Annotated in this window: 60 protein-coding genes (1 of these 60 only partly in view); 26 read left to right on the forward strand and 34 right to left on the reverse strand. The window is 62.8% G+C overall.

The features are described 5' to 3' along the window. Positions 1 to 638 (reverse strand): pentapeptide repeat-containing protein (locus tag A2I95_RS15245; RefSeq protein WP_291730729.1); only part of this gene is annotated, 638 nt, incomplete at its 3' end. Positions 639 to 824: 186 nt separating this feature from the next. Here A2I95_RS15245 and rimO point away from each other — a divergent pair. Beyond that, a complete protein-coding gene (gene rimO, locus A2I95_RS15250; protein WP_291730730.1) occupies positions 825 to 2,243 on the forward strand; it encodes a 30S ribosomal protein S12 methylthiotransferase RimO in 1,419 nt (472 codons plus the stop codon). An 18-nt stretch (positions 2,244 to 2,261) separates the two neighbouring features. Here rimO and A2I95_RS15255 read toward each other — a convergent pair whose 3' ends face one another. After that, positions 2,262 to 3,614: a hypothetical protein gene (locus tag A2I95_RS15255; RefSeq protein ID WP_291730732.1), complete on the reverse strand. Its 1,353-nt coding sequence runs from the start codon at positions 3,612 to 3,614 to the stop codon at positions 2,262 to 2,264. 198 nt (positions 3,615 to 3,812) lie between these two features. On the opposite strand from A2I95_RS15255, the gene A2I95_RS15260 reads away from it, so the two are divergent. After that, a complete protein-coding gene (locus A2I95_RS15260) occupies positions 3,813 to 4,055 on the forward strand; it encodes a CDGSH iron-sulfur domain-containing protein (protein ID WP_291730733.1) in 243 nt (80 codons plus the stop codon). Between the two features lie 55 nt (positions 4,056 to 4,110). On the opposite strand, the gene A2I95_RS15265 is transcribed toward A2I95_RS15260, so the two are convergent. The 5 genes from A2I95_RS15265 to A2I95_RS15285 all read right to left on the reverse strand — a co-directional run bounded on the left by A2I95_RS15265 (position 4,111) and on the right by A2I95_RS15285 (position 6,147). Further along, entirely contained in the window at positions 4,111 to 4,389 is a 279-nt protein-coding gene (locus A2I95_RS15265; protein ID WP_291730735.1) for a DUF6455 family protein, read from the reverse strand. Next, entirely contained in the window at positions 4,386 to 4,646 is a 261-nt protein-coding gene (locus A2I95_RS15270) for a DUF6455 family protein (RefSeq protein WP_291730736.1), read from the reverse strand. Before A2I95_RS15270 ends, A2I95_RS15265 begins: the two co-directional genes overlap by 4 nt. A 40-nt stretch (positions 4,647 to 4,686) precedes the next feature. Next, the gene (locus tag A2I95_RS15275) at positions 4,687 to 4,950 is read right to left on the reverse strand and encodes a DUF6455 family protein (protein ID WP_291730737.1); all 264 of its coding nucleotides are present in this window, start codon (positions 4,948 to 4,950) and stop codon (positions 4,687 to 4,689) included. An 88-nt stretch (positions 4,951 to 5,038) separates the two neighbouring features. Next, positions 5,039 to 5,431: a YigZ family protein gene (locus A2I95_RS15280; protein ID WP_291730738.1), complete on the reverse strand. Its 393-nt coding sequence runs from the start codon at positions 5,429 to 5,431 to the stop codon at positions 5,039 to 5,041. A 2-nt stretch (positions 5,432 to 5,433) separates the two neighbouring features. Continuing rightward, on the reverse strand, positions 5,434 to 6,147 hold the full coding sequence (locus A2I95_RS15285; RefSeq protein ID WP_291730739.1) for a M48 family metalloprotease: 714 nt from the start codon (positions 6,145 to 6,147) through the stop codon (positions 5,434 to 5,436). A gap of 149 nt (positions 6,148 to 6,296) precedes the next feature. Between A2I95_RS15285 and A2I95_RS15290 the strand changes: the two genes are divergently transcribed. Beyond that, positions 6,297 to 6,536, forward strand: coding sequence for a hypothetical protein (locus A2I95_RS15290; RefSeq protein ID WP_291730740.1), 240 nt, complete (start codon positions 6,297 to 6,299; stop codon positions 6,534 to 6,536). A 3-nt stretch (positions 6,537 to 6,539) separates the two neighbouring features. On the opposite strand, the gene A2I95_RS15295 is transcribed toward A2I95_RS15290, so the two are convergent. Beyond that, positions 6,540 to 6,821 (reverse strand): DUF167 domain-containing protein, encoded by a 282-nt coding sequence (locus tag A2I95_RS15295; protein ID WP_291730742.1) that lies wholly within the window; start codon positions 6,819 to 6,821, stop codon positions 6,540 to 6,542. Positions 6,822 to 7,018: 197 nt separating this feature from the next. On the opposite strand from A2I95_RS15295, the gene A2I95_RS15300 reads away from it, so the two are divergent. Both A2I95_RS15300 and A2I95_RS15305 read left to right on the forward strand, forming a co-directional pair. After that, positions 7,019 to 7,597: a nitroreductase family protein gene (locus A2I95_RS15300; RefSeq protein WP_291730744.1), complete on the forward strand. Its 579-nt coding sequence runs from the start codon at positions 7,019 to 7,021 to the stop codon at positions 7,595 to 7,597. Further along, on the forward strand, positions 7,594 to 8,283 hold the full coding sequence (locus A2I95_RS15305) for an EI24 domain-containing protein (protein WP_291730746.1): 690 nt from the start codon (positions 7,594 to 7,596) through the stop codon (positions 8,281 to 8,283). The genes A2I95_RS15300 and A2I95_RS15305 overlap by 4 nt, the downstream gene beginning before the upstream one ends. A gap of 244 nt (positions 8,284 to 8,527) precedes the next feature. Here the strand turns inward: A2I95_RS15305 and A2I95_RS15310 are convergent, their stop codons facing one another. Both A2I95_RS15310 and mce read right to left on the reverse strand, forming a co-directional pair. Continuing rightward, on the reverse strand, positions 8,528 to 8,803 hold the full coding sequence (locus tag A2I95_RS15310; RefSeq protein WP_291730747.1) for a DUF1467 family protein: 276 nt from the start codon (positions 8,801 to 8,803) through the stop codon (positions 8,528 to 8,530). A gap of 57 nt (positions 8,804 to 8,860) precedes the next feature. After that, positions 8,861 to 9,265 carry a methylmalonyl-CoA epimerase gene (gene mce / locus A2I95_RS15315; protein WP_291730748.1) on the reverse strand — a complete coding sequence of 135 codons (405 nt, stop codon included), beginning with the start codon at positions 9,263 to 9,265 and terminating at the stop codon, positions 8,861 to 8,863. A gap of 177 nt (positions 9,266 to 9,442) precedes the next feature. Here mce and A2I95_RS15320 point away from each other — a divergent pair, with 177 nt between their 5' ends. Continuing rightward, the gene (locus A2I95_RS15320; RefSeq protein WP_291730749.1) at positions 9,443 to 10,162 is read left to right on the forward strand and encodes a response regulator; all 720 of its coding nucleotides are present in this window, start codon (positions 9,443 to 9,445) and stop codon (positions 10,160 to 10,162) included. A 1-nt stretch (position 10,163) separates the two neighbouring features. Then, positions 10,164 to 10,304 (forward strand): hypothetical protein, encoded by a 141-nt coding sequence (locus tag A2I95_RS15325; protein WP_291730751.1) that lies wholly within the window; start codon positions 10,164 to 10,166, stop codon positions 10,302 to 10,304. Positions 10,305 to 10,745: 441 nt separating this feature from the next. Here the strand turns inward: A2I95_RS15325 and A2I95_RS15330 are convergent, their stop codons facing one another. The 5 genes from A2I95_RS15330 to A2I95_RS15350 form a co-directional block, all read right to left on the reverse strand. Continuing rightward, entirely contained in the window at positions 10,746 to 11,957 is a 1,212-nt protein-coding gene (locus A2I95_RS15330) for a DUF1501 domain-containing protein (RefSeq protein ID WP_291730753.1), read from the reverse strand. A 15-nt stretch (positions 11,958 to 11,972) separates the two neighbouring features. Beyond that, positions 11,973 to 13,358, reverse strand: coding sequence for a DUF1800 domain-containing protein (locus A2I95_RS15335; protein WP_291730754.1), 1,386 nt, complete (start codon positions 13,356 to 13,358; stop codon positions 11,973 to 11,975). Positions 13,359 to 13,589: 231 nt separating this feature from the next. Further along, a complete protein-coding gene (gene aspS / locus A2I95_RS15340; RefSeq protein WP_291730756.1) occupies positions 13,590 to 15,557 on the reverse strand; it encodes an aspartate--tRNA ligase in 1,968 nt (655 codons plus the stop codon). A gap of 359 nt (positions 15,558 to 15,916) precedes the next feature. Then, positions 15,917 to 16,570, reverse strand: coding sequence for an aminotransferase class IV family protein (locus tag A2I95_RS15345; protein ID WP_291730758.1), 654 nt, complete (start codon positions 16,568 to 16,570; stop codon positions 15,917 to 15,919). Further along, entirely contained in the window at positions 16,513 to 17,718 is a 1,206-nt protein-coding gene (locus tag A2I95_RS15350; protein WP_291730761.1) for an aminodeoxychorismate synthase component I, read from the reverse strand. The genes A2I95_RS15345 and A2I95_RS15350 overlap by 58 nt, the downstream gene beginning before the upstream one ends. Before the next feature lie 199 nt (positions 17,719 to 17,917). On the opposite strand from A2I95_RS15350, the gene carB reads away from it, so the two are divergent. Further along, on the forward strand, positions 17,918 to 21,265 hold the full coding sequence (carB, locus tag A2I95_RS15355; protein ID WP_291730762.1) for a carbamoyl-phosphate synthase large subunit: 3,348 nt from the start codon (positions 17,918 to 17,920) through the stop codon (positions 21,263 to 21,265). A 45-nt stretch (positions 21,266 to 21,310) separates the two neighbouring features. Continuing rightward, positions 21,311 to 22,486, forward strand: a complete 1,176-nt coding sequence (locus A2I95_RS15360) for a DUF4062 domain-containing protein (RefSeq protein ID WP_291730763.1) — start codon at positions 21,311 to 21,313, stop codon at positions 22,484 to 22,486. An 88-nt stretch (positions 22,487 to 22,574) separates the two neighbouring features. On the opposite strand, the gene A2I95_RS15365 is transcribed toward A2I95_RS15360, so the two are convergent. From A2I95_RS15365 to A2I95_RS15375, 3 genes are all read right to left on the reverse strand, one after another. Further along, positions 22,575 to 23,285, reverse strand: coding sequence for a trypsin-like serine protease (locus A2I95_RS15365; RefSeq protein ID WP_291730764.1), 711 nt, complete (start codon positions 23,283 to 23,285; stop codon positions 22,575 to 22,577). Positions 23,286 to 23,923: 638 nt separating this feature from the next. Then, positions 23,924 to 24,652, reverse strand: coding sequence for an arsenical resistance protein ArsH (gene arsH / locus A2I95_RS15370; RefSeq protein ID WP_291730765.1), 729 nt, complete (start codon positions 24,650 to 24,652; stop codon positions 23,924 to 23,926). Next, positions 24,645 to 25,109, reverse strand: a complete 465-nt coding sequence (locus tag A2I95_RS15375) for a hypothetical protein (RefSeq protein WP_027258155.1) — start codon at positions 25,107 to 25,109, stop codon at positions 24,645 to 24,647. The genes arsH and A2I95_RS15375 overlap by 8 nt, the downstream gene beginning before the upstream one ends. 370 nt (positions 25,110 to 25,479) lie before the next feature. Between A2I95_RS15375 and A2I95_RS15380 the strand changes: the two genes are divergently transcribed. Next, positions 25,480 to 26,082: a thymidine kinase gene (locus A2I95_RS15380; protein ID WP_291730766.1), complete on the forward strand. Its 603-nt coding sequence runs from the start codon at positions 25,480 to 25,482 to the stop codon at positions 26,080 to 26,082. A gap of 66 nt (positions 26,083 to 26,148) precedes the next feature. Continuing rightward, positions 26,149 to 26,394, forward strand: coding sequence for a LapA family protein (locus A2I95_RS15385; RefSeq protein WP_291730767.1), 246 nt, complete (start codon positions 26,149 to 26,151; stop codon positions 26,392 to 26,394). Positions 26,395 to 26,429: 35 nt separating this feature from the next. On the opposite strand, the gene A2I95_RS15390 is transcribed toward A2I95_RS15385, so the two are convergent. The 4 genes from A2I95_RS15390 to A2I95_RS15405 are packed head-to-tail and all read right to left on the reverse strand — an operon-like array spanning position 26,430 to position 29,071. Continuing rightward, positions 26,430 to 27,383 (reverse strand): D-glycerate dehydrogenase, encoded by a 954-nt coding sequence (locus A2I95_RS15390; RefSeq protein WP_291730768.1) that lies wholly within the window; start codon positions 27,381 to 27,383, stop codon positions 26,430 to 26,432. Position 27,384: 1 nt separating this feature from the next. After that, positions 27,385 to 27,723, reverse strand: coding sequence for a tRNA-binding protein (locus tag A2I95_RS15395; protein ID WP_291730769.1), 339 nt, complete (start codon positions 27,721 to 27,723; stop codon positions 27,385 to 27,387). Beyond that, the gene (gene proC, locus A2I95_RS15400) at positions 27,716 to 28,531 is read right to left on the reverse strand and encodes a pyrroline-5-carboxylate reductase (RefSeq protein WP_291730770.1); all 816 of its coding nucleotides are present in this window, start codon (positions 28,529 to 28,531) and stop codon (positions 27,716 to 27,718) included. The genes A2I95_RS15395 and proC overlap by 8 nt, the downstream gene beginning before the upstream one ends. Before the next feature lie 39 nt (positions 28,532 to 28,570). After that, positions 28,571 to 29,071, reverse strand: coding sequence for a YbjN domain-containing protein (locus tag A2I95_RS15405; RefSeq protein ID WP_291730771.1), 501 nt, complete (start codon positions 29,069 to 29,071; stop codon positions 28,571 to 28,573). 443 nt (positions 29,072 to 29,514) lie between these two features. Between A2I95_RS15405 and A2I95_RS15410 the strand changes: the two genes are divergently transcribed. Further along, a complete protein-coding gene (locus A2I95_RS15410; protein ID WP_169730796.1) occupies positions 29,515 to 29,670 on the forward strand; it encodes a hypothetical protein in 156 nt (51 codons plus the stop codon). A gap of 113 nt (positions 29,671 to 29,783) precedes the next feature. On the opposite strand, the gene A2I95_RS15415 is transcribed toward A2I95_RS15410, so the two are convergent. Beyond that, positions 29,784 to 30,335, reverse strand: coding sequence for a 2OG-Fe(II) oxygenase (locus tag A2I95_RS15415; RefSeq protein ID WP_291730772.1), 552 nt, complete (start codon positions 30,333 to 30,335; stop codon positions 29,784 to 29,786). A gap of 201 nt (positions 30,336 to 30,536) precedes the next feature. Further along, a complete protein-coding gene (locus A2I95_RS15420) occupies positions 30,537 to 30,782 on the reverse strand; it encodes an accessory factor UbiK family protein (RefSeq protein WP_259990929.1) in 246 nt (81 codons plus the stop codon). 97 nt (positions 30,783 to 30,879) lie between these two features. Here A2I95_RS15420 and lgt point away from each other — a divergent pair, with 97 nt between their 5' ends. The 5 genes from lgt to A2I95_RS15445 all read left to right on the forward strand — a co-directional run bounded on the left by lgt (position 30,880) and on the right by A2I95_RS15445 (position 35,122). After that, a complete protein-coding gene (gene lgt, locus A2I95_RS15425) occupies positions 30,880 to 31,779 on the forward strand; it encodes a prolipoprotein diacylglyceryl transferase (protein WP_291730773.1) in 900 nt (299 codons plus the stop codon). Beyond that, positions 31,776 to 32,843, forward strand: a complete 1,068-nt coding sequence (locus A2I95_RS15430) for an SAM-dependent methyltransferase (RefSeq protein ID WP_291730774.1) — start codon at positions 31,776 to 31,778, stop codon at positions 32,841 to 32,843. Before lgt ends, A2I95_RS15430 begins: the two co-directional genes overlap by 4 nt. Then, positions 32,840 to 33,595 carry a peptidoglycan editing factor PgeF gene (gene pgeF / locus A2I95_RS15435; RefSeq protein WP_291730775.1) on the forward strand — a complete coding sequence of 252 codons (756 nt, stop codon included), beginning with the start codon at positions 32,840 to 32,842 and terminating at the stop codon, positions 33,593 to 33,595. Before A2I95_RS15430 ends, pgeF begins: the two co-directional genes overlap by 4 nt. Positions 33,596 to 33,615: 20 nt before the next feature. Further along, a complete protein-coding gene (locus A2I95_RS15440; protein ID WP_291730776.1) occupies positions 33,616 to 34,017 on the forward strand; it encodes a hypothetical protein in 402 nt (133 codons plus the stop codon). A gap of 328 nt (positions 34,018 to 34,345) precedes the next feature. Continuing rightward, a complete protein-coding gene (locus tag A2I95_RS15445; protein WP_291730777.1) occupies positions 34,346 to 35,122 on the forward strand; it encodes a Hint domain-containing protein in 777 nt (258 codons plus the stop codon). An 89-nt stretch (positions 35,123 to 35,211) separates the two neighbouring features. On the opposite strand, the gene A2I95_RS15450 is transcribed toward A2I95_RS15445, so the two are convergent. Beyond that, the gene (locus tag A2I95_RS15450) at positions 35,212 to 35,712 is read right to left on the reverse strand and encodes an Lrp/AsnC family transcriptional regulator (RefSeq protein WP_027258143.1); all 501 of its coding nucleotides are present in this window, start codon (positions 35,710 to 35,712) and stop codon (positions 35,212 to 35,214) included. Between the two features lie 240 nt (positions 35,713 to 35,952). Here A2I95_RS15450 and trxB point away from each other — a divergent pair, with 240 nt between their 5' ends. From trxB to A2I95_RS15475, 5 genes are all read left to right on the forward strand, one after another. After that, a complete protein-coding gene (gene trxB, locus A2I95_RS15455; protein WP_291730778.1) occupies positions 35,953 to 36,894 on the forward strand; it encodes a thioredoxin-disulfide reductase in 942 nt (313 codons plus the stop codon). Positions 36,895 to 36,900: 6 nt separating this feature from the next. Then, on the forward strand, positions 36,901 to 37,239 hold the full coding sequence (locus A2I95_RS15460) for a ribonuclease E inhibitor RraB (RefSeq protein WP_291730779.1): 339 nt from the start codon (positions 36,901 to 36,903) through the stop codon (positions 37,237 to 37,239). A gap of 329 nt (positions 37,240 to 37,568) precedes the next feature. Further along, positions 37,569 to 38,627 (forward strand): Hint domain-containing protein, encoded by a 1,059-nt coding sequence (locus A2I95_RS15465; RefSeq protein ID WP_291730780.1) that lies wholly within the window; start codon positions 37,569 to 37,571, stop codon positions 38,625 to 38,627. A gap of 74 nt (positions 38,628 to 38,701) precedes the next feature. After that, positions 38,702 to 40,381 carry an adenylate/guanylate cyclase domain-containing protein gene (locus tag A2I95_RS15470; protein ID WP_291730781.1) on the forward strand — a complete coding sequence of 560 codons (1,680 nt, stop codon included), beginning with the start codon at positions 38,702 to 38,704 and terminating at the stop codon, positions 40,379 to 40,381. A gap of 221 nt (positions 40,382 to 40,602) precedes the next feature. Then, a complete protein-coding gene (locus A2I95_RS15475) occupies positions 40,603 to 42,678 on the forward strand; it encodes a bifunctional sulfate adenylyltransferase/adenylylsulfate kinase (RefSeq protein WP_291730783.1) in 2,076 nt (691 codons plus the stop codon). 138 nt (positions 42,679 to 42,816) lie between these two features. Here the strand turns inward: A2I95_RS15475 and A2I95_RS15480 are convergent, their stop codons facing one another. The 5 genes from A2I95_RS15480 to A2I95_RS15500 form a co-directional block, all read right to left on the reverse strand. Next, entirely contained in the window at positions 42,817 to 44,013 is a 1,197-nt protein-coding gene (locus tag A2I95_RS15480) for a 50S ribosomal protein L11 methyltransferase (RefSeq protein WP_291730784.1), read from the reverse strand. Between the two features lie 218 nt (positions 44,014 to 44,231). Further along, positions 44,232 to 45,116 (reverse strand): PhzF family phenazine biosynthesis protein, encoded by an 885-nt coding sequence (locus A2I95_RS15485; protein WP_291730785.1) that lies wholly within the window; start codon positions 45,114 to 45,116, stop codon positions 44,232 to 44,234. After that, complete coding sequence (locus tag A2I95_RS15490) at positions 45,116 to 46,258, reverse strand: hypothetical protein (protein ID WP_291730786.1); 1,143 nt, start codon at positions 46,256 to 46,258, stop codon at positions 45,116 to 45,118. Before A2I95_RS15490 ends, A2I95_RS15485 begins: the two co-directional genes overlap by 1 nt. A gap of 114 nt (positions 46,259 to 46,372) precedes the next feature. Then, positions 46,373 to 46,597: a DUF1150 family protein gene (locus A2I95_RS15495; RefSeq protein WP_291730788.1), complete on the reverse strand. Its 225-nt coding sequence runs from the start codon at positions 46,595 to 46,597 to the stop codon at positions 46,373 to 46,375. A 5-nt stretch (positions 46,598 to 46,602) separates the two neighbouring features. After that, the gene (locus A2I95_RS15500) at positions 46,603 to 47,016 is read right to left on the reverse strand and encodes an Hsp20 family protein (RefSeq protein ID WP_291730789.1); all 414 of its coding nucleotides are present in this window, start codon (positions 47,014 to 47,016) and stop codon (positions 46,603 to 46,605) included. 181 nt (positions 47,017 to 47,197) lie between these two features. On the opposite strand from A2I95_RS15500, the gene A2I95_RS15505 reads away from it, so the two are divergent. Further along, positions 47,198 to 47,422, forward strand: a complete 225-nt coding sequence (locus A2I95_RS15505; protein WP_027258133.1) for a YdcH family protein — start codon at positions 47,198 to 47,200, stop codon at positions 47,420 to 47,422. 200 nt (positions 47,423 to 47,622) lie between these two features. On the opposite strand, the gene A2I95_RS15510 is transcribed toward A2I95_RS15505, so the two are convergent. After that, the gene (locus A2I95_RS15510) at positions 47,623 to 49,662 is read right to left on the reverse strand and encodes an NADH:flavin oxidoreductase (protein ID WP_291730792.1); all 2,040 of its coding nucleotides are present in this window, start codon (positions 49,660 to 49,662) and stop codon (positions 47,623 to 47,625) included. Between the two features lie 231 nt (positions 49,663 to 49,893). On the opposite strand from A2I95_RS15510, the gene A2I95_RS15515 reads away from it, so the two are divergent. Next, on the forward strand, positions 49,894 to 51,183 hold the full coding sequence (locus A2I95_RS15515; protein ID WP_291730793.1) for a solute carrier family 23 protein: 1,290 nt from the start codon (positions 49,894 to 49,896) through the stop codon (positions 51,181 to 51,183). A gap of 39 nt (positions 51,184 to 51,222) precedes the next feature. Here A2I95_RS15515 and A2I95_RS15520 read toward each other — a convergent pair whose 3' ends face one another. Continuing rightward, positions 51,223 to 51,537 carry a DUF1272 domain-containing protein gene (locus A2I95_RS15520; RefSeq protein ID WP_291730794.1) on the reverse strand — a complete coding sequence of 105 codons (315 nt, stop codon included), beginning with the start codon at positions 51,535 to 51,537 and terminating at the stop codon, positions 51,223 to 51,225. Positions 51,538 to 51,806: 269 nt separating this feature from the next. Here A2I95_RS15520 and purE point away from each other — a divergent pair, with 269 nt between their 5' ends. Beyond that, a complete protein-coding gene (purE, locus tag A2I95_RS15525; RefSeq protein ID WP_291730795.1) occupies positions 51,807 to 52,295 on the forward strand; it encodes a 5-(carboxyamino)imidazole ribonucleotide mutase in 489 nt (162 codons plus the stop codon). Continuing rightward, positions 52,288 to 53,364 carry a 5-(carboxyamino)imidazole ribonucleotide synthase gene (locus A2I95_RS15530; RefSeq protein ID WP_291730797.1) on the forward strand — a complete coding sequence of 359 codons (1,077 nt, stop codon included), beginning with the start codon at positions 52,288 to 52,290 and terminating at the stop codon, positions 53,362 to 53,364. Before purE ends, A2I95_RS15530 begins: the two co-directional genes overlap by 8 nt. A 93-nt stretch (positions 53,365 to 53,457) precedes the next feature. Here the strand turns inward: A2I95_RS15530 and A2I95_RS15535 are convergent, their stop codons facing one another. Both A2I95_RS15535 and A2I95_RS15540 read right to left on the reverse strand, forming a co-directional pair. Further along, complete coding sequence (locus A2I95_RS15535) at positions 53,458 to 54,081, reverse strand: RNA ligase family protein (RefSeq protein ID WP_291730798.1); 624 nt, start codon at positions 54,079 to 54,081, stop codon at positions 53,458 to 53,460. A gap of 146 nt (positions 54,082 to 54,227) precedes the next feature. Continuing rightward, on the reverse strand, positions 54,228 to 54,291 hold the final stretch of the coding sequence (locus A2I95_RS15540) for an alpha-D-ribose 1-methylphosphonate 5-triphosphate diphosphatase (protein WP_291730800.1). Its footprint extends 1,085 nt past the window's final position; 64 of the gene's 1,149 nt are visible here — the last part of the coding sequence; its start codon lies off the right edge, out of view — the gene reads right to left on this strand; the stop codon is at positions 54,228 to 54,230.

The following is a 54,291-nucleotide window of genomic DNA, read 5'->3' on the forward strand; positions in this document are numbered from 1 at the left end:
CCGTCAAAACGGCTCCAAGAAAAATCTGCGCGCCCCCTAAAAATACAGCCATCAAAGTCTACGTGTTCTTTAAAAATGCAGCCATTGAAATTCCCGCCCTCCAAGAGCACGGAGTTTTTAAAGCTAGCACTTTCTGCAAAGTTACTATTTGCTACAGTCAAGGATTCTGAGAATCCAGCCCTTTCAAAGTTTACAAATCGATCAAATCGAGAGCCATTCAGCTCGACAACGAAAGGGAACAAAAATCCAGAAGAAACGAATCTTTTTAAAAACTCACACTCCTTAAGATCAATATTTCGACTTTCGAAAATCGAGAAGTCTACTGCAGCACCTTTGTTCCTATTGCTAAACTCTTTTTCGAACCTTTGCCTCAATGTGCCCCATTCTCTGTTCCAGCTATCTCTTGCTGGCAGTTCCACCCCCCTTTTTTGAAGTAATTCTCTCTGGCTTTGCTGAAGGCCATTTGATGCCCAAGAGTTCCACGCTTTGCGGTTCCTCTCATGCAACTCCCAATCGATCTCCTCCCCCTCCTGCTCCCCATGAAGCGTCATCAGCACATACCAGGGGTTCTCGTTGGCGGTCTTCAGCTTGCGCTGCGGGGCAGCCGGGGCCTCCGGCGGTTGGGTCTCGTCACGCATCAATCGTTCTCGTCATGCAAATTCGCTTTGCCGCAGGCTACGGGCTTTGCCGCTCCGCCTTCAACATAGAACCCCGCACATCCGGCGAAAATGCAGCCCCCGGTGCACAGGAGGTGTGCAGGGGGTGCACGCCTGGCACCCCCCGTTTTCCTTGCCTCCTGCCGCATTCCTGATATATGCGCGCGGATGACCAGTACCCCGTCCAGCAACCCGCCCAGCCTCCGCCCCGACCTTGCCCCGGAACCGCAGTTCCGCGACACCCCCCGTGACGGCCAGCCCACCCTCGGCATGGTCTCGCTCGGCTGCCCCAAGGCGCTGGTGGACAGCGAGCGCATCCTGACCCGGCTGCGCGCCGAGGGCTACGGCATTTCGCCCGACTACGCCGGGGCCGACGCGGTGATCGTCAACACCTGCGGTTTCCTCGACAGCGCCAAGGCGGAAAGCCTGGAGGCCATCGGCGAAGCGCTGAAGGAAAACGGCAAGGTGATCGTGACCGGCTGCCTCGGCGCGGAGCCGGAGTATATCCGCGAGCACCACCCGCGCATCCATGCGGTCACAGGCCCGCATCAGTATGAGCAGGTCTTGGACGCGGTGCATTCCGCGGTGCCGCCCAGCCCCAACCCTTACGTGGACTTGCTGCCTGCGGCGGGTGTGAAACTGACCCCGCGGCACTTCAGCTACTTAAAGATTTCAGAGGGCTGCAACCACAAGTGCAAGTTCTGCATCATCCCGGACATGCGCGGCAAGCTGACCTCCCGCCCCGTCCACGCGGTGCTGCGCGAGGCGGAAAAGCTGGTTGAGGCCGGGGTCCGCGAACTGCTGGTGATTTCGCAGGACACCTCGGCTTATGGGCTGGACCGCAAGTACTCAAGCCATCCTTGGAAGGGCGAGGACGTGCGCAGCCATATCCTCGACCTTTCCCGCGAGCTGGGCAAGCTGGCCCCGGCAGACGACCTGTGGGTGCGGCTGCACTATGTCTACCCCTACCCCTATGTGCGCGATCTGATCCCGCTGATGGCGGACCCGGACAACGCGCTGCTGCCCTATCTGGACATCCCCTTCCAGCACGCCCACCCGGATGTGCTGCGCCGCATGGCCCGCCCGGCGGCGGCGGCGAAAACACTGGACGAAATCCGCGCCTGGCGCGCGACCTGCCCGGATATCACCCTGCGCTCCACCTTCATCGTCGGCTTCCCCGGCGAGACCGAGGCGGAGTTCCAGCACCTCCTGGACTGGATGGACGAGGCGCAGCTGGACCGAGTAGGTTGTTTTAAATACGAAAACGTTGACGGCGCGCGCTCAAACGATCTGCCCGACCATGTGCCGGAAGAGGTGAAGCAGGAGCGCTGGGAGCGGTTTATGGAGAAGGCGCAGGCGATCTCCGAGGCCAAGCTGGCGACCAAGGTCGGCCAGACCATGCAAGTGATTGTCGACGACATCGACGAAGACGGCATCGCCACCTGCCGCACCAAGGCCGACGCGCCGGAGATCGACGGCAACCTGTTCATTGATGAAGGAACGGACGGGTTGCAGGCAGGTGATCTCGTGACCGTTGAGGTGGATGAGGCCGGGGAGTATGACTTGTGGGGTGTAAGAACCGCCTAAGGTACGGCGCGTGGTATTTTACTGCGCCCGCAGTGCCTCTTCCTCAGCTTCGTCTTCGATTGATTGGACGCTTGCATCCGTCTGTGGCTCCCGGATTCTTGGTGGAGGTTTCCTCCAAGAAGAAAGGTCTTGGCCAATTTCGCGATAGAACTTTGGAATAATCGCCTCAAGCTCTGCAATGAAGTTTGTTTGCTGAGTGAATTTTGCCCCCAACCGCTTTGCCACATAGATATGAAAACTGACGACTTGGAGCCCGTTTTTATCCTTCTCACAGAGATCAGGATCAGCAAGCAGTTCCATCAAGGGAAAATGAGTGTCTTCACTGCGGCCGGGCCAAGTCATTCGAACAAAGAGATCATCCTTGATTTCGCTCTTCAATTGGCGAAGCAGCCAATTCAGTCGTGCCTTTGACGACTTCTTGTCCTCGGGTGCTCTGAGCGTCATCCCTGCTTCAATTGTCCGGCGGTTGAGATCCGCCACGACTTCCAAATTTGCCGCAGCATCTGGTATATCAAAGCTGACTTGCAGTTGATGGTCTTCCCTTAACTGGTTCAGTTCATCTTTGTGCCGGTCGGCGGGATTCTTTGCGTGTTTCCGGTTCAAACGCTCTCTTACGCTTGTTTCCGTTTGCCTGCTCAAGATTAAAGACAAATCTTTGGTTTCCTGATGCCAAGCTTCCAATACCGCAATCGCTTCCGGAGATTTGGCAAGTATCTTGCCTCCAGCTGACACAAGTTTGTTCAGTTCGCTCCATTCTGGCGGCATACGGTCGAAACCGCGAATACCTGCGCTTTCATGAGTTAAAAAGCGCCTCAATTCATTCAGCAACACACGCTGATCATCGTCGGCAACACCGTCGTTGCTGATCAGTAAGTCAACCGTTGTCAGGACAAACATCCATGACCAGTGGAAAACTGGAACCTTTGAGCGGCTTTTACGGACATCCCCCAGCGGATGGCTGGCGGGCAATGTCGCAAACTGATTAGAAATTGTTATGACGCAGTCAATCTCGTTGTCCTTTGCCAGGCTGCGGTATTTTTCAATTTGTTCCGCAGTCAGGGGATTATTACCAATTTTGGCTTCCACCATGGCGCGCCATTCTCGAGAGCCGTTTCTCACGACGATCAGCCCATCAGGACGATCTTTGCTCACCTCTTTCTGACCATCAAAGACTACTTCCGTGAACGTCTCTACTGTCGTGCGTTTGCCAGATCGCTGCCCCAAAGACGCCAACAACTCTGATGCAAGCTCTTCGACTTTGGAAAGGCACGCCAAGAGAATTGAGGTCGTCCGCCCCTCTTTGGAGTTGTTGGACAGCACCGGAAAAAGACGCGCAGGCTCTCCTTGCTTTAAGTACTCTGGTCTTTCCATGATGCCCTCCAAGCCCCTCTCGCAAATTCAGTAAAGCTCTAAAGCTCTACAATCCTAGAATGGTTTTGCACAACCTATAAGATATTGCAAAGGTTGAGACGGAACGGATCTTCATGGCCGAAGCCTATCAGCTAACATTTCCCTCCCTGTCTGCTACGCTTTCCCCCAACCGCAACCAGCCAGGGAGAGCCCCCAGCCATGACAGATACTCCGGAAATCGCACAGAAAGCCCCCTTCCCCGTCGAGGTGACAGAGGGAAAAACCTATTTCTGGTGCGCTTGCGGCAAGTCGCAAAAGCAGCCGTTCTGCGATGGCTCCCATAAGGGGACGGAGTTTGCGCCGGTCAAATACACCGCGGAGAAGGACGGCAAGCTGTTTTTTTGCGGCTGCAAGCACTCAGGCAAAAAGCCCCTGTGCGACGGCAGCCACTCCAAGCTGTAGCAAACCACCCCGCAGGCCAGACCTGCCAAGCCCGCCGGGCAGGCCGCGCTGCGGCCTAAGGCATCAGCCGTTGGAATACAGCGGCAGTTGGACAGAACTCCGGAACGGCGGGGGTGTCGTCATCGCGGCGGGATGAGATCCACAGTGCGCAGGACTTGCTGCAGCCCGCACCGCGGCAGGAGGTCACCATCCGGGCATAGTCCAAACCGCTGAGCTGCCCGGCTTTCACCGCCTGGTCCAGATCGACACCCGCAGCCCTGGCCACGGCGCGCAGCAGCCACAGGTGGCGGAAGATATTGCCGAGGCTCCGGGCCTCCGCCGCCATGTCCTTCATGCGCTGCGGCCCTGCAACTGCATCAGAGCATCCGTATTGCGGCAGCCTGGCATCGGCGCCTCGGCGCGATCATGGGCGGACAGGAAAGCCTCGCATTGATCCACCGCGCCGCAGCCGCGGCAGCGGGTGATCATCGCGGCCCAATCCGTGTGGCTGATATCCCCTGCGGCAAAGGCAGATGTAAGATCCGCGCCCACGGCCTTGCCCATCCGGGCCATCAGCCGCAGATGATACAAAGGGTCCCCCAATGGCTGCATGTTCGAACTCCTTAAAGAGGCCGGGGAAAATCCGGGAATGTCAGGCCTGCTGCTCGTTCAAGTAGCCAAGCAGATCGCGGTTGCGGCAGAAATCAGGCGCTTCGGCACCGGGGCGCAGGCCTTTGGCCAGCCACTTGCGGCAGGCGCCGACACCGCCGCAACGGCTGCAGCGCAGCACTGCCTCGGCGATCTCGTCAAAGCGCAAGTTACCGGCAACGGCCTCTTCCTCCAGATCCAGCCCGACGGTGCCGGCCATCCGGTCAAACAGTTCGGCGTGCTTTTTCAGATCGGCATGGGTGGTCATCGCGCGGTCCCCTGGAATCATTCATTTCCGGTACAGCTTAGCGAACCGGTGCAGGTGCCGATTTGATGCAGGTCAAACGGGACCTGGATCAGGCGGATTTCCCGCTCAGGTGGCCGGTATACGCGCGCACCGCATCCTGCACCCGGCGAAAGCGGTCACCGCCCAGTTTCTTACCGCCATACCAGCGGGTGACGATGATCACATGATCCTTCAGGCCCTCGCGCTCCATCATCCGCAGGATCACCATGCCCGCACCGCTCTCGCCGTCATCAGCCTTGAGCCCGCCCGCGGGCAGCATCGCAGCCCAGGTGTTGTGGGTGGCCTTGGCATAGGCGCGGTCGGTCTTCAGCGCGGCCAGCACCGCATCGACTTCCTCACGAGAGGTGACCCGCGCGCCCGTCACAGCATAGCGCGAGCCGCGGTCGGTCAGCACCACACCCAGCATCTCCAGCGCCGGAGCGGCGTGATCCTTGGCCGCCATGCTCAATTCAGTCCGTGGCGGTCGATGGTGGCCTGCACCACCCGCACCCGGTCCGGATTGGCGGGATGGGTGCCCAGGAATCGGTCGCCGGGATCCGGCAGCCGGTTGAAGAAGCGCACGCCGATGCTGGGCCGGTAGCCGGACTGATGGGTGATGAGGGTGCCCAGTTCATCCGCTTCCAGCTCAAAATCCTTGGAATAGGTGCGCGCGCCGACATAGCCGCCCACGTCCTGCGCGGTCGAGACGGTGGCCGCGCTGCCGCCGGCAAGGGCTGTGATCAGCCCGGCGCCGGCGCTGACCAGAGCCGAATTCTGCGCCTGCCGCGCCAGATGGCCACGGATATGGTGGGCGGCCTCATGCGACATCACAAAGGCCAGTTCGTCCTGATTGGCGATCTGCCCCAGCATCCGCTGGGTGAAGGTGATGATGGGGCGGCCGGAACGGTCGAGGCTTTGATAGGCATTGGGCGCCGCGTTGGGATTCGGATCGATGCGGATCAGGAAATCGCAGTTCAACCCCTGGGTGCGGCTGCGGCACGCCCGTTCAGCCACCGGCTCCACCCGCCGGGTCACGGAGGCAAAAGCGTTGCGTGCCTCCCCCGGTGCCATCCCCTGCACCCGCGGTGTCCGGGCAACCGGAACAGATTGCGGCGCTGGTTCGATTGCCACGTCACAGGCGCTGACAGCAAGGGCAAGCAGACACAGAAAACGGCGCATGACGGATCCTTTTGCAGTTCTCCGCCACTTTATCGCGCAAGGCCGGCGGAAGGCAATCGCCTGGCAGCGGAACCTTGCCGCCGGATCCATGCGATAGTCTTTGATTGCAAGGCCTTGCCAGCAGCCAGGCGGCAGTGCAGGCTGGGCTTATGTTTACCATAGAGCATGAATTCGACTCGACGGTCATTACCCTGGTGGATGAGGACGGAACCCCGCTCACCGAGGATGTGACCATTAATTCCTTTGCCGAATGCGTGACGGTCGAACAATACGACCCGCGCACCGACAAAGTGCAGACAATCACCCTGTCCCATTTGCAGGTTCGGGATCTGGCCGCAGCGCTGGACCTGCCGGAGGGCGTCTACCGGCTGGTGCCAGATGACGACTAGGCGTCAGGCCGGGCCGTTGTAGACAAAAACCTTATCGCGCGATGCTGCGCCGCGGCGCAGGTCCAGATTGGAAGCCGCGGTGCCCATAGCCGCGGCCAGCAGGCTGCGGACGGCGCCGTTGGCTTTGCCGTTCTCCGGCACCGCGGTAACCGAGATCTTAAGCACGCTCTCTGCCGCCGTAATCGCATTGCGCGCCGCCCTGGGTGTGGCCCGCACCGGGATTTCCGCTCCCGGCACGCATAGATGTCTCAGATCCGGCAGGTCTTTCTTCTTTGACTTTCCCATAGCCTCTCACATGCCTTGCCGAGGCGGCAAAGGCCATAGACTTTGCCGCAGCGCCGCAGCTATCACCCGGTCAACGAAACCCTGCCCCGCCGGTGCTGCCTTTGCAGCACAGGTTCGGCACGCAAGGCCCGCCGGCCCTTGAAAAAACGCCACGGCCTGCCGAGATAGGCAGCAAAAGATGTAAAGAGGTTTAACATATGCCCGCACGCAATGACGCTGCCCTTGAATTCCTGCTGTCGCGCCGCTCCCGCCCGGCCAAAACGCTGGTGGCGCCTGCACCTTCCCGTGAAGAGCTGCTGCCAATTCTGACCGCCGCCGCCCGCACGCCCGATCATGGCAAGCTGGAGCCCTGGCGCTTTATCGTGGTGGAGCAACCCGCCATGGCGCGGCTGGCCGCCCTGACCGAAGCGGCAGGTGCGCGCTTGGGCAAAAGCCCCGAGGATATCGCCAAGGGCCGCAGCCAGTTCGACCAGGGCCAGCTGGCCGTGGTGGTGGTTGAGGTGCAAAAACACAGCCCCAAGATCCCGGCGCGGGAGCAGACCTACTCCGCCGGTGCTGTCTGCCTGGCGCTGCTGAATGCCGCCCTGGCTTCGGGCTGGGGCGCCAACTGGCTCAGCGGCTGGGCCAGCCACGACCGCGGGTTCTGCGAGACGGCCTTTGATCTGTCGGAAAACGAGCGCATCGCCGGCATTGTCCACATCGCCACTGAAAGCTCCGCCCCGCCCGAGCGCCCGCGCCCGGACCTGGACGCCATCACAACCTGGATGAGCGCATGATCTTCACCGCCTTTTTCAAAACCCTGGGCCAGACCGGCGATCCGCGCTTCCGCAAGGTGCTGTTTCTGGGGCTGGGCCTCACCATCGCATTGCTGATTGCGGCTTACGCGGGCTTCCTGATGCTGATCCAATGGCTGGTCGGCCCCGAAGCCACCGTCCCGCTGCTGGGCAAGGTCACCTGGGTCGATGACCTGCTGTCGATCGGTTCGCTGTTTTTCATGCTGGTGCTGTCGGTGTTCCTGATGGTGCCGGTGGCGTCAGCCATCACCTCGATGTTTCTGGAGGAGGTTGCCCAGGCGGTGGAGGACAAACATTACCCCGCCCTGCCCCCGGCGGCCAAAGTGCCGTTCTGGGATGCGGTCAGGGACACGGTGAACTTCCTCGGCCTGCTGATCGCGGCCAATATTCTGGCGCTGTTTCTCTATGTGCTGTTCCCGCCCGCGGCGCTGTTCATCTTCTGGGGCCTCAACGGGTTCCTCTTGGGCCGGGAATACTTCACCCTGGCCGCCGCCCGCCGTATCGGCACTGCCGAGGCTAAGAAACTGCGCCGCAAGCATGCCACCACGATCTGGGCCGCGGGCACGCTGATGGCGGTGCCGCTCTCGATACCTTTGGTGAACTTGGTGATCCCGATTTTAGGCGCCGCCACCTTCACCCACATTTACCACGCTCTGGTCCGCGAATAACGGCGCCCGGGACGCACCCGGGCCAAGGCCAGCGCAGCCACCGCGTGTCAGCACGGTTCAGCCTTGACGCTGCGAAGGTTGAATACAGTCGGGATGGCGCTTTAGGGGCAGATCTTCCCTTACAGCGCTTCTCAGCAAGAATCTTCTGGCAGACACCCGGCGATATGCCCAACGGGCTGCGACGCATTTCAATGCGTCCCAGCCGGGCGGGAGAGCCTGTGCTGTTGAAACAGATACCCGCGGCTCATTCCCGCTCAGGCAGCATTCCCATCCAGTCGAAATCATGCACGCTGATCAGTTCGGACAGGATAATCCCGGCAGTAATGCCCCAGATCACCGCAGCCACGCCGGTGGTGATCCAGGCCTTCTGCTTCAAGAAATGCTTCTCCGGCGCGCCTGCGTGGGTGCCGGGCACCACATCGCCCTTGTCGCCCTGGGTTTCAAGCCGGATCGGGATGATCACCAGAAAGGTCAAGAACCAGATCACCGCATAAAGCACGATCGCTGATGTAACACCCATGGTTTCGGCCTCCCCTGAAATTCCCTGCCCCGCAGCCGGGACAGGGTGCTCATAGCGTCAAACTTCTTCGAGTTCCACCAGGCAGCCGTTGAAATCCTTGGGGTGCAGGAACAGCACCGGCTTGCCGTGGGCGCCGGTCTTCGGCTCGCCCGAACCCAGCACCCGGGCGCCTTCGGCCTGCAGGTGGTCACGCGCCGCCAGGATATCCTCCACCTCATAGCAGACATGGTGGATGCCCCCGGCCGGGTTCTTCTCCAGGAACCCGTCGATCGGCGAGTTTTCCCCCAAGGGATACAGCAGCTCGATCTTGGTATTGGGCAATTCGATAAACACCACAGTGACGCCGTGATCCGGCTCGTCCTGCGGCTCGCCGACCTTGGCGCCCAGCGCATTGCGGTACTGGGCGGATGCGGCCTCCAGATCGGGGACGGCAATGGCAACATGGTTCAAGCGGCCAATCATCTCTGTTGTGCTCCTCTCACAAACTTTTCCTCCGCTCCGGTTATGGGGCGGATGCTGCGCCGCGGCAAGTGCGCCATTCCGCACGGCAGCCTTCCACCGCGGCAGAGCACGCGCTGTTAACGAGTAATTAGCCTCGAATCCCTAGCGTCGGAACATATCCCGCAAGGAGGATACGTTATGGACGATTCGGAACTGTTTGCTGCCGCTCAACGCCTGCCCACCACCCGGCGCCCGCTGTTGGGGCTGACCATCCTGGTGGTCGAGGACAGCCGCTTTGCCTGCGAGGCGCTGCGCCTCTTGTGTCTGCGCAGCGGTGCCCGCATCCGCCGGGCCGATTGCCTGAAATCCGCCCGCCGCCATCTGCAGGTCTACCGCCCATCGGTGCTGATTGCCGATGTCGGCCTGCCGGACGGCTCTGGCCTCGATCTGATCCGCGAACTGGCAGAGGCCAGCCCGCGACCCGGCGTGATCCTGGCCACCTCGGGCGATCCAACGCTTGAAGAGGCCGCGCTTGAAGCAGGGGCCGGCGGTTTTCTGGAAAAACCGATCACCTCGCTTGCCGCTTTCCAGCAGAAAATCCTGTCAAATCTGCCACCCGACCGCCAACTGTCCGGCCCGCGCGCGCTGGATGACGAAACAGTGGAACCCGATTTCCTTGCCTACCGCGATGACATGGCCCATGCCGCCGATGTGCTGAACATGGGCCAGGAAGAAAAGACCCTGGCTTATCTGGCGCAGTTTCTGGGCGGCGTTGCCCGCAGCGCCGGCGACAACCCGCTTGCCGAGGCCGCCGACCGGCTGGCCCGCTCCCGCCGCAAGGGCAAACCGCTGACCCAGGATGCTGCAACCCTGGCCGGCCTTGTACAGGAGCGGCTGGAGCGCCGCGCGGCGATCTGACATGATAGAAGCCTGTCTCATCGCCCTCGCCACGCTCGTCATTGTGCTGTACGGTCAAACCCGCATGGAAGCCCGCGCCATCCGCCGCAACCGCGGGGGCACTGACAGCCGCGCATTGATCCTTTCATCACGCAATCAGTAACCCCTGCGCGCGCCGCCATAGCCACCTGCCGGTTTTCGCCGCATCCGCAGTGAAACAGCAGGGACACGATGACCTGCCACTGGTGTCATAACCGCCTGCACCCTTTCTGCAGAAAGCTGACGTACTCTGCTTGTCCGGCTGGACCCAGCCGGAGGATTTGTTCCTCCCCGGCGGGCAACAACGCTCTGTTTGCAGTTTGGGAAACGCCAGCCTGCTAAGCGTCTGCGGGCCAGCCAGGCGGCAATCGGCGTCTTTCTAAGCCGGATCATCGAAACTTTCCCTATCCGCACATGCTTCGGGCGTTCTCCCGCGCCCGCAGCTCAGCGGCTTGCGCCGCACCGCTTGGCGGCCTTGGGCCCGGCACCGCCTTGCAGGCGGTGCCGGGCCCAACGGCTCAGACCGTTCCCTGAACGGGTTGAGCGGGCGGGAGAACCACGGCTCTTACAATAGCAGACCGGGATTCCCTGCCATCGCCAGCCCCGGAAACACAGTTGTTTCCAGATCGCTTTTCCGGGCACCTGCCAATCCATGCAACAGCCAGGCAAGATGCTGGCGCACATCCGCTGTCGGCAACAGATCCCGCCGGTCATAAAGATCAGCCTCCTCCAGCCCGGGCCAGCGCCCCAGCACCCTGCCGCCGCGGACCGCTCCGCCTGCCAGCAGCATCGCACCACCGGTGCCATGATCTGTACCGCCAGTGCCGTTCTCGCGCACGGTGCGCCCGAACTCGGTCACAGCCGCCACCGCCGTCTTGCCCCAGATCCCGGCCCCCAGGCCGCTGCGCAGCTTCAGAACAGTCTCCGACAGGCGCCCCAGCGCGGCCTTCAGGCCGCTTGCCTGACGGTAGTGCGTATCCCACCCATTGATCGAAAACGCCGCAATCCTGGTATCGCCGCGCAATTGCTCAGCCGCATAGGCAGCAATCTCGGTATGCGCTCTCCCCTTCGGCGCCGCTTGCATCATGCCGCTGGCGCTGCCGTCCGCCGCGTCTTCGGATCCCAAAGACAGATCCTGCCGGGTCAGTTCCAGCGCCTCGTTCAATGCCGTGTGGAACAGCGGATCCTCTTCCATCAGCAGGCCCGCCAGCCGCTCGGCCTGCGGGCTCATCGCCAGCCCCGCCCCCGGCGCCCATTGCGAGACCGGCGCCGCACCGTCCAGCAACAGCATCCGCTCCTGACCGATGGCAAAGGCAGTGCGCGCCTCCACGCCAGGCATCTGCTGCAGAAAACGGTTCAGCCAGCCGCCTCTTGCACCGCCTAATGCCGCGGTCCCCGCTTCCAGCAGGTCCTGGCCGTCGAAATGGCTGCGCCGGTCGCGGTACGGTGTGGACACCGCCTGCACAAACCCCAATTCCCCTGCACGCCACAGCGGCAGCAACGGTGCCAGCGCCGGATGCAGGGCATAGAATCCGTCAAGATCGGCAGCCCCGGCCTGCGGTCCGCCTGAAAGTGTCTGCCGCAGCCCGGCCAATGCGGGATCGCCGTAAGGCTGCACCGCATCCAGCGCATCCATGCCGCCGCGCAGGATAATCACCACCAGCCGGGTGTCCCAGGGGGCCGCGGCAAAGCTGACCGGCGTGATCAGCGGGCTCGCAGCCAGTGAACAGCCCAGCAGGGCAGAGCGGGTCAGCAGGGATCGGCGTGTCAGCTGCATGATGCAAACCTCCTGTTAACGGCGCTGAAAGGCGGGAGAGGTCAGGATCAGCCCGACCGCCTCAGACTGGGTTTCGGCAGCGCCGGCCGCAAACCGGACCCGTTCATTGGCAAAACGGCCCAGCGCCGCAGTGGCAAAGACGCGCGGATCCGGCACCGGTTGCGCCAGCCGTCGCGGCGCGGCCATCGCCCAGCGCAGGCGCGCGGCCAAAGCCTGCGGCGTGATCCAGGACATGTCCTCTTCCGGCCAGCCATCCGGCCCGCCGGAAAATTCCCAACGCTGCCCCATCGGCGTCAGCGGCGCCAGCAGCAGCCGGTTCAGCTGCCCGGGCTTCAAGGCGGAAAACCGCGCCTCAGGCACCGCCAGTGCGCGGCAGGCAGAGGCCACATAATCAAACGGCGGTTTCACATTGCGCAATTCCGGCTGCCAGGCCGCGGGGTGTTCCAGCAGTCCTGCATAGACCTGCAGCAGATCACCGCCGCTGTCCTGATAGCGCGCCGCCAGATGCGACACCAAATCCGGCTCCGGCTGATCAGAGGTGAAATGCACTGCAAGCTTCCACGCCAAATGCTGCGCTGTGGCAGGATGGCGCGCCAGATCACGCAACGCCGCCAGCACCTGGCCCAGCTCCGGCTTGCCGCCGCCATAGGTTTGCCCAAGCACGGTTTCCGCCCCCGGCTCAGCCATTCCAGGACGAAACACAAAGCCCTTGTCCTGCGAGCCGGTCAATCCCGTGAACAGCTCGGCCAATTGCCGCACATCCGCTTGGCCATATGGCCCATCGACACCCAGCGTATGCAATTCCAGCACTTCGCGGGCAAGGTTTTCGTTCAGCCCGCTCAGGCGCTTGCGCCGTTTCGCCGCCCGGCTGCCCGGCCCGGCCGAGCGGTTCTGATCCAGATAATGCAGCATCAAGGGGCTAGTGACCGCGGCGATCAGCATATCTTCGAAACGGCCCGCCACATGCGGCCGGATGACAGTCTCGGCATAGGGCGCGGCCAGAATGCGCAGCGCACCGTTTTTGCCTTGCGCGGTAAAATGGTCCGCCCAGAACAGATCCAGCCGTTCACGAAACGCATCGCGGCTATAGACATGCCGCAGCAGCCTTTGACCGTGCCATTTAAATCGTGCCGCATTGTGGGCACGGCGGTAGGCCCTAAAGGCCTTGTCTGCAGCCTCGTAGCCTTGCTGGCCCTCCAGTCGTTTGCGCCCCCGTCTCAGCCGCCGGAACTCCTTGGCGCGCGCAAAGGCGTCGTCAAAACGGCTGACCGGAAATCTGAGAGCCATCTCATCGGCGCCTTGCAGACGGCCGAGCATGGCCTCCGCTGATGCCGGAGGCCGCACCAGCGGCGACAGCCCTGCCCCAAAGCGGATCGCCGCCAAATCTCCGTCAAATTGCATCACCCTGATCTCCCTGGACGGACCGGCCTTCTTGCAGCCTAGAACATCAGTTCCCGGGTCCACAGCTGATTTTCTAGTGATACGCAATTCTTCGCGTGTTCCGTCGCTTGCTCCCCAGGTTTGCGGCCCACCGTTTTCCTAGCCGGAATTTTTGCAAAATTCCGGCTTCGCCTTGCTGCAACTGAAAAGGCCCGGACAATTGCCCGGGCCTCCTCCAAATCTTTTCTATCTTCACTGATCCTGCGGGATCACGCGCAGGCCCAGTTCCATCAGCTGATCGCTCATCGGCTCGGAGGGGGCCGACATCATCAGATCCTCGGCACGCTGGTTCATCGGGAACATGATAACCTCGCGGATGTTGGCCTCGTCCGCCAGCAGCATCACCATACGGTCGATACCCGCTGCACAGCCGCCATGCGGCGGGGCGCCGTACTGGAAGGCGTTGACCATGCCGCCAAAACGCTTCTCGACTTCTTCCTTGCCATAGCCGGCAATTTCAAAGGCCTTGAACATGATCTCCGGCTTGTGGTTCCGGATCGCCCCGGAGACCAGCTCGTAACCGTTGCAGGCGAGGTCGTACTGGTAGCCTTTGACCGCCAGCGGATCGCTCAGCAGCGCGTCCATGCCGCCCTGCGGCATCGAGAACGGGTTGTGCTCGAAATCGATCTTGCCGGTTTCCTCGTCCTTCTCGTAGATCGGGAAATCCACAATCCAGCAAAAGGCAAAGCGGTCCTTGTCAGTGAGGCCCAGCTCTTCGCCGATCACGGTGCGGGCGCGGCCTGCAACGCTTTCGAACGCCTTCGGCTTGCCGCCGAGGAAGAAGGCCGCATCGCCAACGCCCAGATCCAGCTGCTGGCGGATAGCTTCGGTGCGCTCGGGGCCGATGTTCTTGGCCAGAGGGCCTGCGGCTTCAAGATACTCCGCACGGATCTTCGCCGCCTTGTCTTCGGCCCCGGCACCCGCCAGCGCGCCGATCAGATGTGACAGGAACGGGGCTTTGATCGCCGATACCGCCTGGCCCTTTTGAACTTGCGCCACACCCAGCTTCTTTGAAACTGCCTCATGGACGCTGGCAATCAGCTCCATGAAGGTTTCGTCGGTTTTAACATCCGGCTTGGCGCGCCAGAAGATATAGCCCATGCCCTGCAGGCCTTCGCCCTGGGCGAATTTATTCATCCGGTCGCAAAACTTGCGGGATCCGCCAGAAGGCGCCGGAATGGCGCGGATTTCGGTGCCTTCGTTTTCCAGCAGGCTGGCAAAGATGGCAAAGCCGGAGCCGCGGAAATGCTCGGAGCAGTCCTGCATTTTGATCGGGTTGCGCAGGTCCGGCTTGTCGGTGCCGTACCATTTGGCGGCATCCTTGTAGGAAATCTGCGGCCATTCGCTGTCGACCTTGCGGCCCTTCCCGAATTCTTCGAACACGCCTTGCATCACCGGCTGGATGGTGTCGAACACATCCTGCTGAGTGACAAAGGACATCTCCAGGTCGAGCTGGTAGAAATCGGTGGGCGAACGGTCGGCGCGCGGGTCCTCGTCACGGAAGCAGGGCGCAATCTGGAAGTATTTGTCAAAGCCCGACACCATCATCAGCTGCTTGAACTGCTGCGGCGCCTGCGGCAGCGCGTAGAACTTGCCCGGATGCAGACGCGACGGCACCAGGAAGTCACGCGCGCCTTCGGGCGAGGATGCGGTGATGATCGGGGTCTGGTATTCGTTGAAGCCCTTGTCCCACATGCGTTTGCGGATCGACTGGATCATGTTGGAGCGCAGAACCATGTTGCGCTGCATCTTCTCGCGGCGCAGATCCAGGTAGCGGTAGCGCAGGCGGGTTTCCTCCGGGTATTCCTGCTCGCCGAAGACCATCAGCGGCAGTTCTTCGGATTTGCCCAGCACTTCGATATCGCGAATGAAAACCTCGATCTCGCCGGTGGGGATCTTGGCGTTCACCAGGGACTCATCCCGCGCCTTAACGTTGCCGTCGATGCGGATGCACCACTCGGAGCGGACCTTTTCTATCTCGGCAAACACCGGGCTGTCCGGGTCGGCCATCACCTGGGTCACGCCGTAATGGTCGCGCAGGTCGATGAACAGCAATCCGCCGTGGTCACGCACGCGATGGACCCAGCCTGACAGGCGGACGGTATCACCGACATTGGATTTGTTCAGATCGGCGCAGGTGTGGCTGCGATAGGCGTGCATGGCGGGACCTTTCGTGTCTCGGGTCGTCTGTCCGGGTGGACCGTCATTCGGGAAATGCGCCTGATAAGCGCGGAATTCGTCCGGGGTGGTACACAAGTTTGCAGCGTGGTTGTCAAGCAAACTGGGCAATTTCGGCGCGGTAAGCCGCCCGTTTCTGCCGGTTCTCTGTGTCAGCGGAGAAGCTCCCGCCCCTTCCTGCTCTATCGCTGGCGCGATACAACAGGAAGCGTTGGGCTTGGCGCCCGGCCTCCGGCCGGGCGCGGGTGGCGTTCTGCGGCGACCGCAGCGCGCTGCCGGGCCCAAGGGCAAAGGTTGCTTGGCGCCAGCCAAACGGCGTTTGCGCGCGGGAGCCTGCCGTTTCACACCAGTTGCACAGGGATCAGCCCGCGCAGGGAATTTCCCATGTGAATAGCCTGTGCCTGATCCAGGTCCTGCCGCAGCAGAACCGCCTCCCGGCAGCGGCCGCTGTCCAGCAGCACCTGGCGCAAAATGCCCGGCAGCAGGCCAGAGCTGAGCGGCGGCGTTACCATCTGCCCGTCGGCACAGGTGACAAACAAATTGGTGATCGTGCCCTCGCACAATTCTCCGCGTTCGTTCAGGAACAGCAGCTCATCCGCGCCGTCAGGCAGAGCTGCCCGCGCCTGATCATAGACCCCGCGGCAGGTCGTCTTGTGCTGCAGCCAGGTATCTGCCGCCTGCAGCCGGGTCTCTGCAATGCCCAGCCGCCACGCGGCCGGGATGCCTCCCAGCGGTGCGGTGGTCAGTTCCAGGCGGCCATCCGCGTCCAGTGTCAGGCGGCAGCGCAGCGGCGCATCGCCCTGCGCCAGCGCCAGAACGTCCTGCGCTTGCTCCGCATGAAAAGGGATGCCGAACCCGGCAGCGCTGCGCGCCATCCGCGCCAGGTGCTGCTCAAGATGCCGGAACCCTTCACCCGGATGCCAGCCCAGCGTCTCGATCAGGCGGAAAGCGGGATCGTTCTGGACGGCGTCACGCGGGCAAAGCGGGCTTTCCATAGCGCTTCCTCATATTCGGACTCGGCGGTGCTGTCCCAAACCACGCCTCCGCCTACGTTGAGCGTGGCCTGACCCGCCTCCAGCATCAGCGTGCGGATCGCGACGTTGAACTCCGAAGACCCGTCCGGCGCCGCCCATCCGATGGTGCCACAATAGATGTCACGCGCCCAGGGCTCCAGCTCCGCAAGGATCTCCATCGAGCGGATCTTGGGCGCGCCGGTGATCGAGCCGCAGGGGAAAAGCGCGGCGAAAATCTCCGCCAGCCCGGCATCAGGCCGCAATTTGGCGCGGACCAATGAGACCATCTGATGCACCGTGGCATAGCTTTCCACCGAAAACAGTTCCGGCACATACACGGAACCGGTCTCAGCCACGCGGGAGATGTCATTGCGCAGCAGGTCGACGATCATCAGGTTCTCGGCACGGTTTTTCTCGTCCTGGCGCAGGAAGTCGCGGCGGCGGGCGTCCTCGACGGGATCGTCGCTGCGCGGCTGGGTGCCCTTCATCGGGCGGGTTTCGATCACACCCTCCGCATTAGTGCGGAAGAACAGCTCCGGCGAGCGCGACAAGAGGTCCGGCAGGCCGTCCTGTTCGACCAGAACGCCGTGGCCGACCGCCTGTTTGGCTTGCAGCGCGGCATACAGTTCCTCGGCGGCGCCATAGGCCTGTGCATCAATCGGGAAGGTCAGGTTGGCCTGATAAATGTCGCCCTTGCCGATGTTGCGGTTCACCACCGTGAAAGCTTCAGCGTAGCGCTCATAGGTCCAACGGGGCGCCAAGTCTCCCAACCCGCCTTCGCCCGGCCGATAGGCCGGGCAGCGCCCGACCCTCCCCATGGGAGGGCGCTCCGCACCCACCCAGGCACGGGCGCTGCCCTCCGCGTTCTGCGGCAGCGGCTCCTCATACACCCCAAAGCACATCAGCGGCAGCCGCCGCTCCTTTGGCATCCCCCCGGCCAGCTTCTCCTCCAGCGCATAGCCCAGCTCATAAGAGGCGTAGCCCGCCAGCCAATGGCCTTCGTCCCGCGCCGCGTCCAGTGCCGCCAGCGCGGCAGGCACCTCTTCCGGCCCGTCCGCGCGGATCATGCGCAGCGGCTGGTCGAAACATGTGCCGGCCCCCTTGGGCCCCTGATCAAAGCGAATCCGCACCGGAATTGACTCCCTGAGGTCTTGGCCCCCACATATAAACGTTCGCTATGCGAACAAAAGGGGTGGATGCGGCATTTCCAATTCCGTTTCCGATCCCCCTTGAACCTTTCGGCGCGGTCCCTATAACGCAGGACAATTTGGGCACTCGCCAGTGCCCCTGATTCAAAGCTGCCCGCGCGTCAATCAAAGGATTATGGCCATGCCTAAAAGAACCGACATCCAGTCGATCATGATCATCGGAGCCGGTCCGATCGTCATCGGGCAGGCCTGCGAGTTCGACTACTCCGGCGCCCAGGCCTGCAAGGCCCTGCGCGAGGAAGGCTACCGGGTCATCCTGGTGAACTCCAACCCCGCCACCATCATGACTGATCCGGGCTTGGCCGACGCCACCTATATCGAGCCGATCACGCCCGAAGTCGTGGCCAAGATCATCGAGAAAGAACGCCCCGACGCGCTGCTGCCGACCATGGGCGGGCAGACCGGCCTGAATACCTCGCTGGCACTGGAAGAAATGGGCGTGCTGGAACAATTCGGCGTCGAAATGATCGGTGCCACCCGCGATGCCATTGAAATGGCTGAAGACCGCAAACTGTTCCGCGAAGCGATGGACCGCCTCGGCATCGAAAACCCGCGCGCCACCATCGTGACTGCGCCCAAGCTGGATGACGGCAAGGCGGATCTGGACGAAGGTATCCGCATCGCGCTGGAAGCGCTGGAAGACATCGGCCTGCCCGCGATCATCCGCCCGGCCTTTACCATGGGCGGCACCGGCGGCGGCGTGGCGTACAACCGCGAAGATTACATCCACTTCTGCCGCACCGGCATGGACGCATCGCCGGTGAACCAGATCCTGGTGGATGAGTCCCTGCTGGGCTGGAAAGAGTTCGAAATGGAGGTGGTCCGCGACAAGGCGGACAACGCGATTATCGTCTGCTCGATCGAAAACATCGACCCGATGGGCGTGCACACCGGCGATTCGATCACCGTGGCCCCGGCGCTGACGCTGACCGACAAAGAATACCAGATCATGCGCACCCACTCGATCAACGTGCTGCGCGAGATCGGCGTGGAAACCGGCGGCTCCAACGTGCAGTGGGCCGTGAATCCCGCCGACGGCCGCATGGTGGTGATCGAGATGAACCCGCGGGTGTCGCGGTCGTCCGCTCTGGCCTCCAAGGCGACCGGCTTCCCGATTGCCAAAATCGCCGCCAAGCTGGCCATCGGCTACACGCTGGACGAGCTGGACAACGACATCACCAAGGTGACCCCCGCCTCGTTTGAGCCGAGCATCGACTATGTCGTGACAAAAATTCCGAAATTCGCGTTTGAGAAATTCCCCGGCTCCGAGCCCCACCTGACCACTGCGATGAAATCAGTCGGCGAAGCGATGGCCATTGGCCGCACCATCCATGAAAGCCTGCAAAAAGCGCTGGCATCAATGGAATCCGGTCTTACCGGCTTTGACGAGGTAGAGATCCCCGGCGCCCCCGACAAGGCCGCGGTGTTCAAGGCGATCAGCCTGCAGACGCCCGACCGGATGCGCACCATCGCCCAGGCAATGCGCCACGGGCTGACGGATGATGAAATCTTTGGCGTCACTAAATTCGACCCCTGGTTCCTGGCCCGCATCCGCGAAATTGTGCAGGCCGAGGATGAAGTCCGCGACGGCGGCCTGCCCACGGACGAAAAAGGCCTGCGCGCGCTCAAGATGCTGGGTTTCACCGATGCCCGCCTGGCCAAACTGACCGGCCGGAAAGAAACCGAGATCCGCAAGGCCCGCCGCGCCGCCGGCGTCAACGCTGTGTTCAAGCGGATCGATACCTGCGCTGCCGAATTCGAGGCGCAGACCCCCTACATGTACTCGACCTATGAAGCGCCTGCCTTTGGCGATGTGGAATGCGAAGCACGTCCCTCTGACCGCAAGAAGGTCGTCATCCTTGGCGGCGGCCCGAACCGGATCGGCCAGGGCATTGAGTTTGACTACTGCTGCTGCCATGCCTGCTTTGCGCTGACCGATGCGGGCTATGAAACCATCATGATCAACTGCAACCCGGAAACGGTGTCGACCGACTATGACACCTCGGACCGGCTGTATTTCGAACCGCTGACGTTTGAACATGTGATGGAAATCCTGCGTGTCGAGCAGGACAACGGCACCCTGCATGGCGTTATTGTGCAGTTCGGCGGCCAGACCCCGCTGAAGCTGGCAAACGCGCTGGAGGAAGAGGGCATTCCGATCCTCGGCACCTCGCCCGATGCAATCGACCTGGCCGAAGACCGCGAGCGGTTCCAGGCGCTGGTCAACACTCTGGGCCTCAAGCAGCCGAAGAACGGCATTGCCTCCACCGACGCGCAAGCGCTGGAAATCGCCGGTGAAATCGGCTTCCCGCTGGTGATCCGCCCGTCTTATGTGCTGGGCGGCCGGGCGATGGAAATCGTCCGCGACATGGACCAGCTCAAGCGCTATATCGCCGAGGCAGTGGTGGTCTCCGGCGACAGCCCTGTGCTGCTCGACAGCTACCTCTCCGGCGCGGTTGAGCTGGACGTGGACGCGATCTGCGACGGCAAAGACGTGCATGTGGCAGGCATCATGCAGCACATCGAGGAGGCCGGTGTGCATTCGGGCGACAGTGCCTGCAGCTTGCCGCCCTACTCGCTCGAAAAACCGGTAATCGAACAGATCAAGGAACAGACATTCGCTTTGGCCAAAGCGCTGAATGTGGTCGGCCTGATGAACATCCAGTTCGCGATCAAACCCAATGATGCCGGCGAAGACGAAATCTTCCTGATCGAGGTGAACCCGCGCGCCTCGCGCACCGTGCCCTTTGTGGCCAAGGCAACCGACAGCGCCATTGCCTCGATCTCGGCCCGCGTGATGGCTGGCGAGCCGCTGTCGAACTTCCCGCAGCGCGCACCGTACGAACCTGACGCGGGCTATGACGTGAACACCCCGATGGCCGACCCGATGACCCTGGCCGACCCGGATATGCCCTGGTTCTCGGTCAAAGAAGCGGTGCTGCCTTTTGCCCGCTTCCCGGGCGTCGACACTATCCTGGGTCCGGAAATGCGCTCCACCGGAGAAGTCATGGGCTGGGACCGCTCCTTTGCCCGCGCCTTCCTCAAGGCGCAGATGGGGGCCGGCATGGTGCTGCCGTCCTCGGGACGCGCGTTTATCTCGATCAAGGATGCCGATAAAGGCCGGCTGATGCTGGAAGCGGCGCAAATCCTGGTTGGGCAAGGCTTTACCCTGGTCGCCACCCGCGGCACCCAGACCTGGCTGGAAGCCCAGGGCGTGGCTTGCGAGCTGGTGAACAAGGTCTATGAAGGCCGCCCTCACGTGGTCGACATGCTGAAGGACGGCGGCGTTCAGCTGCTGATGAACACCACTGAAGGTGCGCAAGCTGTTGAAGACAGCAAGGAAATGCGTTCCGTCGCGCTCTATGACAAAATCCCCTATTTCACCACCGCGGCAGGCGCCAACGCCGCCGCACGGGCGATCAAAGCCCAGGCTGAAGGGGATGTTGAGGTAAAGAGCTTGCAGGGGTAGATTTCACTACTTAGGGTGGGCGCAATTCAATTCAGGATTGCGCCCATGTCGAATTTCGTACGAAAGATTTCTGTCTTTGTCTCCTCTCCCGGCGGCCTTTCTGAAGAGAGGGACCTCGTGGAATCGGTTTGCAAACAAATATCCCATGACTTAGGGCGACACCTCGAATTCGTCATAGAAGTTCTCAGGTGGGAAAAACATACTCGCCCTGCAGCTGGGCTATCCGCCCAAGATACTATTAATCGGCAAATGGGCTTGGACTATGAAATCTATTTAGGGATGCTCGGCGCACGTTTTGGAACCGCTACCGAGCGTTGGGGATCCGGTACCGAAGAAGAATTTGAACTTGCCTACGAGAGTTGGAATAACCACGCTCACCCTGAAATAATGTTCTATTTCGCCGAGTCTGGGCCTGCGCTTTCACAAATTGACCCAGATGATCTAAAAAAGAGGCAAATATTTAAAAGAAAGCTCGAGGAACGCGGTGTTTTGCACCATAGCTTCTCTGCACGCGCTGATTTTGAGCATGCACTTCGAACACATTTAACAGACGCGGTTTATGACATCCTTAAGGATCACGGTGAAGCACTCCCACAGCAAAGTAAAGAAGAAGACAGTTTAAACCCGTTGGCAAATTGGACGAGGCTTTTGGAAGAGGACCCCGCAGTCCAAGTCGAGGATTTACTGCTATCAGGGAGTAAACAAATATTAGACTCTGCCAAACTGTTAAAAACATACAGTGACCGTACAGAGCGAATTGCTCGATCACTTAACAAAGGTAGCAAAAATCTGAATGCCACGACAGCCCGGGTTGACAAGTCAAAGGCTAACAAGTTTTTACAGGACATTCTATCAGCGATCTCCAACTATAGTCGATTCTTGATCGGCTTTATCACTGAGTTCGATGAAACACTTTCGAAAGGACTAAGCAGCTTTTCCCGGGGTTTTGTTGTTGCTCGCGCAAAAATTCCGGATGAAGTGAACACATTCTCAGAACTGGCAGCATCAATCGACAATGCGCGACTTGGTACAGAGGCATCTCTTGGCAGCATCAAAGGTCTTTCTCAATCACTTGAAACTTGGCCAGACGAAATACCAGCTATCCAGCAACAAAAATCAATTCTACTCTCTTTGACACAAGACCTAACTGCGCTTCTCGAGCGTTCCATTGAAACTATGTGCTCAATTTCGAGCGAGATACGTTTGGAAACTAGTTTCTAACGTCAACAATGCAATACGGGGCCGAATCTCCAGCCTGCAGTGCCGGGAAGGAGCTTGCTCAGTGCCTGCAGGTTTTCCAGGGTAATACCTACCCCGCCTGCCGCATCAGCGATTGCAGCGCGTGGCCCAGCGGCGCTGCCAGCGACACGCCTTTGCCGCCCATCCGCGCCTTGGACGAGATTACCGAGACCAGTCGCGGCGCGCGGCCCGGACGCATCTGCAGCACCGGCGAGCCGGACGCCCCAAGATCGACCCGGCAGGAGGTGATCAAAGAGGTCTGCCGCGCCACCAGAACCTGGCAAGCGGTCTGCAGCCTGGGTGATCTTTCATGGCGCCGGGAATAGGACATCACATCCACCCGCTCCCCCCGCTCCGGCGCGGCGGCCAGTGCCAGTGGCCGGATCACCTCTCCGCTGATCGGGCGGTCAAGACGCAGCACAGCAATGTCGGTGCCGGTCTGGAACTGGCTGGTCCGGCCGTGGCGGTAGCCCGGGTGGATCACTGCCTTGACCACCTTGCGCGACGCTTTGGAACGGCGCCCGTTGAGGCCCGCTTCGAATTTGATGCTCCGCGGATTGACCGCCCGGCCATTGCGGATGTCATACATGCAATGGGCCGCGGTCAGCACCATATCCGGTGCGATCAGACTGGCCGTGCACATGGCTCTGCCACCAATGTTCAAGCGCCCCACGGCCTCCCATCCCGGCACGGACTGCACAGGCGCAGGCTGCCCGGCCGCGGCGGCTCCGGCGCTGAAACCGATGAATACGGAAGCTGCAATTCCCAGTAATCGTCTCATGACCCACTCCATTTTCCCACATCGCTATGGTCGGTGAGCCCTGAGGCTGGAATGCGGCTTGCTGCGGTGCCGCGCGGGCAGAAACATGGGCAGAATGAGACAGAATTAACAAAACCCTAACGCGGCGCCGTTCTGCCGGAGCCAAGGCACTGAAACCCCTTATTTACTTAACGGTTCTCCGCGATTTTCGAAAAAACCCCTTAAAAACAAGGGAAAATCCGCCGGGTTTCGTTAGGAGAAAAATTCAGGTTTCCCCCTATTTCCACGCGATTTCCGTCGCAGACGGTAACTTCACGGCCCGAATGCGGCGGAAATGAGCCTTAACAATTGCCTAAACGCCGTGGGAAAGGCCGCCCAATTGCTTAACCGCACGACACACCCAATGCGGGAATGCGGATCCAAGACCGCCGCAATGCCTGTGCTGCCGGCGGCTTGCAGCACCATGCTCGCTGCTGCTAGGCGGCCAGATCCGGTTGCGACCCCCAGCGCACAGGAAGGTGTCTGACGCTGTTTCCGACCGCCCTTCTGGCCTAGGCTACTGCGACGTGCCGGTGATACCGCTGATCCGGCATGAAAAAGCCCCGGCAGCGGCGCCGGGGCTTGTGTCTGTCTGCGCTAGTGGCACCGCCCCAAGGCTATTACTTCTGCGATACCCGCTGATGCACCTCTTGGGCGCTCTCCACCCGCTCTGAATAGCGGTCGGTCAGGTAATCCTTGCGACCCCGCACCAGCCAGGTGAATTTCACCAGCTCTTCCATCACATCCACCAGACGGCGGTAGAACGGACCCTCGGGCAGGCGCTCACCCTCCCCGAATTCCAGCCAGGCCTTGGGGATTGAGCTTTGGTTTGGAATGGTCAGCATCCGCATCCAGCGGCCCAGGATGCGCATCTGGTTGACCGCGTTAAAGCTTTGCGACCCGCCCGAGACCTGCATGACCGCCAGTGTCTTGCCCTGCGTGGTGCGGATCCCTCCCTGCAGCGACAGCGGCAGCCAGTCGATCTGCAGTTTCATGATACCGGTCATCGCGCCATGGCGTTCCGGGCTGGACCAGACCATGCCCTCGGACCAGACCGCCAGATCGCGCAGCTCTGCCACCTTGGGGTGCTCCGCCGCGCCCGCGTCATCCGGCAGCGGCAGGCCGGAAGGGTCGAAAATCCGCGTCTCGCAACCCAAGGCGCGCAGCACCCGTGCCGCTTCCTCTGCCGCCTTGCGGGAATAGCTCACCGCGCGCAGCGAACCGTACAGCAGCAGAATGCGCGGCGCATGGCGCGGATCATCCGGCGCCGCCAGCGCGTCCACGTCAATCGGATGCAGCTCACCTTCCGCAATGGCAGGCAGGCTGACCCCGTCACCGGTCTCAGGCACTGTCTTCCTCCAGGTGCAGCTTCATATCCAGCAGAACCTGCTGCAACAGCACCGTTTCCCTGAGCAGCCGCTTGGCCTCGTTCACGGTGATGATGCCGTCCTCCATCGCTTCCTGGTATTCGCTCATCAGCTGGGCGAACCGCTGGCTCAGCGCAATCACATCCGCATTCACGCCGCCGCTGCGTCCGGTCTCCGAGGCCGAGCCGTTACCGTTATAAGACAGGGTGATGTTCTTCAGCTCGGCCAGCGCCGAAGTCACATGCGGATAGGACGCAGCGCTTTCCAGCTTGGCCACCGCATCCACCGGCATGAACCGGTCCGTGTGCTCAGCATTGTCCGAGTAATAGCGCCCCAGCGTCGCCTTGGATTTCCCCGTGATCTGGCAGGCGGCTTCGATGCCCACATCCTTCACCAACGCCTCGGTGTGTTTTTTCAGATACGTCCCGATTTCAGCCATATACTTCCTACCTGGCTTGGCCGCCGCCCCATGGGGGAACGAACCGGTTAATTTCCCATTTCTGACTTGTAGAGGAATTGCGATACCTTATCCATCCCTCAGGTTTTCAGGGATTTAGCGAGTGGGACGATGCAATTTGCATCTGTTATCCAGTGCAATGCAGAACGGGTGAGTGACGTTTTGCGGTTTGGGCAATTGGTCTGCCCGGTACTTGGGCTCTCCGGGGCATTCAGCGTGGTTTTTACCGGGGTTTGTTCCCCCCGGCCATGCCGGCCCCGGTGAGCCTTCCCGCCACGCCCTTGCTGCTGCACCGCCAAACCCGCACGAATCCGGTTTTCCCTGCATGCCGGGACAGGTAAACCCCGGCCCCATGGCCAAGCTCTATTTCAACTACTCCACCATGAACGCGGGCAAATCGACGGTGCTTTTGCAAGCATCGCATAACTACCGTGAAAACCATATGGATACTTACCTGCTGACCGCCCGGCTGGATGACCGCGCCGGCGCCGGCAGAATCGCTTCGCGGATCGGAATCGGTGAAGCGGCAGATATGTTTTCCGCAGGCGATGACCTCTACGCCCGCATCGAACAGCGGCTGGCCCGCGGCCCGGTGGCAGCGATTTTTGTCGATGAAGCACAATTCCTCACGCCCGACCAGGTCTGGCAGCTGGCCCGCGTTGTCGATGACCTGAAGGTACCGGTGCTGGCATACGGGCTGCGGGTGGACTTCCAGGGCAACCTGTTCCCCGGCTCTGCCACCCTCTTGGCGCTGGCGGATGAGATGCGCGAGGTCCGCACCATCTGCCATTGCGGCAAAAAGGCCACGATGGTGGTACGCCAGGACAACCAGGGCCGGGTGCTGACCGAGGGCGACCAGGTGCAGATCGGAGGCAATGAGACCTATGTCTCGCTCTGCCGCCGCCACTGGCGCGAAGCGGCAGGCGATCTGCGCAGCACCAAAGCGGCGGAATAAGCCGCCCGGGACGATCCGGTGCAATCTGTGCTATACTCCTTCGGACCACTTCCAAAGGAGGCCGTCATGACATTGCGCGATCCGCTGGCCGGCAAGCTGCGCTTTCACCTGTCGATCATGATTGGCGCCTGCATCGCCGGTGCAGCCGTCATCACCGCATTTGTGCTGGGGTTCTACTCGGTCGAGGCAATTCTGATCTGCGCCGCCATCGGCGCCATCCTGGCCTGGCCCGCGGGCACCTGGGCCACCCGCAAGATCAAGCGCGAAGATCCCGCCTGGGACCACCGCCACGACAAGCCCAAGGACGCCTGAGCCTCTCAAGGCTCAGGCAGATAGGCAGACAGGGGTCAGACCCGGTTGGGCAGCGCCGCGCCCGCAAGGTACGCGGCGACATTGTCCAGCGCCATATGGCCCATGTTGCTGCGCACTTCCTCAGTGGCAGTGCCCAGATGCGGCAGCAGGGTGGCGTTGTCCAGATCGATCAGCGCCTGCGGCACATTCGGCTCGAACTCATAGACATCCAGACCCGCGCCGCCGATGCGGTTGTTCTGCAGCGCATCGATCAGTGCGGCTTCCTCCACCACTTCGCCGCGGGCGATGTTGATCAGATGCGCATGGGCTTGCATTGCGTTCAGCACCCCGGCGTTGATCAGATGCGTGGTCTCAGGCCCGCCCGGCACTGCCACCACCAGAAAATCCACCTGCCCCGCCATCGCGATCAGGCTCTCCGCCCGGTCCGCCGGAAAGTCCAGTTCCTTGGAGGAGCGCGCCACGTACGACACATCCATACCGAAACCGAAATGGCAGCGCCGCGCAATTGCCTGGCCGATGCGGCCCATGCCGGCGATGCCGACGCGTTTTCCGGTGGCATGCAGCCCCAGCATCTGGGTCGGGTGCCAGCCCTGCCAATCGCCCTGGCGCAGCATCCGCTCGCCTTCCGAAGCGCGGCGTGCCGACATCAGGATCAGCGTCATGGCGATATCGGCGGTGGCATCGGTCACAGCCCCCGGCGTGTTGGTCACCTCGACACCTGCCGCCCGCGCGGCCTCGACATCGATGTGGTTGTAGCCGACGCCGAAATTGGCCAGCAGCTTGCAACGGGGCGTGCCCGCCTTGGCAAAGATCTCCGCCGTGAACCTGTCGCCCAGCGTCGGCACAACAATGTCGAACTCCGCCAGCGCGCGCAGCATCTCCGCCTCGCTCAGTACCGCGTTGGTCTCGCGGATTTCCAGATCAGCAAAGGCCTCCCGCGCCCGTGCCGTGACCGCTGCCGTCATCGGCCGCGCAATCCAGATTTTCATTTCAGTGCATCCTCCCGCCCAGCGGGACCTTTCCATCGGGACCCGCCAGGAATATCTCTCCGTTTTCATCCGGCAGGCCCAGAACCAGGATCTCTGACATGAACGTGCCAATCTGCCGCGGCGGGAAGTTTACGACGGCCAGAACCTGCTTGCCCACCAGCGTTTCCGGCATGTAATGCGCCGTAATCTGCGCTGAGCTCTTTTTTACGCCGATTTCAGCGCCGAAATCGACCCACAGCTTGATTGCCGGCTTGTGCGCTTCGGGAAACGGCTCCGCACGCACGATTTCGCCGACGCGGACGTCGACTTTCAGGAAGTCGTCAAAAGTAATCTCAGCCACGCGACAGCTCCTTGGACCGGTCCGCTGCCGCCGCCACGGCGCGTTTCAGCAGCGGCGGGAAGCCGTCCTGCTCATCCATCAGCACCTCAAGTGCAGCCTGGGTGGTGCCGTTGGGGCTGGTCACATTGATGCGCAGCTGGCTGGGGCTGTCCTCTGCCGCCTCTGCCAGCGCGCCGGCGCCCGCCACAGTGGCCTTGGCCAGTTGCATCGCCAGTTCCGCCGGCAGCCCCTGCGCCTCGCCCGCGGCGGCCAGCGTCTCGATCAGGTGGAACACATAGGCAGGGCCGGAGCCGCTGACGCCGGTGACGGCATCCATCTGGCCCTCATTCTGCAACCGCACGGTCTGCCCCACGGCTTGCAGCAGCCCCTCGGCGCGGTCGATATCCGCATCGCTGGTATGGGCATTGCCGATAATCGCGGTAATGCCTCGCCCGACAGCGGCCGGTGTGTTCGGCATCGCCCGCACAATCGGCGACTGCGCGCCCAGAACATCTTCGAATGTCGCGATTGAGGTGCCCGCTGCAACGGAAATGAACAGGGTGGAACCGTTGCCGTAGCTCTGCAGCGTCGGCAGCGCCGCGCCCATCATCTGCGGCTTCACCGCGATCAGCACGATCCCCGGCGCCGCGGGCAGCTCTGCGTTGATGTGAACGCCGGTGCCCTTCAGCCAGTCCGAGGGGTTCGGATCAACCACCCAGACCGAGGATGCGGGCAAACCGCCCTCCAGCCATCCGGCCAGCATCGCCGATCCCATCTTGCCGCAGCCCAGCAGCACCAGCCCGCGCGCGGAAATCTCTTGCATATCCATCTTAAGCCCCTCCCCTAAATCTCAGGTTCAGGGCAAGGTTTACGCCCGCCCGTAAGCCTCTGCAATGGCGACCTGCATTGCGTCTTTTGTACTGCGCTGCCCCCAGACCGCCAGCTGGATCGCCGGGTAATAGCGCTCGGCATTGGCGACGGCTGCGTTGATCATCGCATCAATCTGCTGCGGGCTGGCCATCTGACCTCCGGACAACATCAGCCCATAGCGGAACAGCATCAGCTGGTGGTCCGCCCAATAGGTGAATGAGCCCTCCCAGCACTGGTCGTTCATGCTGTTGATCAGCTCATAAAGCCGCGGCAGCTCCGCTTCCGGGGGTTCCATCTCAAAGCTGCACACCAGCCGCAGGCATTCCTCGTAGCCCGACCAGGCCAGCGTCAGCGAATAGGTGCGCCACTGCCCTTCCACCGACATGGCAATCTGGTCATCGCCAACCCGGTCAAAGTCCCAATCATGGTGCGACGCCAAATGCTCGACGATGTCGATGGGGTGGATGTCTTCTTCCAAGTGAAGCTCGGATAGTGCCATTATGCCACCTCTCTCTTTGCCTAGCTTACCGGGCACAGAGTCTCCCTATAGCTAGTTTATATTGCTACGGGCCGGGGACGCATCCCCGCTCCCATACAAGATATGGTGGGGCTGAATTGATGATCTGGCAACCATTATTTTGGGGATATCTGCAATAACTTGTGGATGAACTATCCACACCCCCCTAGATGCCGGCCCAGACATAGCATTTGCAACCCGGCACTTAAACCGCTTCCTGCACAGTCTCCGGCGGGATCAGCCACCAGCCGGAACCACCCCGCAGATCCCCAAAACCGCAAGGCCCGAACCGGTTTTCATCCTGACCCGAATACGCGGGTCATACCGGCGCTTCCGGCCCGCGGTGTTATATTAAGTATTTACAATGCGCATTTTACCCCTTACTGACTTCCATGCATCGCGCTTACCCATCAAGGAGCCGCCCCATGACACTGTCAGAAGCTTTTCTATGGCCTGGAACCAAAGTCTGTGAACGCCTGGGCGTCGACCCGGAGGGCGAAGCCGGCCTGATACGCTGGATGGTCAACACGCTTGTTTACCTGACCGTCAGCCTGATTGCCGTCTGGATCATTGCAGTCTGATCGCGCCGCGCGCGGCCCATCGTGAACACGCTCCCGAATTTCTGTATCCAAAATGACCGGGCCGCGGAAGGTGAAGCATCAAAGACAGCTTCACCCGCGGCCCGGTCGGCTGCTTACCGGAACGCAGGCCCATGCGCCCAAACGGTCAGCGACTGGCGCTCGCCGCGGGTGACCGGAGTCACCTGATGCAACAGAAAGCTGGGGAACACCGCGACGCTGCCCTGCGCCCGGCTGGCGGCCACCGAATGGGCACCCGGCATAATCTCCAGGTCACCGCCATCATAGGCGCCCGGCTTGCTCAGCTGCACCACCAGGGTCAGCTTGCGCTTGCCAGCCACCGGACCGTCGCCGATGTCTGAATGCCAGGTGAAATGACCGCCGTCGTGCGCCTTGTAACTGGCAGTCTGCGGGCTTTCGGCAAACTCACGGAGATCAAACCCGAACCTGTCCCGGTTGGCCCGGCGCACCAGCGAAATCAAGCGGTCCATCACCCAGCCCGTTCCAGGTACATCGTCCAGCCACACCAGGCTGGCCCGGCGCAGATTGTGATCGCGGATCTGCCCGACCAGCCGCGCCTCGCTCTCCGGCCTGTCCGTCACTTTCCTGGAAATCTCCGCACATTCCTGCGCGCTGAACGCACCCGGCACCGAATAAACAGACACCATGCCACCATCCTTTTGTTGCAGCAGAGGAAGCATGTACAGGACGGCAGGATCAGCGCTGCGCGGTTTTCGACCACGCGCGCGGAAAGCGACGCATTTCTGCCCGCCGCACTGCAGAGCAGCCATGCACCTGCACCATAGCACAAAAAAGCCCGCCGCAGCGCAACGCTGCAGCAGGCTTATCTGACAAGCAGGTCTGCCCGCTTACTTCTGCGCCGTCTCCAGCGCATCCAGCCGCGCCTTCAGCGCCTCGTTTTCCTCGCGGGCCTTCTGCGCCATCGCGCGCACCGCGTCGAATTCCTCGCGGGTGACGAAATCGCGGTCCGCCAGCCAGCGGTCGATCATGCTTTTCAGCGCGGTGTCCGCCTCGTCCTTGGCGCCCTGGGCCACGCCCATCGCATTGGTCATCAGCTGGGAAATATCGTCCAGGATCTTGTTGCGGGTCTGCATGCTCTTCTCCGTCTCGGGGCTGGCTCCTATATGGGGAAGCGGGCGCACGGCTGCAAGCCGTTGACTTCCCCCGAAGACCAGAGGCATTCAGACGCACATGCAGGCCATGATCCAATTCCCCGACCTTTCGCCCGAGATTTTCTCGATCTCCCTCGGCTCGTTCGAGTTCGCCCTGCGCTGGTATGCGCTCGCCTATATCACCGGGATCGTCATCGCCTGGCGGCTGGCCGTCACGGCCTTGCGCCGCCCCGCGCTGTGGCCCGCGCACCAGCCGCCGATGAAACCGCAACAGGTCGAGGATCTGCTGACCTGGATCATCCTCGGCGTGATCCTGGGCGGGCGGTTGGGCTTTGTGCTGTTCTACCAGCCCGCCTATTATATGGCGCATCCGGCTGAGATCCTGAAGATCTGGCAGGGCGGCATGGCCTTTCACGGCGGCCTCATCGGGGTGGTTCTGGCCACGCTGATCTATGCGGCGCGCCACAACATCCCCAAACTGCAGATCGCCGATCTGGTCGCCCACACCGTGGCACCGGGCCTGCTGCTGGGGCGGCTGGCGAATTTCATCAATGCCGAGCTTTGGGGCCGCCCGACCGACCTGCCCTGGGGCGTCGCCTTCCCCGGCCAGGCGGCGCAGGACTGCGGCCAGGCACTGGGCGAACTCTGCGCCCGCCACCCCTCGCAGCTGTACGAGGCACTGATGGAGGGGCTGATCCTCGGCGCCCTGTTGCTGTACCTGGCCTGGCGCCGCAATGCCTTCCACACGCCGGGCCGCCTTCTGGGTGTGTTCCTCGCGGGCTACGGCCTTGCCCGCTTCATTGTTGAATTCTTCCGCCAGCCCGATGCGCAGTTTGTCTCTCCCGGCAATCCGCTGGGGCTGGCCTGGCACATGGGCGGCTTCGGCCTCACCCAGGGCCAGGCGCTGTCGCTGCCGATGATCGCCATCGGCCTCTATTTCCTGCTGCGGGCCCGCCGTACCGCCCGGAGCACGGCATGAGCCTGGCAGATCACCTCGCCGCCCGCATCCAGGCGGATGGCCCGATGTCTGTTGCCGCCTACATGGCCGACTGCCTGCTGCACCCGCAGTATGGCTATTACACCACCCGCGATCCGCTGGGCGCCAAGGGCGATTTCATCACCGCGCCGGAAATCAGCCAGATGTTCGGCGAGCTGATCGGCCTCGCCCTGGCCCAATGCTGGCTCGATCAAGGCGCCCCGGCCCCTTTCACGCTTGCCGAACTGGGGCCGGGGCGCGGCACCCTGATGGCGGACCTCTTGCGCGCCACCCGCGGCGTGCCCGGCTTTCACGCGGCGATGCAGCTATGCCTGGTCGAGGCGTCCCCCGAACTGCGCAAGAGCCAAGCCAAGACGCTGGAGGCATACGCCCCCGAGTGGCTGGACCATGCGGACGCCCTGCCGGACCAGCCGCTGTTCCTGGTGGCAAATGAGTTTTTCGACGCCCTGCCCATCCGCCAGTTCATCCGCAGCGGCGATCACTGGAGCGAAAAGCGCATCGGCCTGACAGACGGCGCGCTCGCCTTCGGCCTCAGCCCCGCAGCACCGCAGCCCGCCCTGGATCACCGGCTGCAGGACACGCAGGAGGGCGATCTGGTCGAGATTTGCGACGCCGCCGCCCCCGCCACCCAGGCCATCGCAGCCCGAATCGCCACCCATGGCGGCGCGGCGCTGATCGCGGATTACGGCGACTGGCGCGCCCTTGGCGATACGCTGCAAGCCTTGCGCGCGCATGAACCCGCCGATCCGCTGCAGGCCCCCGGCGAGGCCGACCTGACCGCCCATGTGGATTTCGAAGCGCTGGCAATGGCAGCAAAATCCAAGGGTTGCGCCTATACCCGCCTCACCCCGCAAGGGGTGTTTCTAGAGCGCCTCGGTATCACCGATCGCGCCCGCGCCCTGGCCGCACCGCTGCAGGGAGACCGCCTGAAAACCCTGATCGCTGCACATCGGCGGTTGACGCACCCGGAGGAAATGGGAAACCTGTTCAAGATTCTTGGCCTCTACCCTTCCCAGGCCGCCCCTCCGCCAGGATTGAACCCATGACGCTTGAAATTCTCACGTCCGATCTGCTTGGCCCGGTGCGGCATGGCTTCTTCACCCGCAGGGGCGGCGCTTCGTCAGGCATCTACCACGGTCTGAACTGCGGCCTGGGCTCCACCGATCAGCGCGAGGCGGTGCAGATCAACCGCGCCCGCGTGGCCGCTGCAATGGATGTCCCCGCCGAGAACCTGAGTGCCGTGCATCAGGTTCACAGCGCCGATGTGCTGGCGGTCACAGAGCCCTCGCAGGAACGCCCCCGCGCCGATGCCATGGTCACCAATGTGCCGGGGCTGGCGCTGTCCATCCTGACCGCTGACTGTCAGCCGGTGCTGTTTTGCGACCCTGAGGCAGGCGTCATCGGCGCCGCCCATGCGGGCTGGCGCGGCACCCTGGACGGGGTGCTGGAGGCAACTCTCGAAGCCATGGAGGGGCTGGGCGCCCGGCGCGAAAACACCACCGCCGTGATCGGCCCGTCGATCTCGCAACGCGCCTATGAGGTCGGTCCGGAATTTTTTGAAGACTTCGTGATGCAGGACGACGGCTATGCCCGGTTCTTTGCCAATGGCGAAGGCGGGCGCTACCTGTTCGACCTGCCGGGCCTCGGCCTGCACAAGCTGCGCCAGGCGGGCGCCGGCGTGGCGGAATGGACCCGCCACTGCACCTATTCCGATCCGGAGAAGTTCTATTCCTACCGCCGCGCAACCCACGCCAAAGAGGCCGACTACGGCCGCCTGATCTCCTGCATCCGGCTTTAACCGCCCGTTAACCCAGGCAAATGTGGCGAATTTTATTAAATTCCGCCGCATTCGCCGTCTGGCGCTGCGTCAAGCTCATCCTCCGAAGAGTATTTTTAAAATTACAACAATCACTTAACAGGATACCGGGCGGAGAATCCCATGCCGTTCACCGCGGCGGTGCCAGAGCAAAATTGCCCTCAACCGGTCATATTCGCGGCGCAAATGTTACCCATAAACAGGTCAGAACAACACAAACAGCAGCGGCCCCGCATCAAAGCCGGCTGCCGGGCGAAGGACAGACCACCATGAAGATGAACAAGCGTTTCATTGCCTCCATCATCCGCTCCGCCAAGAGCGAGACCGTGACCCTGCCTTGGGCAACTGCGCGCCGCCGCACCGGACAAGCACGCAGCCAGACCGCGAAGCAGAAACTGGGTTAACGCCGGGGACGGGTGTCCTGCCGGCAGCGTCCCCTGGCGCACGCGCGCCAGCCCGGCCAGCCGCCGTCAGGGCACCCAACCGGTCTAAGCAAACTCCAGCGTCCGCTTGACACTTCCTTAGCCGAATCGTCTTACGTCCGTCCCGGCCTGCCGCCGGGCCCCGCCCGCAGCGGCATCAGGGCCGGCCGGATGTTAACCAGTTTGCTTCAGATTTTTTGACAATTCGAATTAAATCCCGCCATTTAGAGCGCATACATAACGTTCAAGCACGTCTGTGTTGCCGGTGGGGGCCGATGCAACGGGCAGTTTGAAAGGAAAGGTGGCTGTTATGACCATCGCCCACTCGCTGCAGAAGGCTGCAGCCAACGCCATTGAAGCCAATGCGTTCCTGCAGGATCCGGCGGCGCTGCGCAGTGCAACAAAGCCGCAATTGCGGCGCTATGAGGTCAGCAGCCTCTTGCCCAGCGGTGCGATTGCCGAAACCCGCCACATTGCGCCTGCCCTGCCGCTGTTCGAAGATGCATTTTGCGCATTTTCCCGCGGCTCATTGGTGGAAACTGCCAGCGGCCCGGTTGCCGTCGAAGACCTGCTGCCGGGCGATGACATCCTGGTCAGCGGCGGCAGCCAGCCGCTTGTCTGGATCGGCCACACCAGCATTCTGCCCGCACGCCCCGGCAGCCGCGGCCGCAGCCATCGCCTGACCAGTTTCATGGCCGACAGCCTGGGTCTTCAAAAACCGGCCTCCAGCCTTGTTGCCGGGCCCGCAGCACGGCTGCTGCGCACCCCGCCGCATCTGCAGAGTCCGGACAGCGGACAGTTGCTGACCCCGGTTGCAGAATTCCAGGATGGTATGAGCATCTTTGAAACCGCCCCGCCGACGCCGGTGGACATGTACCACCTCTGCCTGCCGCGTCACGCAGCGATCACCATTGGAGGGCTGGAATTTGAAACCTACCATCCGGGTCCCGACGCGCTGAAACTGGCCAGCTATGCGATCAAGACATTGTTCCTGAACATGTTTGCCCATGCCAACAGCATTCATGACTTTGGCCCGCTGGCTTACTCCAGGGCCGCCAGCAGCAGGTCCAGCCCGGCCATTCTGTAAGCTGAAGGGGCACCCAGCCCCGCACATACAACAATGCCGGGCACGCCATTGCCCGGCATTTACATGTCAGGCTATTGCGTGCTTGCGCCCTATGCCTCGCGCGCCAGCCGCTCTTCGAGAACTTCGAATGGCACGCCCGGCTCATCCTTGGCGCCGCGGATCACCAGAGAGGTCTTGACGCTGGCCACATTCGGCGTGGTCAGCAGATCGCCGGTCAGGAAGCTTTGAAATGTGCTCAGATCGGGGGAAACGCATTTCAGAATGAAATCCACTTCGCCGTTCAGCATGTGGCACTCGCGCACCAAGGGCCAGCTGCGGCATTTCTCTTCAAAGGCGCTCAGCTCCACCTCGGCCTGGCTTTCCAGCCCCACCATGGCAAAAACCTGCACCTCAAACCCCAACTCGCGCGAGTTTACATCCGCATGATAGCCATGGATCAGCCCGGCCTCCTCCAATGCGCGCACCCGGCGCAGACAGGGCGGCGCCGAAATGCCGACCCGCTTGGCCAGTTCCACATTGGTCATCCGCCCATCGGCCTGAAGCTCCGACAAAATCTTGCGATCAATCGGATCAAGGCGGGTTGTGACCATGTTCAAAGCTCCTGTGGAATTTGCGTTTCTTATAGCACCGCCGCAGGGCTGCGCAATAATGTTTCATTGCCGCGCAATATTCTTTGCGCTCCAAAGGCGCAAGCCGCAATGCGCGTATCCCTGGCGGATTTGCATCCTGCCGCATGCAAAGCCTTGGGGGTTTAAGCCTGCTGGTCCTGCCGCTATATGCAGTGCCTGACGGCGGCACGCCCGCCAGGCTGCATTACGTGGGGAACACACATGAGCGAGACGCGCCACACCAAGGTTCTGATCATCGGCTCCGGGCCTGCAGGCTACACCGCCGGGGTCTATGCCGCCCGTGCCATGCTGGAACCTGTCCTGGTTCAGGGCATTGAGCCCGGCGGCCAGCTGACCACCACCACTGAGGTCGAGAATTACCCCGGCTTCACCGAGGTCCAGGGGCCCGATCTGATGATCAAGATGCAGGAGCACGCCCAGGCCATGGGCTGCGAGGTCATCGGCGACTACATCACCTCGCTCGACACCTCCGCCCGCCCCTTTGTGGCCAAGGCCGACAGCGGCATCACCTACACCGCTGATGCGGTGATCCTGGCGACAGGCGCCCGCGCCAAATGGCTGGGCCTTGAATCGGAAGAAAAGTTCAAGGGCTTCGGCGTCTCCGCCTGCGCCACCTGCGACGGTTTCTTCTACCGCGGCCAGGAGATCGTGGTGATCGGCGGCGGCAACACCGCCGTGGAAGAGGCACTGTTCCTCACCAACTTCGCCTCCAAGGTGACCCTGGTCCACCGCCGGGACGAGCTGCGCGCCGAGAAGATCCTGATCGACCGCCTGATGAAGAACGACAAGATCGAACCGCTGTGGTTCCACACCCTGGAAGAGGTCGTCGGCACCGAGAACCCGCTGGGGGTTGAGGGCATCGTGGTCAAGAACGTGCAGACCGGCGAGCTGAAGGAAATTCCCTGCAAGGGCGTCTTTGTTGCCATCGGCCACGCCCCTGCCAACGAACTGGTCAAAGACGTGCTGGAGCTGCACAACGGCGGCTATGTCCAAGTCAAGCCCGGCTCGACCGAAACCTCGATCCCCGGCATCTACGCGGCCGGCGACCTGACCGACCATAAGTACCGCCAGGCGGTCACCTCGGCAGGCATGGGCTGCATGGCGGCACTCGACGCCGAACGTTTCCTGGCAGAGCAGGACTGACCCCGGATGCCGCATGATTTCGAAACCCAGCAGGCCGGAACCGTTGCGGCATTCAACGATCTGCAGGCCGAACACGGCCTGCCCGAGGCGGCGGACGTTGATTATTTCTTCGTCCCCGCCCGCGACAGTGCGGACTGGCAGCCCCTGGCCGAAGAGTTGAGCCGCGAGGGCTACAGCTGCCGCTGGGTCAGCGCAGAGGACACCGAAGACGGCGCCCCCTATCTGATCGCCACCCTGCCGGAGCAGATCATTTCCGCCACCGGCATCTGGATCGGTGAAGAAGTCGCCACCCGCGCCGCCCTCTCCCGCGGGTTTGCACCGGACGGCTGGGGGCTGGAGGGCTGAGCCCGCCCTCACCATGCCTCTCCTTGTCCGGACCCGTCCGGCGGATCCTGTTTCAGACCCGGGCAGATCAGCCCCCGGCCCCGGCCCGCGCGCCCAAGGGGCACGCCTGCATAAACACCTGCGCTGGTTCGCCGCAGGACGCAAAAACTCCGCCAAGTTACTGAAATATTTCACTTAACCGGCCTTACACACTTACCGAAGCGCACCCAAACGGGTGTACAACAAAATCATCCGCCTTTCTGCGGCGCCTTAACCCGGTATTAGAAAAAAGCACCGCAAAACCCTCGCGTAAGCGACTGCATATCAGATCGTTCTGCCGGGGGGCCGAAATGGCGATACGAACTTTAAGCGCGTTCAATGCGGACGCTTTTACCGTCGATGACGGCTCACCCCATATGACTGCAGGCAGTTCGATCATCAACAATTCGGACACCCCGGCCGGCACGGTTTTCACCCATGACTCCAGCTACGCCATCGAACGCATCACCCTGGATGACACCGCAGGCGATGCTGATACGATAGAGGATGACCAGTCAGGCGGCCATACCATCGTCGATGGCGGTTCCATGGTGGCCAGCGGCACCCCGGTCGAGGCCGAATCGCACCACTACGTGCAAGAGCTTGATGCCGGCGGCAATCCCTTCGGCCCGGTCATCACCATCACCGTGTTTTCCCGGAACGGCGTTACGCAGGATGTCTGGGGCTTTTCCTCCGATACCCCGCTGAAGGAGGGCGCGCGGTACCAGAAAACCTCCGGCAGCAATACCGGCACCTCCAAATACGACAGCTTTGTGCCCTGTTTCGTGACCGGCACCGACATCTGCACCGACCAGGGCCTGCGCCCGGTGGAGCGGTTGCGCCCCGGCGACCGGGTGCTGACCCGCGACAACGGCTTTCAGCCCGTTCTCTGGGTTGGCATCCGCCAGATCGGCGCTGACTGGATGCAGGCCTGCCCGCATCTGCAGCCGGTGCGGGTTGCGGCCAGCGCCTTTGGTCCCGGCCAGCCGTCCCAGGACCTCTGGGTCTCGCCGCAACACCGGCTGCTGCTGAAAGGCGCCGCCTGCCAGATGCTGTTTGAAGAGCCGGAGGTGTTCTCTGCCGCCGCCCACCTGCAGGCGCATCCCGGTGTTGCCCGGCAGGCGGTTGCCCGGACCACCTATGTGCACCTGTTGTTCGAGCGCCATCAGGCGGTGTTCTCGAACGGTCTGTGGACCGAAAGCTTCCAGCCCGGCGGCCAGCTCCTGGACGGCGGCGCCGCCGCCACCCGGCAGGAGATCCTGGAGCTGTTCCCCGATCTTGCGCAGGCCGGCGGCAGCGGCTACCCCGCCGCCCGCAGAGTTTTGAAACAAAAGGAAAGCCGCCTGCTGGCTGACAGCCCCCTGGTGTAAAACCATGCCGCCTTGACCGCTGCGCCCGCCCGCCGCAGTCTGCACCCCGGAAACCGCGAAACAGGAGGACCGGAGTGGCAAGCGCACTCTGGCAGGGCAATTGGATCAGCCGCACCCGGATCATCACCGGGCTGGTGCTGTTCACCTATGCCTTCTTCCATTTCATAAATATCGGCCTGGGGCTTTTGTCGCCCGAATGGATGGAGGAATTCCAGGACGCCCGCCAGGTGATTACCCGCAGCCTGCTTGGCAGCCTGATCCTCTATGCCTCGCTGATCCTGCACGCCGGCCTTGCCCTGTGGAACCTGGCCCGCCGCCGCAACCTCAGGATGCGCTTTGGCGAAGGGGTGCAAACCCTGCTTGGCCTGCTGATCCCGCTGCAGCTGCTCAGCCATCTGGTATTCACCCGCTATTCGCACGAAATCTACGGCGTCAATGACGAGATGGCCTACGAGCTGGTGCTGATGTGGGCCTCGCCCGAGGTCTGGCAGCAAAGCGCGCTGCTGCTGGCGGTGTGGATCCACGGCTGTATGGGCCTGCATTACTGGCTGCGCCTGACCCGCTGGTGGCGGGTGCTGATTCCCTGGATGGCCGGGCTGGCGGTCTTTGTCCCTGGCTTTGCCCTGGCCGGTGTATTGACCGAGGGCCGCCGCATCTACGATCTGTTTGCCGAAGGCAGCCAGCGGGCCGAACTGATGGCGGATTTCAACTGGCCCAGCCGCGAGGGTTTCGCCGAACTGTTCCAAACCGACAGCCGCTGGTTTACCGCCTTCCTCATCCTCCTGGGGCTGACTGCAGCGGCCCATCTGCTGGCCCGGCTGCTGCGCCGCCGCCGGGCGGTGCAGATCCGCTATGCCTTTGGTCCCGAAATCCGTGCCGAGCGCGGCATGACCCTGCTGCAGATGTCCCAGGCCAACGGCGTCCAGCATACCTCGCTCTGCGGCGGCAAGGGGCGCTGCACCACCTGCCGGGTGGTGGTGGACGAAGGCGGTGATCACCTGCCTGCGCCTGCCCCGCCCGAAGCCCGCAGCCTGGAACGGGTCAAAGCCCCCGCAAATATGCGGCTGGCCTGCCAGATCCGCCCGCAAGCGCCGCTGACCGTCACCCGCATGTTCCGCCCCGACGGGCAAAAGGGCCGCGCCCATGCCAGCCAAGGCAGCGAACAGCAGCTCGCCATCCTGTTTCTCGACATGCGCGGCTTTACCGCCCGCACCGCCGGCCAGCTGCCCTATGACGTGGTGTTCCTGCTGAACCGCTTCTTTGACGCCATCGTGCCCGCTGTCACCGGCGCGGGCGGCACCGTCGACAAATACCTCGGCGACGGCCTGCTCGCCTTGTTCGAGGCCCGCTCTCCCGCCCGCTCGGCCCAGGCGGCCTTGGACGCGGCAACCGCCATCGGCAGCGCATTGCAGGACTTCAACGCCCAGCTTGCCGCCGACGGCGAACCGGAGATCCGCATCGGTATCGGCATCCACCTGGGCGACCTGGTTCTGGGCGAAATCGGCAGCGCCGGCCATGCTCCGCGCACCATCATCGGCGGCAGCGTCAACACTGCCAGCCGGCTGGAGGCCAAGACCAAGGAACTGGGCGTCGAGCTGCTGATTTCGGCCCGCGCGCTGGACGCTGCGGGATACGAGACCGGCCATCTGGCGCTGGAAACCTTTCAACTGCGCGGCGTTGCCGAACCGGTCAAGGCGCTGCCTGTTGCCTTTGCCGCCGCCCTGCCGCGGACCCTTGCCGCAGAACAGCGTTAAGCCGGCCCGCTGCTGCGCAGAACGCTTGTTTCCCACCCTCTGCCCAGCCGGTGCCAGCCGCCCGGTTCAGCCCGCCAAAAGCGGATAACCTGCCGCCCCGCCTGCCCCGTTGCAGCAAAACAACGCGGCAGAAAATCGCAAACCCTCCCTGATTTGCACTTTGCTTTGCAGTCAAATCATGCAATGCGTTCACGTGTGAACACACTTTAAGCTGTTGAGCCGTGACCGAAACCCTGACCACATCCACCCCGGACGAGGAAGATCTGCTCTTCCGGCTCCTGCGCCAGCTAGATGCGGCGCCGGATGCATCGCAGCGGGCAACGGCGGCGGCGCTGGGGATTTCGCTGGGGCGGCTCAATACGCAGCTGCGTCAGGCTGCGGAGACCGGCCTGATCACCATCAGCAACCGTCCCGGCCCCGACAAGCGGCAGCGGTTTGCCTATTCGCTGACCACCCGGGGTGCCGTGGAAAAAATGCGGCTCACCGATCAATTCCTCGCCCGCAAGCTCGCAGAATACAACGCGCTGCACGCGGAACTCACAGGCACGGCAAGCGGCCTGCCCCCTCTCAAACACAGGACTCATCCTATGCAAAGCAACCTGGCTCCCATCCCAGAGCTCTATGTTTCCTACGAAAGCGCACAAAAACTGAAGGTCGAAGCAGCAGGCCTGACCAGCTGGGACCTGTCCCCGCGCCAGATCTGCGACCTGGAACTGTTGATGAACGGCGGCTTCAACCCGCTCAAAGGCTTCCTGTCGGAAGACGACTATAACGGTGTTGTCGAAAACATGCGCCTGGCCGACGGCTCCCTGTGGCCGATGCCTGTCACTCTGGATGTGTCCGAAGATTTTGCCGGCAGCATCGAAATCGGCCAGGACATTGCCCTGCGCGACCAGGAAGGCGTGATCCTGGGCACCATGACCGTCACCGACCGCTGGGAGCCGAACAAATCGCGCGAAGCGGAAAAGGTATTCGGCGCCGATGACGACGCCCACCCGGCGGTGAACTACCTGCACAACCAGGCCGGCAAGATCTACCTCGGCGGCCCCGTCACCGGCATTCAGCAGCCTGTCCACTATGACTTCCGCGGCCGCCGCGACACCCCGAACGAGCTGCGCGCCTACTTCCGCAAAGTCGGCTGGCGCAAGGTGGTTGCGTTCCAGACCCGCAACCCGCTGCACCGCGCCCACCAGGAACTGACCTTCCGCGCCGCCAAGGAGGCCCAGGCCAACCTGCTGATCCACCCGGTGGTCGGCATGACCAAACCGGGCGACGTCGACCACTTCACCCGCGTGCGCTGCTACGAGGCGGTGCTGGACAAATACCCGGCTGCCACCACCTCGATGTCGCTCTTGAACCTGGCGATGCGCATGGCCGGCCCGCGCGAAGCTGTCTGGCACGGCCTGATCCGCGCCAACCACGGCTGCACCCATTTCATCGTTGGCCGCGACCACGCAGGCCCCGGCAAAAACTCGGCTGGCGAAGACTTCTACGGCCCCTACGATGCCCAGGAGCTTTACCGTGCCAACCAGTCCGAAATCGGCTGCGAAATGGTTGATTTCAAACACATGGTCTATGTGCAGGAACGCGCCCAGTACGAGCCGAACGACGAAATCGCCGACCGCGACAACGTCACCATCCTCAACATCTCCGGCACCGAACTGCGCCGCCGCCTGGCCGAAGGCCTGGAAATCCCCGAGTGGTTCTCCTTCCCCGAAGTGGTCAAGGAACTGCGCCGCACCAAGCCGCCGCGCTCCAAGCAGGGCTTCACGGTGTTCTTCACCGGCTTCTCCGGCTCCGGCAAATCCACCATTGCCAACGCTCTGATGGTCAAGCTGATGGAAATGGGCGGCCGTCCGGTCACCCTGCTGGATGGCGACATCGTGCGGAAAAATCTCAGCTCTGAGCTGGGCTTCTCCAAAGAGCACCGCGACCTCAACATCCGCCGCATCGGCTATGTGGCGTCTGAGATCACCAAGAACGGCGGCATCGCCATCTGCGCCCCGATCGCGCCTTATGCCACCACCCGCCGCGCTGTGCGCGAAGACGTCGAAGCCTTCGGCGCCTTTGTCGAAGTGCATGTTGCCACCACGATCGAGGAGTGCGAACGCCGCGACCGCAAGGGCCTGTACAAGCTGGCCCGTGAAGGCAAGATCAAGGAATTCACCGGCATTTCCGACCCCTACGACGTTCCGGCCAACCCGGAGCTGTCCGTCGAGACTGAAAACGTCGACGTCGACAACTGCGCCCACCAGGTGCTCTTGAAGCTGGAAAGCATGGGTCTGATCTCCGGCTGATCCGGACAGCAGTGTGAAACAAGAAAGCGGCCCGCCATCCGGCGGGCCGCTTCCGTTTCCCGGCACGGGAAACGGTACGGAAAACACGTGTTTTCCGTACCGGAATTATCGCATAATTCCGGCACCCGCTTTCAGGCCCTAGTGGAAGGGCTGCCCCAGTGGCACAGCCTTGGCATCGGACGGAGCCCATACCACTGGCGCCAGAACATCCGCGCCGCTACCGGCCCGCAGAGTGCACCCGCCTTTCCAATCCCCGGTCATCCACAGGGCAGCAGGTTCCGCAACTTCAGAACGGTATGCCAGTTCATGCACCGACAGGCTCAGCTGCGACGCATCATGCTGCGCGGTCACGCGCAACTGCGCGCCGGCCTCCGCAAACACCGGCTGATCCAGCAGAAACGCCGTCCGCCCCCAATGGCCGCCGGACCGCAGATCATTTGTCACCAGAATGCCGGGGGCCAGTTCCATCTCAAAACTGACAAAGACCGCGTGAATGGTGCCGGCGCCGGTACAGACAAGATCCTTGGTTGCCCGCGCCGGGTTAATGTCCGGCCGGGTGAAATCAAATTGGAACAGCTCCGCCGCCGCCCCCAATGGCCGCAGCGCACAGGTTTCCAGGTCATTCGGCGTCAGCTGGGCCACGCGCGCAAAGGGGTGAAAGGCGCTCAGATCGAACCCTTCCGCCTCCTGCGGCCGCCAAAGGCCCAGCAGATCACCGCTTTCCACCGGTTGCGCCTTCAGTGTTCCCCGTTCAGGCACCGCCCGCGCCTCCGGTTTGGCCAGCGCGCCCATCGCATGGGTCAATGTCGCCAGCGCCCCCTCGCCGAGCAACACAGTATCGACGATCTCTGAAATCACCACATCCGCCTGCTCCGGAATGTCCTCGCCGACAACAATATCGTGGGACCATTTCGGAATGACCGTAATACGGTCGCTCAGACCGTTCTGGGCGATGACACGGGTTGCGGCCTGGGCAATCAGCGGCTGCTGCTCGCAGGTGTAGACATGTTTTGCGCCGGCCCGCGCCGCCAGCATCGCCGTCAAACCCGCACCGCAGCCGATATCCAGCACCACGTCGCCCGGCCGCACTTTGGCCGCGATGGCCTTGGCGTAGGCGCGGTTGCGGGCCTTGTCCGCAAGCATCGGGAAATGCCAGCGGGGCACAAACGCCTGATGCAGCCGCTCCTGCAGAACCTGCGCTTCATGGTGGCAGGGGTCTGCCGCCAGCGCGTCCGACAGGATCTGCGAGGTCCGGATGCCGCCATCGCCCAGCGATTCGGATTTTGCCAGCTGGACCAGCTTTTCTGCGTCTTTCGTGTCCGGGTACCGGTGCATTTGAGGCAGTTGGGGTGTTTGATTTTGAAGCAATTCTTACTTTCCCTATTTTGAGGCAAATGCGGTTTTTGAGACTATCCGCCATGCGCCTCTAAAATTCGGTAAAGGAAAAGCGCGGGCCGCCGCCTTGGACAAAAGCAGCCCCGCACCCTCTGCGTTCAAAATACCTCAAGGCGCGCAGCACGATCTGCCTGTAGGCTGCAGCAGATCCCCTGAAGTTATGCGCTGTCCGGCAGGTCCACCGTGCCGCGCATCAGCACAAAACCTTCACCTGCCACCTGCACGCCCTCAATCGCGTCGGCCCGGCCAACCCGCGACACCCGCGCCTGGCCGGGACGGCCCAGCCCGTGGCCCTGCTCAGCCGCAAACTCTGCCTTCTCGATCAGCCCGTGACGCCAAAGGTACGACGCCATGGCGCCGGTTGCGGACCCGGTGAACGGATCCTCCGGCGGACTGGGCGGCGCCATCAGCAAGCGCGAAAACGTATCGCCCGCCTCGGTTGCGCCCTCCAGCGTGACCAGAAACGGCTCCATCATGTCGATGCCGTCCGCGCCCAGCGACCGGCCCAGCGCTGCCAGCGCCTCCAGGTTCAGCTCTGCCGCCTCCAGCGCCGCGCGGTCACGCAGCACGGTGATGCAGAACGGCAGCCCGGTCGAAACCTTTTGCGGGCGGCCCACGATCGCCTCCACCGGCAGCGACACTGCCGCCGCCACCAGCGCAGGATCGGCAAAGGGACCGAATTCCGGCGCCACCTGAGTCATCGAAAACAGATCGCCTTCCAGCGTCACCGGCACGATCCCAGCCCCGGTTTCCAGCGTGATGCTGCCCCCGGCGATCAGCCCCCTGTCCCGCATTGCCGCCACCGTGGCAATGGTCGGATGGCCGGCAAAGGGGATCTCGCGGCTGGCCAGGAAATAGCGCACCTTCACATCTGCCACGTCAGACGGGCCGGTAAACGTGCATTCCACTAGCGATGTCTCCCGCACGTATGCGGTGCAGACCGCCTCCGGCAGATGCGCCGCCTCATGCACCACCGCGCAGCCATTGCCGCCAAAAGCGCGGCCCGAGAATGCATCTACCCAGTCAAAGTTGAAATCTGCCATCACGCGTTCCTCCGCCGCATTTGTGCTATATAGGCCCTTGCGGCCCCCGGTGTCTTGCGCAATTCTATAACCTGCGCTTCGAATGCGCCCAAGCCGGTGCCGAATGCCTCATGAAACGCCTGATCCCAGCTCTTGCCGGTGCTGAGCTGCCGCCAGAACCCGAACAGAGCATCCTCGCCATGTATACGGGTCAGAATATGCACTGCAAAATGCGAAAAGTCATAATCGCCCTCGGTGCGGACCGTCCTGGGCGCCCGCATCGCGTTCAGGCTTTGCTTCGACTCCAGGGAGGCATCCCGCAGCTCGGACAGGCCCGGCGCGCGCAGGCGCAAGGCCTTCTTTCCAAACCGCGCCGCAACCAGTTCGGCGCTGCCCTCCACCAACCAGGACGGCCCCATCCGGCGCCGCACAGCCGCCCCGTTGAACCCTTCTGCACGGGCACCGCCCAGCTCCGCCTGAACCAGATGCATATATTCATGCGCCATCATTGCCCCCAGCCATTTGCGCGAGCGCTTAAGCCAGGCATTGTCCGCCTGATGCGGATTGTCCCAGCAGATATACATGAATTTCAGATAGGCAGCCCCCGCGACGCCAAAGGGTTTGTTGCAATGGCTGGCAATGGCGGCGTCCGGGTTGAACCGGGCCGTGGACATCCGGCTGAGCAGGCGGCGCACATAAGTTTGAACCGTCTTGGTGTTGCCCGCAGCCGCGATGCCGATATTACCGGCCAGAACGATCCCGTATTCCTTTTCCATGAACCGCAGGGTTCGCGCATACGCCTGCCGGACGCCTTTTTCCGCGTTGGGCGTATCCGCCAGAATCTGGACCGGGGCCGCCGACGGCAAGTGTTTTTCCAAACCGGATTTCAACGCCGGCAGCTCCCGGCACCAATGGATCGCGGTTTTCTGCGTCAGCGCGGGCAGGTTTGCCAGGTGTCCGGCCTTTGCCGCTGCCGGGCTCTGCCGCATCGACGTCCAGGCGCGCAGTGTTGCCTGCGACAGCGCGCCGTTTTCCGGGCCGGGGTTAAATCCCAGCCCCGCCAGCTGCCCCTGCACGCATTTGACAAAGGGATCGGCGGCAGCCGGGGCAGCCAGCAGGGCAAACCCCAAAGCGGCTGCGATCGGGCGGATTGTACGGAACATCAAATGCGCCTTCCTTGATCCTGGTGTCTTCAAAACAATTCAGGCCCCCAAATGGGAGCCTGCTGTTGGGAAAATCAAGCGCTTTCCGGCGGATGCGCCCCGGTTACCCGGGGGTCAATGCACCGAAACCGGTGTCATGTCGTTCTGCCGTGCCAGCACATAGGCCAGACGCCGGTCGGCCACCAGCGCCAGCTGGCCGCCCTCGGCGTCATGCACCGCATAAAGCTGCGCGTGGCCGCCCGCGTTTTCCTGCACATCCTTGGGAAGATCCGCAACCGCAACCGCCTTTACATAGACGGTCCGGTCTGCGCCCTGGCTGAAATCAAACGGTGTATGCATTGCTCTTACCCCTTTTTGATACTGATTGTCTGAACCACGGTTTCGGGCCGGGCACGGGTCAGATCCACATGCAGCAGCCCGTTTTCGATCACCGCCTCGCCCACTTCGACGCCATCGGCCAGCACAAACATGCGCTGGAACTGGCGCGCCGCGATGCCGCGGTGCAGGAACACCCGCCCCTCGCTGTCGTCGCGCTGGCGGCCGCGGATCACCAGCTGGCGGTCCTCGACGGTGATCGCCAGGTCTTCTTCAGCAAAACCGGCCACGGCCAGGGTGATGCGGTAGGAATGATCGGAAGTCTGTTCGATATTATAGGGAGGATAGCCCTCGTTGCCCGACTTGGCCGAGCGTTCCAGCAGGCGTTCCAGCTGCTCAAACCCCAGCATATGCGGGTAAGAGCCCAAGGTTAGTTTCGACACGGTGTTCGTCCTTTATGCCAAAGCGACGGATGCGCACGGCCCCGTATCCGGCGGCCGCTTCCAGAAGAATATGGGAAGTTCCTGCTGGTTTCACAAGAGCATGTGCCCATAGGTCTAGCGGAAAAGCGGTTAAGGAAGTATCTTCAGCCTCACTTCATTCATAAGCTTTACTGAGTCGCCAATGAACGCACCCACAGATGTGTCGATGAAGACCGATGAGGTCCTTAAGGTTGAGCTGGAGGTTTTCCGCAGGCAGCACCGTGATCTGGACGAAGCAATCGGCGCGCTGGAAGAGCGCCCGACCAGCGACCAGCTGACAATCCGCCGCCTGAAGAAACAAAAGCTCGTCCTCAAGGACAAGATCGCCTTGATCGAAGACCGGCTGACCCCGGATATTATCGCCTGACAATTGCCACCGGACACGGCGCCGGCCTGCCCGGCGCTGTCCGCCCCCTGCCAAAGCCGCCGGGGTTCAGCCGCAGAACGCGGCGTTTCATCACCCCCGGCTCTCCCGCCCCCTTGCCTGCGCAGCCAAGCTGCGCCGCAAGGCGTTGGGCCCGGCAGCGCGCCTGGCGGCGCGCTGAGCGGCGGCGTTTGCTCTGCGGCCTAGAGATCTTTGCAAAGTCTCAGCGCATCATAGATGGCGGCATGCATATTGCGCCCGGAAACCGCATCACCGGCCCGCGCCAGCCAGAAGCTGCCCTGCGGATTGATGGCGGCAAAAGGGCTGGTTCCGGCAACCATTGCCTGGTGGTCCAGCTGACCCATGTTGCGCGATTGCGGCTTCAGCGCATGGTAGAGATCATCCGCCGGGGTGATCCCATGTTCGCTGACCACATGATCCGCAACCCGCTCCGTCACCTCCCCGGTCAGGACATGGCGCAGGGTGATACGTTTGCGGCGCCCTTCCGCAGCCACGGAAACCGGCTCCAGAAAACACTCAAACGTGACGCCCTGCCGCGCCAGATCGCGCAGCACCACCGCAGAATTGGTCGGCCCCAGATCGTGCGCTGCCGTCCGGTCAGGCGTGGCCAGCGTGACTTTGCAGCCGGCCTGCGCCATCGCATCCGCGCAGACCAGCGCCGCGTGATCGCCGGTCTCATCCAGCAGCAGCACCTCGCCCGCGACCCGCGCCTCGCCGCTCAGCACCTCCCAGGCGGAGGCGGCCAGATGCCCGCCGGGGATCTCCAAACCCTCCGGCCAGCCGCCGGTGGCCACAATCACCGCGTCCGGATTTTCGGCCAGCACGTCGTCTGCCTCGGCGTAAGTATTCAGCCGCACTTCCACACCCAGCCGCTCCGCTTCCGAAATCAGCCAGTCCGCCACGCCCCAAATCTGGCGCCGGGTCATGCCCTTGGCCGCCAAGGTAATTTGCCCGCCGAGCCGCCCGCTGGCCTCAAACAGCACCACCTGATGGCCGCGTTCCGCCGCCACCCGCGCCGCCTCCAGCCCGGCCGGACCGCCACCGGCCACCACCACCTTGCGCCGCTCCGGCGCTGGCGCGATCACATGCGGCATCACCGCCTCGCGCCCTGTGGCTGCATTGTGGCCGCAGACCGCAGGCTTGCCCTGATTGACCCGGTCGACGCAATAGCCCAGCGCCACGCAGGGGCGGATGCGCTCTTCTTCGCCGCGCCGCAGTTTGGCCACCAGATAGGGATCGGCCATATGGGCCCGTGTCATGCCGATCATGTCGGCCTGGCCTTCGCGGAGCGCATGGCGGGCGGTAGCGATGTCCGCCACGCCGCCGGCATGAAACACCGGCAGATCCACTGCTTGGCGGATGCGGCCCGCAACGGTCAAATCCGGCGCGGCGGGCAAGCCCATCGGCGCCACCCAGCCGGCCAGCCCCAGATCATCATACGGCGCCCCCGCCAGCACATTCAGAAAATCCACCGCACCGGTGGCCGCAATCTTCTGCGCTGCCGCAACGCACTCGCTGGCGCTGAGGCCGCCCTCCGTCAGTTCATCCCCGGTGACCCGCAGACCCAGGATCAGATCCGGCCCCACCGCCTCGCGTACCGCCTCCAGCACCTGCAGCGTCAGCCGCAACCGGTTGTCCAGCGAGCCACCGTAATCATCCTCGCGGGTGTTGACCAAGGGCGACAGGAACTGCCCCAAAAGATGTGAATGCGACAGCAGTTCAATGCCATCAAACCCGCCCGCCCGGCAGCGTTCAGCCGCGGCAGCGAAATCCCTGGTGACGCGGGAGATTTCCTCCATCTCCATCACCTTGGGAAACGCCCGGTGCGCCCGCTCCCGCCGCCCCGACGGCCCCAGCACCGGCAGCCAGTTCCCGTCATCCCAAGCCGTCCGCCGCCCCATATGGGTGATCTGGCACATCACCGCCGCGCCATGCTTGCGCACCCCGTCTGTGAGACGCTGAAACCAAGGAATGATACTATCATCGCCTGCATAGAGCTGCCCGAAGACCGACGGGCTGTCCGGCGCGATATTGGTCGAGCCGCCAATCATCGTCAGCGCAATACCGCCGCGCGCCTTCTCCTCGTGATACAGCCGGTAACGGTCGCGCGGATGCCCGCCCTCCTGGAACGCGGGCGCGTGGGCTGTGCTCATGATCCGGTTTCGCAGGCTCAGATGCCGGATCTGCAGGGGTTGGAGGAGAGGATCATTGTCCAAGGTCATGGGTCGCGGTCCGTTAAATGCTGCCACCTGCAGCAGGCCCGGTCCGACCGCCACCCGGCTTGCAGAAAACCGGCAATTTCCCGGCCCTGTTGCGACACCTTGCCCGCGGCGGGCGGAATCTCCTTCTGACCGGATGGTCAAAGCCGGATTTTCCGTCTACCAGCAGCCGGATTTTGTGCGCGGCCTCCACTCAGGAGCCTTCCGCACAAGCGGCTGAACCAAAGAACGAGAATGACAATGACCGCCACCAGCGACCATACTCCGGTGCCTGAAGCCCAGGACACCAACTACAAATTCTCCCTGAAACAGGCGCTGACCGGCGCCCAGATGCTGTTCGTCGCCTTTGGCGCGCTGGTGCTGGTGCCGCTCTTGACCGGTCTCGATCCCAGTGTCGCCCTGTTCACCGCGGGGCTTGGCACGCTGATCTTCCAGATCGTCACCCGCGGCCAGGTGCCGGTGTTTCTGGCGTCGTCCTTCGCCTTCATCGCGCCGATCATCTACGGCGTGCAGACATGGGGCATGGCGGCGACCACCGGCGGACTGGCGGCGGCGGGGCTGCTGTACGTGGCGCTCAGCTTTGCCATCCGGGCCTTTGGCGCGGGTTTTATGCACCGGCTGCTGCCGCCCGTGGTGGTCGGCCCGGTAATTATGGTGATCGGCCTGTCGCTGGCGCCGGTGGCGGTCAACATGGCCACCGGCCTTGCGGGCGACACCCAGGTGATGCCCAAGAACACCGCCCTGCTGCTGGCCGCTGTTGCCCTCGGCACCACCATGCTGACCGCAATCCTGGGCCGCGGCATCATGCGCGTGGTGCCGATCCTGGCCGGTGTTGCTGCCGGCTATGCCGCCGCGCTGATCCTTGGCACCGTCACCGGGCAAAGCCTGGTCGACACCGCTCCGCTGGCCGGCGCCCCCTGGTTCGCGGTCCCGGAGTTCGTCGCGCCGGAGTTCAACCTCGCCGCCATCCTGTTCATCCTGCCGGTCGCCATCGCGCCTGCGATTGAACATTTCGGCGACATCATGGCGATCTCCAATGTGACCAAGCGCGACTATATGGAAAAACCCGGTATCCAGAACACCATGCTGGGCGACGGCCTGGCCACCGCCGCTGCGGGCCTGCTGGGCGGCCCGCCCAACACCACCTATTCCGAGGTCACCGGCGCCGTAACGCTCACCCGCGCCTTCAACCCGGCAATCATGACCTGGGCCGCGGTCTTCGCCATCGCGCTGTCGTTCGCGGGCAAACTGTCGGGTGCCCTGTCCACCATCCCGATGCCGGTGATGGGCGGCATCATGATCCTGCTCTTCGGCATGGTCACCGTGGTCGGCCTGTCGGTTCTGGCCAAACTGGGCGAGGCGCTGTCCGAGGCGCGTAACATGGTGATCATCTCCACCGTGCTGATCATCGGTCTGGGCGGGCTGACGCTGCAATTCGGCGAAGGCTTCACCCTAGCGGGCATTGGCCTCTCCGGCGTTGCGGGGTTGGTGCTGAACCTGATCCTGCCGAAACAGCGGGACTGATCCAGGAAACAACCGGAGCCGCCTGCCCGGCGGTTCCGATCACCGCTCTTTCGGCTTCAGATGCCGGATCCGCGCCACATGCGCTTCGATGTCCGCGCGGGTGAACGTCGAATGCACCCGTTCCGTCGATGCCGGATGGCTCCCCAGCCCCAGCATCAGTTCTGCCCGCCAGGCCGTCTTCGGCCGGATGGGCCGCGGCGCAAAGCCGCCGCCGCAGGTGGGGCAGACATCATGCAGCACCTGCTCCACGCACTCCGCACAATAGGTGCACTCATAGCTGCAGATCCGCGCATCCGCCGCATCCGGCGGCAGATCTTTATCGCACAGCTCGCAATTGGGGCGTAGTTCCAGCATCGCCGTCTCCCTGTTCCAGCAGCCACCCTGCCCGCGGATCAGGGGCGGCGCAAGCCTCCCGCGCCGCGGCGCCGCGCGGCGCCGCGCCCAACCGCAAGGCGGTGCAGCTTGCCTGCATCCCGCGCGGGCGGGAGCCGCCCCCTGCGGCAAAGCGCCAAAGCCCGTAAAACAGGGCCAATCCGCCCGTTTTCCGGCCCAAGCCGCATTGCGCCAAGTCCCAGTTTCCCTATAGTGCGCGCTCCACAAGCCGCGACAGGAGCCAACACGCCATGGCCGACATCAAAGTAGGCATTATCATGGGCAGCCAATCCGACTGGCCCACCATGAAAGAAGCCGCCACTATCCTGGATGATCTGGGCATCGAATACGAGGCCAAGATCGTCTCGGCCCACCGCACCCCGGACCGGCTGTGGACATACGGAAAATCCGCCGCCGACCGCGGGTTGCAGGTGATCATCGCAGGTGCCGGCGGTGCTGCCCACCTGCCCGGCATGGTCGCCTCCAAAACCCGCGTCCCCGTTGTGGGCGTGCCGGTCCAGACCCGTGCCCTGTCGGGTGTCGACTCGCTCTATTCCATCGTGCAGATGCCCAAGGGCTTCCCGGTTGCCACCATGGCCATCGGCTCCGCCGGTGCTGCCAATGCGGGCCTGATGGCCGCAGGCATCCTGGCGCTGCAAGACACAGATCTGGCCCAGCGCCTGGATGACTGGCGCGAGACCCTGTCTGCCTCCATCCCCGAGGAACCCTCCGATGACTGAAGCCCTGCAGCCCGGCGCCACCATCGGCATCCTCGGCGGCGGCCAGCTCGGCCGGATGCTCTCGGTTGCGGCCTCCCGCCTCGGCTTCAAGACCCACATCTTTGAACCCGGCACCAACCCGCCCGCGGGCCATGTCGCCGACCAGGTGACCACCGCCGGCTATGAAGACGCCGAGGCCCTGGCCGCCTTTGCCGCATGTGTCGATGTGATCACTTACGAGTTCGAAAACATCCCGACCTCTGCGCTGGACCTGCTGGAATCCCAAAAACCGATCCGCCCGGGCCGCGAGGCGCTGCGCATCAGCCAGGACCGGCTGACCGAGAAAACCTTCCTGCAGGACCTGGGCCTCAAAACCGCGCCCTTTGCCGATATCACCGATCAGGCCAGCCTCGACGCCGCTTTGGCAGAAATCGGCGCGCCGTCGATCCTGAAAACCCGCCGCTTCGGCTATGACGGCAAGGGCCAGGCCCGCATCAAGGCGCCGGAAGACGCAAGCGAGGCGCTCGCCGCAATGGCAGGCGCGCCTTCGATTCTCGAAGGTTTCGTGACCTTCACCCATGAAGTCTCGGTCATCGCCGCCCGCGGCACGAAAGGTGAGATCGCCTGTTTCGACCCCGGCGAAAACGTCCACCGCGACGGTATTCTGCACACCACCACCGTGCCTGCCCGCCTGAGCAAGACGCAGCGCATGGATGCGGTGCTGATGGCCGGCAAGATCCTGAACGCGCTGGAATATGTCGGCGTTCTGGGGGTGGAGCTGTTCGTCACGCCTGAGGGTCTGATCGTCAACGAGATCGCCCCGCGGGTGCACAACTCCGGCCACTGGACCCAGAACGGCTGCACCGTCGACCAGTTCGAACAGCACATCCGTGCGGTGGCCGGCTGGCCGCTGGGTGATGGCCAGCGCCATTCGGACGTGGTGATGGAAAACCTGATCGGCGCCGACGTGGACCGCATCCCCGAGCTGGCGAAAGAACCCGATTGCGCGCTCCACCTCTATGGCAAGGCCGAGGCCAAGCCGGGCCGCAAGATGGGTCATGTGAACCGGGTTGTGAAAGGGCAGGACTGATGGATTGGGGCTCTGCCCCAAACCCATGCCCGACTTGGGGCTCCGCCCCAAACCCCGGAGGTATTTTTGACCAGAAAGAAGCGGCAGGCGGCCTCAGGTGATGCCGTTTTTGATTGTCTCCGCGTTCATCCAATGCACATCAGTCTGCACATGACCCGCGCGGACATACTTGGCCAGAAGCGATTGCATATCCGCCTCGGCAAACCCTCTGGCGGCGCGGACCACAAACCCCTCCTGGGCCTCCAGATCCAGCCCGGCAATGGTCCCCTGCAGCACCTGCCCGGATAGAGGTCCGCGATACAGCACCGGCACGCTCACAATCCCCAGCTCACCGAACCGGGACAGTGTTTCTTCCCAGGGCTGGATCACGCCGTTTACGATCCAGGCGAACCCAAGAAAATAGCTGGGCAGCGAAGTGTAAGCAATGGCGTGGCGGGCATAGAGATACTCCCCGGCAATCCGCTCCCCCTCCGCCAATGCCGGGGAAATACCGGCGGCATAGGCTTTCATCCAGTCCCGTGACGGGTGATACCGTGCATCCGGGCTGCGCGGATGGCAGCCGCCGGAATGGATCGTTGTGTTTTCCCCATCCATCTTTTCTGTGATGACCACCTGCGGTTCCGCCATCAGCGCAGAGGTATCCAGCATGATCTTGTCTTCACTGGTGGCACCGGGCGATTGCGGCAGATGAAAGGTGCGGCCGTATTTTCGGTTCATGTCAGCAAAATTCCACAAAAGGAAATGTCTTTTGGCCACCCCTATTGAGGCCACCAGCCTGCAGCAAGGCAGGGCGGTGAAAGCGGCCCCGCCGGTTTCACGCGCCGCAAAGAGGGCCTTCCGGCCTGATGCGCGGCGCCCCTCCGTCAAGCCAGGAAGCGGGCCGCAACATCCCCTGACAAATAGCTGACACGCCCGCCTGACAGGGTT

The organism is Leisingera sp. F5, assembly GCF_001593695.1.

Bases quoted from the DNA above. Each gene is read 5' to 3' on its own strand.
- rimO (WP_291730730.1), top strand. From the start codon at position 825: ATGACCAGTACCCCGTCCAGCAACCCGCCCAGCCTCCGCCCCGACCTT.
- A2I95_RS15255 (WP_291730732.1), bottom strand. From the start codon at position 3,614: ATGGAAAGACCAGAGTACTTAAAGCAAGGAGAGCCTGCGCGTCTTTTT.
- A2I95_RS15260 (WP_291730733.1), top strand. From the start codon at position 3,813: ATGACAGATACTCCGGAAATCGCACAGAAAGCCCCCTTCCCCGTCGAG.
- A2I95_RS15265 (WP_291730735.1), bottom strand. From the start codon at position 4,389: ATGAAGGACATGGCGGCGGAGGCCCGGAGCCTCGGCAATATCTTCCGC.
- A2I95_RS15270 (WP_291730736.1), bottom strand. From the start codon at position 4,646: ATGCAGCCATTGGGGGACCCTTTGTATCATCTGCGGCTGATGGCCCGG.
- A2I95_RS15275 (WP_291730737.1), bottom strand. From the start codon at position 4,950: ATGACCACCCATGCCGATCTGAAAAAGCACGCCGAACTGTTTGACCGG.
- A2I95_RS15280 (WP_291730738.1), bottom strand. From the start codon at position 5,431: ATGGCGGCCAAGGATCACGCCGCTCCGGCGCTGGAGATGCTGGGTGTG.
- A2I95_RS15285 (WP_291730739.1), bottom strand. From the start codon at position 6,147: ATGCGCCGTTTTCTGTGTCTGCTTGCCCTTGCTGTCAGCGCCTGTGAC.
- A2I95_RS15290 (WP_291730740.1), top strand. From the start codon at position 6,297: ATGTTTACCATAGAGCATGAATTCGACTCGACGGTCATTACCCTGGTG.
- A2I95_RS15295 (WP_291730742.1), bottom strand. From the start codon at position 6,821: ATGGGAAAGTCAAAGAAGAAAGACCTGCCGGATCTGAGACATCTATGC.
- A2I95_RS15300 (WP_291730744.1), top strand. From the start codon at position 7,019: ATGCCCGCACGCAATGACGCTGCCCTTGAATTCCTGCTGTCGCGCCGC.
- A2I95_RS15305 (WP_291730746.1), top strand. From the start codon at position 7,594: ATGATCTTCACCGCCTTTTTCAAAACCCTGGGCCAGACCGGCGATCCG.
- A2I95_RS15310 (WP_291730747.1), bottom strand. From the start codon at position 8,803: ATGGGTGTTACATCAGCGATCGTGCTTTATGCGGTGATCTGGTTCTTG.
- mce (WP_291730748.1), bottom strand. From the start codon at position 9,265: ATGATTGGCCGCTTGAACCATGTTGCCATTGCCGTCCCCGATCTGGAG.
- A2I95_RS15320 (WP_291730749.1), top strand. From the start codon at position 9,443: ATGGACGATTCGGAACTGTTTGCTGCCGCTCAACGCCTGCCCACCACC.
- A2I95_RS15325 (WP_291730751.1), top strand. From the start codon at position 10,164: ATGATAGAAGCCTGTCTCATCGCCCTCGCCACGCTCGTCATTGTGCTG.
- A2I95_RS15330 (WP_291730753.1), bottom strand. From the start codon at position 11,957: ATGCAGCTGACACGCCGATCCCTGCTGACCCGCTCTGCCCTGCTGGGC.
- A2I95_RS15335 (WP_291730754.1), bottom strand. From the start codon at position 13,358: ATGCAATTTGACGGAGATTTGGCGGCGATCCGCTTTGGGGCAGGGCTG.
- aspS (WP_291730756.1), bottom strand. From the start codon at position 15,557: ATGCACGCCTATCGCAGCCACACCTGCGCCGATCTGAACAAATCCAAT.
- A2I95_RS15345 (WP_291730758.1), bottom strand. From the start codon at position 16,570: ATGGAAAGCCCGCTTTGCCCGCGTGACGCCGTCCAGAACGATCCCGCT.
- carB (WP_291730762.1), top strand. From the start codon at position 17,918: ATGCCTAAAAGAACCGACATCCAGTCGATCATGATCATCGGAGCCGGT.
- A2I95_RS15360 (WP_291730763.1), top strand. From the start codon at position 21,311: ATGTCGAATTTCGTACGAAAGATTTCTGTCTTTGTCTCCTCTCCCGGC.
- A2I95_RS15365 (WP_291730764.1), bottom strand. From the start codon at position 23,285: ATGAGACGATTACTGGGAATTGCAGCTTCCGTATTCATCGGTTTCAGC.
- A2I95_RS15375 (WP_027258155.1), bottom strand. From the start codon at position 25,109: ATGGCTGAAATCGGGACGTATCTGAAAAAACACACCGAGGCGTTGGTG.
- A2I95_RS15380 (WP_291730766.1), top strand. From the start codon at position 25,480: ATGGCCAAGCTCTATTTCAACTACTCCACCATGAACGCGGGCAAATCG.
- A2I95_RS15385 (WP_291730767.1), top strand. From the start codon at position 26,149: ATGACATTGCGCGATCCGCTGGCCGGCAAGCTGCGCTTTCACCTGTCG.
- A2I95_RS15390 (WP_291730768.1), bottom strand. From the start codon at position 27,383: ATGAAAATCTGGATTGCGCGGCCGATGACGGCAGCGGTCACGGCACGG.
- proC (WP_291730770.1), bottom strand. From the start codon at position 28,531: ATGGATATGCAAGAGATTTCCGCGCGCGGGCTGGTGCTGCTGGGCTGC.
- A2I95_RS15405 (WP_291730771.1), bottom strand. From the start codon at position 29,071: ATGGCACTATCCGAGCTTCACTTGGAAGAAGACATCCACCCCATCGAC.
- A2I95_RS15410 (WP_169730796.1), top strand. From the start codon at position 29,515: ATGACACTGTCAGAAGCTTTTCTATGGCCTGGAACCAAAGTCTGTGAA.
- A2I95_RS15415 (WP_291730772.1), bottom strand. From the start codon at position 30,335: ATGGTGTCTGTTTATTCGGTGCCGGGTGCGTTCAGCGCGCAGGAATGT.
- A2I95_RS15420 (WP_259990929.1), bottom strand. From the start codon at position 30,782: ATGCAGACCCGCAACAAGATCCTGGACGATATTTCCCAGCTGATGACC.
- lgt (WP_291730773.1), top strand. From the start codon at position 30,880: ATGCAGGCCATGATCCAATTCCCCGACCTTTCGCCCGAGATTTTCTCG.
- A2I95_RS15430 (WP_291730774.1), top strand. From the start codon at position 31,776: ATGAGCCTGGCAGATCACCTCGCCGCCCGCATCCAGGCGGATGGCCCG.
- pgeF (WP_291730775.1), top strand. From the start codon at position 32,840: ATGACGCTTGAAATTCTCACGTCCGATCTGCTTGGCCCGGTGCGGCAT.
- A2I95_RS15440 (WP_291730776.1), top strand. From the start codon at position 33,616: ATGTGGCGAATTTTATTAAATTCCGCCGCATTCGCCGTCTGGCGCTGC.
- A2I95_RS15445 (WP_291730777.1), top strand. From the start codon at position 34,346: ATGACCATCGCCCACTCGCTGCAGAAGGCTGCAGCCAACGCCATTGAA.
- A2I95_RS15450 (WP_027258143.1), bottom strand. From the start codon at position 35,712: ATGGTCACAACCCGCCTTGATCCGATTGATCGCAAGATTTTGTCGGAG.
- trxB (WP_291730778.1), top strand. From the start codon at position 35,953: ATGAGCGAGACGCGCCACACCAAGGTTCTGATCATCGGCTCCGGGCCT.
- A2I95_RS15460 (WP_291730779.1), top strand. From the start codon at position 36,901: ATGCCGCATGATTTCGAAACCCAGCAGGCCGGAACCGTTGCGGCATTC.
- A2I95_RS15465 (WP_291730780.1), top strand. From the start codon at position 37,569: ATGGCGATACGAACTTTAAGCGCGTTCAATGCGGACGCTTTTACCGTC.
- A2I95_RS15480 (WP_291730784.1), bottom strand. From the start codon at position 44,013: ATGCACCGGTACCCGGACACGAAAGACGCAGAAAAGCTGGTCCAGCTG.
- A2I95_RS15485 (WP_291730785.1), bottom strand. From the start codon at position 45,116: ATGGCAGATTTCAACTTTGACTGGGTAGATGCATTCTCGGGCCGCGCT.
- A2I95_RS15490 (WP_291730786.1), bottom strand. From the start codon at position 46,258: ATGTTCCGTACAATCCGCCCGATCGCAGCCGCTTTGGGGTTTGCCCTG.
- A2I95_RS15495 (WP_291730788.1), bottom strand. From the start codon at position 46,597: ATGCATACACCGTTTGATTTCAGCCAGGGCGCAGACCGGACCGTCTAT.
- A2I95_RS15505 (WP_027258133.1), top strand. From the start codon at position 47,198: ATGAACGCACCCACAGATGTGTCGATGAAGACCGATGAGGTCCTTAAG.
- A2I95_RS15510 (WP_291730792.1), bottom strand. From the start codon at position 49,662: ATGACCTTGGACAATGATCCTCTCCTCCAACCCCTGCAGATCCGGCAT.
- A2I95_RS15515 (WP_291730793.1), top strand. From the start codon at position 49,894: ATGACAATGACCGCCACCAGCGACCATACTCCGGTGCCTGAAGCCCAG.
- A2I95_RS15520 (WP_291730794.1), bottom strand. From the start codon at position 51,537: ATGCTGGAACTACGCCCCAATTGCGAGCTGTGCGATAAAGATCTGCCG.
- purE (WP_291730795.1), top strand. From the start codon at position 51,807: ATGGCCGACATCAAAGTAGGCATTATCATGGGCAGCCAATCCGACTGG.
- A2I95_RS15530 (WP_291730797.1), top strand. From the start codon at position 52,288: ATGACTGAAGCCCTGCAGCCCGGCGCCACCATCGGCATCCTCGGCGGC.
- A2I95_RS15535 (WP_291730798.1), bottom strand. From the start codon at position 54,081: ATGAACCGAAAATACGGCCGCACCTTTCATCTGCCGCAATCGCCCGGT.